Genomic DNA, 54,244 nt, shown 5'->3' with positions numbered 1-54,244 from the left:
GTGCGGTCACCGTTCCCGTCTACGACTCGTCCTCCGCCGAGCAGGTGCGGTGGATCCTCGAGGATTCCGGTGCGGCTCTCGCCATCGTGGAGACCGCACGGCACAAAGATCTGCTCGCGAACGCACCGGCAACACTGCGACGGTCCCTGGTCATCGACGACGGCGCCGAAGCGCTGCTGATCGCCGAGGGCACCGACCACTCCGACGACCGCCTGCGGGAAAGACTCGACGGTCTGCGCGCCGACGGCCTCGCCTCCCTGGTGTACACCTCCGGCACCACCGGTCGCCCCAAAGGTTGCATGCTCACCCATCGCAACTTCCTGTCGGAGGTGCGCGGCATCCTGACCGCGAGTATCGGTGAGGTCGCCCGCCCGGGACAGCGGATGCTCACTTTCCTGCCGCTGGCGCACGTGCTGGCCAGGGCGGTGTCGCTGGCCGCGTTCGAGGCCGGGATGACGCAGGCGCACTGGGCGGACTTCAAGACCATCACCGATCAGTTCACCCGGTTCCGCCCGCACACGATCCTCGGCGTGCCACGAGTGTTCGAGAAGGTGCGCGACGGCGCCGAGAAGAAGGCACGCGACGGCGGCCGGATCAAGGCGGCCGTCTTCCGGTTCGCCGAGCAGACCGCGGTCCGGTGGAGTGAAAACCTCGACCCCACGGGCGAATTCGCGCGCACGCCCTCGCTGCTGTTGCGTGCCGAGTACGCGCTGTGCGACCGGCTGGTATACACCCCGCTGCGGGCCGCACTGGGTGGTGATTGCGAGTTCGTCATCTCTGGTGGCGGCGCGTTGACGCCTCGGCTCGGGCATTTCTTCCGAGGTGTCGGTGTTCCGGTGTACGAAGGCTACGGCCTCACCGAATCCACCGCCGCGCACTGTGTGAACGTGCCGGGTGCGGTGAAGATCGGCACGGTGGGACAACCGTTGGGCGGCAACGCTGTTCGCATCGCCGAGGACGGCGAGATCGAGGTGTCCGGTGGCGTCGTGTTCGCCGGGTACTGGCGCAGCGCGGAAGCTACCGCCGCCGCGCTGCCCGACGGGTGGTTGCGCACCGGCGACCTCGGCGCCATCGACGACGACGGGTTCCTGTCGATCACCGGGCGCAAGAAGGACCTCCTCGTCACGGCAGGCGGCAAGAACGTCTCCCCCGGCCCGATGGAGGATCGCATCCGTTCGCACGCGCTGATCTCGCAGGCCGTCGTGGTCGGCGACGGTCGCTCGTTCATCACCGCGCTCATCACCATCGACCCGGAGACGTTCACCGGATGGAAGGAAGCGACCGCTCGACCGGCCGAGGCGACCGTCGCCGATCTACGTACGGATCCGGCGCTGCTCGCCGAGGTACAGCAGGCGATCGACGATGCCAACAGCACCGTCTCCCATGCCGAATCCATCAAGAAGTTCGTCGTCCTCGACCGCGACCTGACCGAGGAGTCGGGCGAACTCACCGCCACGCTCAAGGTGAAGCGGCACGTGGTCGCCGAGCGATTCACCGACGAGATCGAGGGCATGTACCGGGCCTGAGAGCCGGTGGGCGTGGGCGACGATCGCATCCCCGACGTCCGCCGACAGCCTTCAGGCGCCGAGCAGGCGAACTTCGCTGTCCAGCAGGGCCGCCTGTTCGGTCAGTGCGGTCGCGTCCGGGTTCGCGCCGAGCCGCCGCTGAACCTCCGCCCGGCTGACGACGACCATCCCGCTCTGCTGGTCCTCTGGTCCCGAGGCGACCCGCACCCGTCCACCTTCGAGAACCAGGCAGGCTTGCGCGTCGTCGGCGCCGAGCAGTTCTCGCAACATGTCGACGGTGACCAAGTCCTCGGCCGCGCTCGCAGGTGAGGGTGTGGTGCCATTTTGCTCGTCAGTTGCCATGGTGTGCGCTTGCCCAGACGGCAACCACCGAAACACCGGCATTCCATCGACCTGCGCACGGGGCGGGAGCGACTCGAAAGGGTCCTGACCGAGGAGCACAATCGGAGGTGGAGAGAGCGTCGAGGTCTGCGGTCCCCGCCGCTCGCTCCACCAGGCAGGAGTGTAGCAATCCTGTTGCCCGACAACCACTTTCGTGTCTCAACTCACCCGTTGAACGGGACGGGATCGCTGAGTTCCCGGACGAGAACCCGTTTCAGCGCCGCGTCGCCTGCGCCGACACGCCTCGCAGCGCGGCGGATCGGCGCGGCGGACCTCTACCCTCTGATCGGTGGCGACCACCCCGCGCGTTGCTCCAGCACACCAGCATGTCCTCGCACCCGTTCCCCCGCATATGACGGCCGCCCAATTCCGGGCACACGGCCGGGCCGTGGTGGACTGGGTGGCCGACTACTGGGAGCGGGTGGAGTCGCTGCCGGTGCGGTCGAGCGTCGTTCCCGGTGAGGTCCGCGCACAACTGACTGCCGAGCCGCCCGAGCTCGGCGAACCGTTCGAGGCGCTGCTCGCCGACATGGATCGGATCGTCGTGCCCGGCTCGACACAGTGGCAGCATCCCGGCTTCCTCGCCTACTACCCGAGCGGCGCGTCGGGCCCGTCGGCGCTGGCCGAGCTGCTGATCTCCGGCCTGGGCATGCAGGGCATGCTCTGGCAGACCGCACCGGCGTGCACCGAGCTGGAACAGCTCGTTCTCGACTGGCTGGCGGGCTTGATCGGGCTACCCGAGCGGTTCACCTTCGCGGGCGGCGGTGGCGGTGTGGTGCAGGACGGCGCGAGCACCGCGATGCTGATCGCCCTGCTGGCCGCCCTGCAGCGGGCGTCGCGCGGACAGGTCGCCCGCACGGGCGTCGAGCGTGGCCGCTACGTCGTCTACACCTCCACCGAAGCGAACTGCGGCTTCGAAAAGGCCACGCGGATAACGGGTCTCGGTTCCAACGCGATCCGCTTCGTCGACACCCGTGCGGACCTGTCGATGGACCCGATGGCGCTGCGTGCCGCGATGGCACACGACGCCGCCGCAGGCCGGATACCCGTCCTGGTGATGGCGACGGTCGGCACCACCTCCACGGGCGCCGTCGACCCGGTTCCCCTCATCGGCGCGGTCTGTCGCGAATTCGACGCCTGGTTGCATGTGGACGCGGCGTACGCGGGCGTGGCCGCGATGTGCCCGGAGCTGCGCTGGATCAACGACGGCGTGGCGGACTTCGCCGATTCCTACGCGACCAATCCGCACAAATGGCTGCTCACCGCCTTGGAATTCGACGCCTGCTACCTCGCCGACCGCTCGGCGTTGACGGATGTGCTGTCGGTACTGCCGGAATACCTGCGCAACAGCGCGACCGAATCCGGCGCCGTGGTGGACTATCGGGATTGGCAACTGCCGGTGGGCCGCCGGTTCCGGGCACTGAAGCTGTGGGCGGTGATCCGCTGGTACGGCGCGTCCGGTTTGCGCGAGCACATTCGCTACAGCGTGTCGGCGGCCCAGCAGTTCGCGGCGTGGGTCGAGGCCGACGACCGGTTCGACTTGCTCGCGCCGCATCCGCTGTCGGTGATCTGTTTCCGCCTGCGCGCCGCCGACGACGTCAACCGGGCCCTGCTGGATGCCGTCAACGCGACGGGCCGGGTCCTGTTGTCGCACACCATGGTTCGCGGGCAGTTCGCACTTCGGGTGGCGATCGGTGGCTGCGCGACCCGCCTCGAACACGTGGCAACAGCATGGCAGCTGGTGAGCGAGTGGGCCGAGCTGGTCGCCGGGCCGAACTGACGCAAGGCGAGCGTCGCCGGCGGGATTCCGGCGACGCTCGCGGTGTCAGTGCACGGTGAACGTGCCGGTCAGCGCCGCTTCGGTGACCCCGGGACAGGTTTGTTCGGTGGTCACGGTGTTGTCGTCGGTGGCCGAGTGCCCGGCGAGCGTGCCGGAGTCGATGGTGATCGGGAAGGTGGCCGGGCCACCGCCCTTGGACTTGGCCTGGTTGCCCGCGGCTTTGCTGCTGGTGGTGCTCGTGCTGCCGTCGGACCAGGTGATGGTGCCCGTGCCCTCGTGGACGGTCACCTTCCCCTCGCAGGAGGCCACCTCGGTGCCCTGCTCCGCCATGCTCACCGGGTACGGCCCACCCTCGTCGACGGCGGACCCCGCGCAGTCGGTGAACTCGGTGGTGGCCGACCATTCGACGCGGGTCGGCTTCTCCCCCAGCCCGTCGCCCGCCCAGGTGACGGTGCCGTTCTGGGTGCAGGTGATGATCGGCTCCGCCTGGTTCACACCGGGTGGCGCGGCGATGCCCGGTGCGGCGAACGGGACGAGCCCGATCGACGCGGTGGCGAGAACAACGGCTCCGGTCAGACGATATCGGGTGAACATTCGTCTCCTCTGTCGTTCCTGCTGGGCTGATGAACGCCCGAGACAGTACTTCGCCGCCGCTCGGCTCCCACCTCACGACTCTCCCCGGGTCCACACCGAGTCGAACCCGCAACAACACCGTTGCCGACCGAAACCTGTCGGTACCCGGCGTTATCCTGCGCGCATGAAGCCGTGGGACTACGAATTCGCCGCCGAGGTCTGGCAGGCACCAGGGGCCACCTGGCATTTCGTCGCGGTTCCCGAGCCGGTCGCCGACGATATCGCCGACCGGCATCCCCGCACCGGACCCGGTTTCGGTGCCGTCCCGGTCACGGTCTCTGTCGGCGCGACCACCTGGTCGACATCGGTGTTCCCGGACAAGAAGCGCGGCACGTACATCCTGCCCATGAAGAAGCCGGTTCTGCGGGCCGAAGAGCTGGCCGAGGGCGATACCGCACACGTGCGGCTGCGCACCGGCCGCTGAGCGAGCCCATCACGCCGGACGCGAGCTCGTCCCGTGCACGATGACACCCACCACCGCGCGCACGTACGACTCGCTGAACCCTTCACCGCGCAGCACGAGATGCGTCCACAACGCACCCGCGAGCAGGTCGACGACGAGCGCCGGATCGAGTCCGGCCGGGATCTCACCCCGTGCGACGGCGCGGTCGAAGATCACCTGCTCGCGTTCGAGGCGATCGCGGAAGAAGCGATACCCCACCGAGGCGAGTTCGGGGCGTGAGGCCGACGCGGACAGGACCGCGGTGACGATGGGTGAGGTGTCCTCGGCGGTCAGCAGCCGGCCGATCTCGAGCCCGAGCGCGGTGAGGTCGCCCGCGAAGCCGCCGGTGTCGGGAATCGAAATGCGCAGGGGCGCGGCCACAGTCAGCGCCGCGGCGAGCAGCGCGTCCTTCGACGGCCACCAGCGGTAGAGCGTTGTCTTGTTGACACCGGACTGCCGGGCGACCGCCTCCATCGTCAGATCGTCGTAGCCGTCGCGGGCCAGCAACTCCAGCGCACAGAGGTAGATGGTTTCGGCTTTTCGCGGGCCCGAGGTCGTCACCGGCCCAACAATACAACGCAACGTTGCGTTGCCCTTCCAGTGGAGGTACCTTTGCAACGCAACGTTGCGTTGCATTAACTGAGGAGGGGTAGCTGATGTCGGATCGTCTACCGGTTGTTTTCGTCCATGGAATTCGGATGAGCGGGGCAGCCTGGACGTTGGTCGCCGACCGCGTCGGCCGGGTGCGCCCTGTCACCACTGTGGACCTGCCCGGCCACGGGCGCCGACGCGGTGAACGGTTCACCGTCGCCGGATCGGCCGAAACCGTGTGCGAAGCGATAGATTCCGTCGGCGGGCGCGCCCTGGTCGTCGGACATTCGCTGGGTGGGTACGTCGGTATCGCCACCGCGGACATGGCTCCGGCGAAGGTGGCGGGGCTCGTGGTCGCGGGTTCGACGTGCGTGCCGACGCGAACGCTGATGACACCGTTCACTGTGATGCATCGAGTGCTGTCGCGGCAGCCCGACGGTGGCCACCGGGCGAGCTCACGCGTGTTCGACCGCGTCCTTCCGCCGACCGTCGCCCGCGCCGTCGAGGCCGCGGGTATCGCGACCGAGGCCATCCCCGATGTCGTCGACGAACTGAGCGAATTCGACGTGCTTGCCGCCCTCGGCTCCTACACGGGGCCGATATCCCTGGTCAACGGCCGCCACGATCACTTCCGCGTGCAGGAGCGCCGATTCCTGCGGCAATGCCGCGACGGCCGCCTGATCGTCGTCGCCGGTGCCGGACACTATCTGCCCCTGATCCACCCGGAACGGTTCACCGAGCCCGTGCTCGAGGCCGCGACAGCGGCCGAGGCCACCTCCAATCGGTAAGCCCGGCTTACCGCTGCGGCGAGAAGATCGTCGTTGTTCCGGGCTGTTCGCGCCGTCAAGCTGGTGCGATACAGCCCGAGGTCAGGAAAATTGGATGCTTCGACACGACGATTTCGATCGGACCGGCGGTGGCACGATGCTGGTCGCCGACCGGTGTGCACCGGATCTGCGCCATGCGGCGTGCGAGGTGCGCGACGTGCTGAACCGGATCGGCGACAAGTGGTCGGTACTGGTGATCACCGAGCTGATCGGTGGGGCACGGCGCTTTCTGCAACTGCACCGGAGCGTGCCCGGCATCTCCCAGCGCATGCTCACGGTGACCCTGCGCCGGCTCGAACGCGACGGCCTGGTGGCCCGCCGGATCTATCCGACGGTGCCGGTGCAGGTGGAGTACACCCTGACACCGGTCGGACGCAGCTTGCTCACGGTCCTCGACGTGGTCGCCGAGTGGTCGGCGCGGCACCGCGCCGAGGTGCTGTCGGCGCGGGCCCGCTGGGACATCACCGCCCGCGCCGACGCCTGACCGGGTCAGGCGAGAGCTTTGAGGACCGCGGCGGCCAGCGGGGCCGAGGAGGCGGGGTTCTGACCGGTGAACAGGTTGCGGTCGGTGACAACGTGCGGCGCCCAGGGTTCGCCCGGGGTGTAGTCGGCACCGAGCGCGACGAGGCGGTCCTCGAGCAACCATTTCGCCTTGTCCGCGAGGCCGGCCTGGGATTCCTCGGCATTGCTGAAGCCGGTGAGTCGGTACCCGGCGAACGGTGAGACGCCCGCATCGCCCGTGGTGGCCAGCAGCGCGGCGGGTGCGTGGCAGACGACGGCCAGGGGCTTGCCCGAGGCGAGGGCAGTGTTGAGGAGTGCGCCCGAATCCTTGTTCACCGCAAGGTCTTCCATCGGGCCGTGGCCGCCCGGATAGTAGACGGCATCGAATTCGGACAGGTCGACATCTTCCAGTCGCACCGGATCGCGCAGTTCCTTCGCGCCCTCGATCACCTCCCTGACGCGCTGCGCACCGGCGGCGCCGCCGTTGACCTCCGCCTCGAGGCTGCCCGTGTCGACGGGTGGCACGACACCACCGGGGGTGGCGACCACGATCTGGTGGCCCGCCCCCGTGAAGGCCTCGTAGGGTGCCACGAATTCCTCGGCCCAGTAGCCGGTGGGGTGCTCGGTGCCGTCGGCCAGGGTCCAGTGATCCGCGCCGGTCATCACGAACAGAAATTTAGCCATCGAAGCTCCTTCGGGCCGAGTGGGGAGACCGCCTGTCGAACGGTTCCGCCACCCGAAGGTAGGCCGGGCCGCATCCGATGACCAATAGGCTTGCCGATATCGGACATCGGAATATCGATGGGTCGGTCAGCGGGCCGGGAAGCGCAGGAGCCGATCGTCGCCGTCGCGGAGGTCGCCGCGGCCGTCGGTGTTGGAGGTGGTGAGCCAGAGGGCGCCGTCGGGGGCGACAGCGACTGTGCGCAGGCGGCCGTAGGTGTCACGCAGGTAGTCCCGGGGCGCGGTCAGGTCTGCACCGGAAAAGGTTGCCGTCCAGAGCCTTTCGCCGCGCAGGGCGGCGACGTAGAGGGTGTCGCCCGCGATGGCGATACCCGATGGTGAGGCCTCGTCGGTCCCCCAGGTGAGCAGCGGATCGGTGAAACCCCGGTCGGCGCCGCCCCCGCCTTCGACGTCGGGCCACCCATAGTTGCGGCCGGGTTCGATGCGGTTGATCTCGTCGAGGCGGTTCTGCCCGAACTCCGCCGCGTACAGCGTGCCGTTCCGGTCCCAGGCCAAACCCTGCACATTGCGGTGCCCCGTGCTCAGAACCGATGAACCGGGCGTCGGGTTTCCCGGTGCGGGCGCACCCTCGGCTGTCAGCCGCAGAATCTTGCCGTTCGGACTGCCGGGATCCTGCGACCGCGACGGCTGCCCGGCATCCCCGGTGCCCACATACAGCATGCCGTCGGGCCCGAACGCGATGCGCCCGCCATTGTGATTGCCCGCCTTGGCGATTCCGCTGAACACCACCTCCACCGGCCCGCCCGGCCGGAATCGGACGATGCGATTGTCGTCGGACGCGGTGAAGTAGGCGTACACGTAGTCGTCGCGGACGGCGAGACCGAGCAGGCCGCCCTCCCCGCGCGCCACCACACCCGGCACCTCGAAGAACGGCTCAGGAGTGCGGCCCGGTACCACCCGCAGAATCCGCCCGGAGTCCCGTTCGGCCACCAGCGCGGTGCCGTCGGGGAGGAAGGCCAGTCCCCACGGCACCTCGATTCCCTGCGCGACCACCTCGGGCACCCCGAGATCGGGTACGCCCTCGGACCGGCTCGGCGCGGTCGAAGAGGCGATCGGCGAGGTCGGCGCACTCGCCTGCTCGTTCGCACACGCCGCAACGACGACGACCGCCGCAACGGCGACGACCAGCCGTCGTGCCACTGCCCTGACGCCCATCAGCCAGCGCTCCGTCCCGGTGGGCGCCCCTTCACCACCACCGGTATCGAGGATATCCGGTGGTCTCCCCGACGACGCCCGGTCAGTTGCCCCGTGATCCGACACAGTCCCGATCATGCTGTGCGCCTATGGCTCTCGGGCTCGACGCTGGTCTTCGGCGACCCGGCGACGCTCTTGTTCGCGGTAGCCGTAGGTGGCTTTGCGTACGGTCACGTCGTCTTCGAGGCCCGAGCCGACCGCGCCTGCCACCGTGCCGAGTACCGTCGCCATCAGGGCGATCGTCAGGTAGTCGGAGGGGCCACACGGGCGGCCGAGAGTGCTGGTCAGGTAGTCCGGCGGAATGACGACGGCCACCGCGACCAGGGTGATCGAGTACAGCGCGAGGAAGAACACGATCGTGCCGACGGCGACGGTGCTCACGGTTCCCGCGTTGCGCAACGCCAGATACCGATCGTCGCGGCCGTGTATCCGTCGCTCCCACAGCCCGTGCCCGGCAATGATCCACGCCGACAAGGCGACCAGCGCCGACACCGTGATTCCCGTCAAGCGCAGCGGCCCCATCGCCGTGGCCAGCAGCCAGATCGAGGAGTACAGCACCCCGAACGCCGTTCCGGCCATGGCACCGGCCAGCGCCGACGACAACCCGACCACCAGCTGCCACGGCCGGTTCGCGCGCACCATCCCCGCCAGCAGGAACAGCGAGCCGAACCGTACCGACCGCACCAATCGCAATTCGCCGCCCTGCTCCACCACTCGCAGCCCACGCGCATCCGGTCGCGTCAGCGCGGCCGAGCGACGCGAGCGCAAGGCTTCGACGATTCGCACCGCGAGCTCACGCAACCGCTGCCGCAGCCGGATCCCACCGAGCGCGGGCAGCGAGATGAGGGCGACTTGATGCGTCGGGTCGATATCGGCGACCAACACCGATCGCCCGTCGCGCAAAGGCAGGTCGGTGATGCACAACGCCAGGTCCCAGGTGGTTTCCCGGACGTATTCGCGGGCCTTGTCGATCAGGTGGACGCTGTCGGGATACATCGCCTCGAACGGATCGTCGTTGACGAGCACCCGCCAATCGACCTGCTCGCCGACGACCCGGGCGAGTTCATCCGGCAGGTCCTCGCGCAGCGAGCGGGCGAGCCGCGTGGCCAGGTCGGGATCGGCGAGTACACCGATCGTCACTTCCGTCATCCACCGACCACCTGTCCTCGCCGTGCACATCTCACTGCTCGCGCGTTCCCTGAACCGCCGCCGGGAAACGACCGGTGATCGCAGGGTCACCCCCTGTTTCGGACCGCCCGTTCCGGTTAGACGCCACCAATGAAGAATGTTTTCGTCCCCGGTCTGACCGAGTTACAGCGAGCCGAGATCAGCACAGTCGAGATTCCCGGCGGCCTGCGCCTGCACGGACTGCTCGACTACGACTCGCTGGTCGAGGCCGAGGAGTTCGATTTCGACGAGTTGCTCGACCGAGCCCGCGCCGAACTGGATGCCTTCGACGGCTCGGTGGACGCCATCATCGCCCACTGGGATTTCCCCACGAGTGTGATCGTGCCCATCCTCGCCGCGGAACGTGGTCTGCCCGCGCCCAGCCTCGAGAGCGTGCTGCGTTCGGAGCACAAATTGTGGAGCCGGATGCTGCAACGCGAGTCGGTACCCGAATGCGTTCCGGATTTCCGCGCGTTCGACCCCTTCGACCCGAACGCCCTCGACGGCATCGATCTCGATTTCCCGTTCTGGGTCAAGCCGGTGAAGGCCCACTCCTCCCAACTGGGTTTCGAGGTACACGATCCCGGGGAATTCGCGACGGCGACCGAGACCATCCGCGCCGAGATCGGCCGCATCGCCGACCCGTTCGACCAGGCCCTCGCCCGGGTGACGGTGCCGGCGGACGTGCGCGTGGCCGGTGGCCGCACCTGCCTGGCCGAGCAGATCGTCACCGGAACCCAGGCAGCGCCCGAGGGGTCGATGGCCGCCGGTGAGTACCGGGTACACGGCGTTTTCGACATGCGCAAGGACGCCACCGGGCACAGCTTCGCCCACCTGGACTACCCGGCACACACGGTGCCGGAGTCGGTGCGCGACACCATGATCGAGGTCAGCGAACGCTATCTGCGCCACGTCGGATACGACAACGGCTGCTTCAACTCCGAGTTCATGTGGGACGCCGACACCGGGAAGTTGTGGTTGATCGAGATCAACACCCGCATCTCGCAGTCCCACAGCGACCTGTTCGTCAAGGTCGACGGCACCGCCAACCACGCCGTCGCCCTCGACGTCGCGCTCGGGCGCACCCCCGAAATGCCCCACCGCAAGGGGCGTTTCGCCGTCGCCGCGCAATGCATGGTGCCGCGCTACGAGGACGGTGTCGTCACCCGCGTGCCCGACCAGTCGCAGATCGACGCCCTGCGCCGCAGGTTCCCCGACACGGTGGTGAACATCGATGTGGCCCCTGGTGAGCGGCTCTCGGAGCTGCCCAACCAGGACCCCTACCGCTACAAACTGGCCACCCTCTATCTCGGCGCCGCCGACCACGACGAGTTGGAGCAGCGCTACCAGGACTGTCTCGAGGCATTGCCGTTCGAATTCGAGGAGGTCGATTGAGTGCACACGGTCGAGTCGTTCCCGTACGAGGTGCGGGTCACCGAGAACGTTTTCATCCCGATGCGCGACGGCGCCCGGCTGGCGGCCCGCATCTGGCGACCGGTCACCGAGGAACCGCTGCCCGCGGTGTTCGAGTACATCCCGTACCGCAAGCGGGACCTGACCCGCGGCCGTGACGCGCTGAACCATCCCTACCTCGCGGGCCACGGGTATGTGTCGGTGCGGGTGGATCTGCGCGGCAGCGGCGACTCCGACGGTGTGCTCCACGACGAGTACCTGCGCGCCGAGCACGACGACGCCTACGACGTCATCGCGTGGCTTGCCGAACAGCCCTGGTGCGACGGCAACGTGGGCATGATGGGCATCTCGTGGGGCGGTTTCAACAGCCTGCAGGTCGCCGCGCACCGGCCGCCCGCGCTCAAAGCCGTCGTCAGTGCCTCGGCGACGGAGGATCTCTACGTCGACAACATGCACTACATGGGCGGGTGCCTGCTGTCGGACAACCTGTCCGAGGCGACGGTGATGTTCGCCTTCAACAGCCTCCCGCCGGACCCGGCGATCGTCGGCGACCGGTGGCGCGAGATGTGGCACGAACGTCTCGCGGGCAGCGGACTGTGGATCGAACAGTGGCTGGAACACCAACGCCGCGACGACTATTGGAAGCGCGCCTCGGTGAACGAGGACTACAGCGCTGTGCGGTGTCCCGTGCTCGCCGTCGGCGGCTGGGCCGACGGGTACACCAATGCGATCTTCCGCCTGCTCGAGCACCTCGATGTACCGCGCCTGGGGTTGATCGGCCCATGGGGGCACAAGTATCCCCATCTCGGCGTACCCGGTCCGGCCATCGGGTTCCTGCAGGAGATGGTGCGGTGGTGGGATCACTGGCTCAAGGGCCGCGACACCGCCATCATGGACGAACCGATGCTGCGAGTGTGGTTGCAGGACAGCGTTTCCCCGCACCCGTCCTACGAGGACCGCCCCGGCCGCTGGGTGGGCGAGCCGAGCTGGCCCTCACCGAACATCGAACCCCGCCGGTTCGTGCTCGACCGCTACGCCCTCGGCGAGGAGCCGGCCCCGACGCGTCACCTGCGCCTGCAGTCGCCGCTGAGTGTCGGCATGTTCGCGGGCAAGTGGGCGTCCTACGCCGCGACTCCGGACCTGCCGTCGGACCAGCGCGACGAGGACGGTGGCTCACTGGTGTTCGAGACCGAGCCCCTCGACCAGCCGTGCGAGATCCTCGGCCTGCCGACCCTGGACCTCGAGGTCTCGGCGGACCGCCCGAACGCGATGCTGGCCGCCCGGCTCTCCGACGTCGCACCCAACGGCGAGGCGACCCGGGTCACCTACGGCCTGCTCAACCTCACCCACCGCGACGGCAGCGCCGAACCACGTCCGCTCGAACCGGGACGCACCTATCGGGTTCACCTGCCGCTCAACGGAATCGCGCATTCCTTCCCGCCCGGACACCGGATCCGGCTTTCGGTGTCGTCGTCGTACTGGCCGCTGGCCTGGCCGTCGCCGGAACCGGTGATGCTCACGATCAATACCGGCACGAGCACACTGACCCTTCCGCAACGCGCGCCGCGCGCCGAGGACGCGCCCCTTCACCCCTTCGGGGAACCGGAGGCCGCGCCGCCCGCGCCCGCGACGCATGTCGAACCGGGACAACACCATTGGAAGGTCGAGCGCGATCTGGCCAGTGGGGTGTCGACCCTGGAGATCGAGAACGACCAGGGCACGATCGTGCTCGACGACATCGGGACCTCGGTGCGCCGCGCCACCACGGAATGGTTCAGTTTCCAGGACAACGACGTCACCTCCGTGCGCGGGCAGACGCGCACCGTGCGCCGCCTGGAACGCGACGAGTGGCGAACCGAGGTGGTCACCGACACCGTCTTGCGCTGCACCGCCGACGAATTCGTCATCGACGCCCAGCTCGACGCCTACGAATTGGAGGACTCGCCCACCGACCCGCGCTCACTGCGCAACAGGGTGTACTCACAGAACTGGCACCGCCGGATACCCCGCGATCTGGTCTGAGCAGGTCAGTCCAGGCAGAACTCGTTGCCCTCGGGATCGGCCAGCACGATGAACCCGGCGCTCATGGGCGGTTCCGGCTCGAAACGCCGCAGGCGGGTGGCACCGAGGGCGACCAGGCGCTCGCATTCGGCTTCCAGGGCGGTCATGCGCTGCTCACCCTGGAGGCCGGGCGCGGCGCGCACGTCGAGGTGGACGCGATTCTTGGCGACCTTGTCCTCGGGCACCCGCTGGAAGAACACGCGCGGGCCTTCCCCCTCGGGGTCCTCGATCGCCGAGCGCGAATTGTGTTCCTCGGCGGGCACTCCGATACGGGTGAGGAACTCGTCCCACGCAGCGAGCGGGTCGGCGCCCTCGGGAAGTTCTACACCGGGCGGGCCGGGGTGCACGTAACCGAGCACTTCGCGCCAGAAGATCGACAGCGCTCGCGGGTCGTGCGCGTCGAAGGTGATCTGTACGTGGCGGCTCATGGGCATCCTTCCAGGGTGGCTTTCGCCGACTCCGTGACCACATCGGCGATTTCGTGTCGCGAGCGTAGAGCACGCATCTGACGAAAAGCGCCGTTGCCGCGCTCGGTCAGGGCGGCGACCGCACCCGTCACGAACTCGAGGTCACCCGCCTCGCGCAACGCGGGGCCGATCCGTTCGATGAGCTCGGCGAGCAGTTCGCGATGTGGCAACACTCTGCCCTCGATGGGATCGAGCCCGTCACCGAAGAAGCCGGAGTGCGCGGCGTTCCAGTACGCCGCGCGCAGCACCTCGCTCGGGACCGCCGTGGCGGGTTCGTCGCGGGCGATCGCGTCCAATCCAGTGCTCACGATCCCCCGGATCAGCGCGGCGAGCAGCGCCGACTCCTCCGCCGTCGCGGGCACGTCACTGACCCGGACCTCGACCGTGGGAAAGGATTCCGACAGGCGGATGTCCCAATACACCATCTTGTTGTCGAGGATGCTTCCGCTGGCGAGCATCATCGCCACGATCGCCTCGTACTCGTCCAAGGAGGAGAAATACGGTGGCGGTCCCGCGCTCGGCCAGCGCCGCCACAGAATGCTGCGCCAGCTCGCGTACCCGGTCTCGCGGCCACGATAGATCGCCGAATTCGCGGTGAGCGAGAGCAGTACCGGCAACCACGGACGCACGTGGTTGCTCACCTGTACCGCCGTCGCCCGGTCGGGCACACCGACGTGCACATGGCACCCGCACAGCCCCTGCTCGTGGGCGATCATGCCGAAGGTGTGGGCGATGCGCTGGTAGCGCGGCGTATCGGTGACCGGGTACCCCTCGGGAACCGTCGGCGGCACGGCGACCGCGAGCAGGGAGGCGTCGTGCTGTGCGGCGCATTCGGCGACCCGCCGGCGCGAGGTGCGAAGTTCGGTGAGCAATTCACCGATGTCGGTGTGCACGCCGGTGCTGGTCTCCACCTGACAGCTGGTCAGCTCGAGCTGCAGATCTAGGCCTGCCTTCTCGGCGGTCGCGGCGACGTCGATGTTCTTCGGTGCGGGCGCGCCGCTGACGGGGTCGGTGAGCAGGAACTCCTCTTCGACTCCGACGGTCGGTACCTGTGCGGGCCTACCCACGGCGATCCTCCTCCACCGGCGTGAACGAGCGTGGTGGGACGATACCCGCAGGTGAGTGAGCCAAACAACAGACACTTTGTGCACTAACTGTTCATGGGCTAACCTGTCTGCGTGACCGAGATCGACGACCCGCTGCGGCTGGATCGGCAGGTGTGTTTCGCCCTCGCCGTGGCCAACCGCTCGGTCCTTGCCGTCTACCGCCCGCTGCTCGAGCCGATGGGCCTGACCCATCCGCAGTACCTGGTGATGCTCGCGCTGTGGGGCCAGACGCCGATGTCGGTCAAAGCCGTCGCCGATGCCGTCCAGCTCGACTCGGCCACACTGTCACCGCTGCTCAAACGGCTCGAGTCCGCCGGGCTCATCACCCGCCGCCGCGACCCGAACAACGAGCGAACCCTCCTGATCGACCTCACCGCGACCGGGCGAGCGCTGCGTACCGAGGCCGAACGCATCCCGCCCGCGGTGGTGGAACGACTCGGCGTGAGCCTGGCCGAACTGGAAGAACTGCGCGATGTGCTCGGCCGGGTGAACGCTGCCGCACGCCGCGCCGAGGAATCGAGGCAGAACCGATGACCACCCCGAACCTCTGGCAGCGCCTGCGCTACATCGGCGGTGCCACCTTGCCGCCGTCGATGTCGGACTGGGTGCTCGCCGACCTCACCGGCCCCGGCGCGACGCGGCGCTATCTGCTGCGCATCCTGGTTCCGGTGCTGCCGCTGCTGTGCCTGTTCCTGTTGACGCCGGGGCCGCTGTGGATCGGATTGTCGATGATGGCGCTGCTGTATCTGCCGCTGATCTACTTCACCGTCGCACTGGTGTACGTCTACCGCAGGCACCGGCTGGTCAGCCACGGGTTCGATCCCGAACTCGCCTTCGCAGCGCAACGTCGTCGCGCCGATGCCGACCGGGCCGCCTACGAGCAGCGCCATCGTCCCTGAATCACACTGCGGCCCCGGCGTTGTGCCGCATCGGGTTACTTCGGAACCAGCGCACCCGTGAGATCGGCCTCCTTGATGGGCGTGTCCGGGTTCGCCTGGGCACTGCACATCAGGTCGATCGCGCCGATCGACAGGTCGATGGTGTTCTGATCGATCTGCGCGTCCTCGCCACGTTCCTGCTCGAGGAACTTGGTGACGGTGGTGCGCTTCTTGTCCGTGTCCTGCGCGGTGAATTCACTGCACGGGGTGTCCCCACCCTTGTTGACCGCCTTCTCCGCCTCGGCACATCCTGCCGCGAGCGTGCCGAGCGCGGCCACGGCGAGCGCCGTGGCGCAGGCCTTCCTCCGTAGCGTCATCGTTCGCCTTCCTTCGCAAGGGCCCGGCAATCCGGGCCTCGTTGCCCGCTTTACCCGAATTCGGCCGGTCGAATACGACGACGGCTCGCCCGGGCGCGGCGCGCGTGACGGCCGGTGCGCCTGTGGGAGTGCGACAATCGGCGGAGAGTTCCGCCTGTACACAGTTCCATTCGGATGGCTTGGCCGTGACCCGCGTTCACGGTCGGCCCGCGAGGCACACGTCTCGCCGCGGAGAGGATCGGACCGATGCATGAGGGTGGCGCGACAACCAACCGGCCGGACCTGCCGGACGGCGACTCCGCGAGTAACGGGCAGGTCGTCCGCATCGCGTCGGTAGCGGCGCTCGGCGGTTTGCTGTTCGGCTACGACAGCGCCGTGATCAACGGCGCCGTCGCCGCGATTCAGGACGAATTCGACGTCGCCGACGCCGCGCTCGGCTTCGCCGTCGCCTCGGCGCTGCTCGGCGCCGCGGCCGGTGCCATGACCGCGGGCCGCATCGCCGACCGCATCGGCCGAATCAAGGTCATGAAGATCGCCGCCCTGCTGTTCCTGATCAGCGCGATCGGCACGGCCTTCGCCCCCGAGCTGTGGGTGCTGGTACTCGGCCGCGTCATCGGCGGGCTCGGTGTCGGCGTGGCCTCGGTGATCGCGCCCGCCTACATCGCCGAGACCTCCCCCGCCGACATTCGCGGCCGGCTCGGCTCGCTGCAACAGCTCGCGATCGTGCTCGGTATCTTCTTGTCCCTGCTGGTCGACTACGTCCTGGCCCATCTGGCCGGCGGCGCGGGCGAGCAGCTGTGGTTCGGGCTCGAAGCCTGGCGGTGGATGTTCCTGTCGATGGCGGTTCCGGCCGTGATCTACGGCCTGCTCGCCTCGACGATCCCCGAATCGCCGCGCTTCCTCGTGGCGACCCATCGGATTCCCGAAGCACGCAGCGTGCTGTCGACGCTGTTCGGCCAGCGCAACCTCGAGGTCACCATCGGGCGCATCGAGCACAGCCTCGAGGGTGAGACCAAACCGTCGTGGCGAGATCTGAAGAATCCCGCTGGCAAGATCTACCCGATCGTCTGGATCGGCCTGATGCTCTCGGTGTTCCAGCAGGCGGTCGGCATCAACGTGATCTTCTACTACTCGAACGTGCTGTGGGAGGCGGTGGGTTTCGAGGAATCCAGCTCGTTCCAGATCAGTGTGTTCACCTCGGTGGTCAATATCGCCACCACCATCGTGGCGATCATGCTGGTCGACAAGGTCGGGCGCAGACCACTGCTGCTCACCGGTTCCATCGGCATGACCATCACCCTGGCCACCATGGCGGTGTGCTTCGGGACCGCGCCGCAGGTGCCCAACGCCGAGGGGGTGCTCGAACCGCACCTGACCGGTGTACCCGGTGTCCTCGCGCTCGTCGCGGCCAATCTGTTCGTGGTGTTCTTCGGGATGAGCTGGGGTCCGGTGGTCTGGGTGCTGCTCGGTGAGATGTTCCCGAATCGCATTCGCGGGGCGGCCCTCTCGCTCGCCGCCGCCGGTCAGTGGGCGGCCAACTGGGCGATCACGGTCAGCTTCCCCAGCCTGAAGACGTTCTCGCTGGGTTTCGCCTACGGCATGTACGCGGTGTTCGCGCTGCTGTCGCTGCTGTTCGTCGCCAGGTTCGTGCCCGAGACCAAGGGCAAATCGCTCGAGGACATGGACGAGGCCACCGGCTACCAGCATCCGACCGCGACCGCCTGATCCGCACCTTCGATCACCTCCCGGAGGGCCGCCATGAACCCGTGGACCGTTGTCGAGAACGAATGGAATCCGCACCGCGCCAACTACTTCGAGACCATTTTCACCGTCGGTAACGGCCGCCTCGGTACCAGGGGCTCGCTCGAGGAGCGGCATACCGGCTCGCTGCCCGGCACATTTCTGGCCGGGGTGTACGACGCCTTCGACGCGCCGGTCGTCGACCTGGTGAACGCGCCGGACTGGCTGGTCACCGAGGTGTTCGCCGACGGAACCCGGCTCGACACCGAATCGGCGGCGGTGCTTCGCCATCACCGCGAGCTCGACCTGCGCCGCGGAGTCCTCACCCGCGAGACCGAATTCGCGCTGCCCGACGGTGCGCGATTCGTGCTGCGCACCGAACGTTTCGCGAGTATGGCCGATCGTGATCTGTGCTGCCTGCGGGTTCGGGTGACCGCACGGGATCGCGCGGCCACGGTGACGATCCGCACCGGAATCGACGGGCACCGGCGCAATCTCGAGCGGCTGCCCACCTACCGTGCGGACACCGAGTTCGGGTACGACCGCAAGTGGGACAAGTGGGCGCTGTCCACCCACTTGCGGTCCACCGGAACCGGATTCACCGAGGGCGCCGGAATGCTCGAATGCCGGACGATCGACAGCGGTGTCGACCTGGCCTACGCGTTGCGCACCGAGTTGCCGTCGACACCCGACCGCCGGGTGGAGGTGCGCACTCATGAGTCGATCGCGGTTGAAGCGGACTTCGCCGTGTCGGCGGGCGAGACGATCGGCGTCGACAAATTCGTCGGCGTCGCCACCAGTCGAGATCCGGAAGCCGCTGCGGCACCGGGCGATCGGGCGCGAGCGACCGTCGCACGGGTCACCGATTTCGACCAGGCGAGTGCGGCGAGCGCGGCGGCGTGGGAACGGTTGTGGGCCGAATCGGACTGCGAGGTGGTCGGCGACGACCGCGTCACCCAGGCATTGCGCTTCGCCGTCTATCACCTGCTCATCGCCGCCAATCCTGACGACCCCACGGTGAGCATCGGCGCCAAGTCGCTGTCCGGCGAAGGGTATCGCGGCCACGTCTTCTGGGACACCGAGATCATGCTGCTGCCGTTCTTCCTGTTCACCCAGCCGCGGGCGGCTCGTGCCCTGCTCGGTTACCGCCACCACACCCTGCCCGGCGCCCGTGAGGTCGCCGCCGACAACGGCGCCACCGGTGCCCGCTTCCCGTGGGAATCGGCGGACACGGGCCGCGAGGAATGCCCGCAGTACACCCACGACGGCTCGGGCCGCTTCTACACCAGGGAGGAGGAACTGCACGTCACCGCCGACGTCGCGTACGCCATCATGCGCTACACCGAGGTCACCGGCGACGACACCTACCTCTTCACCGAGGGCGCGCCGATCCTGTTCGAGACCGCCCGCTACTGGGTACAGCGATGCGAACCCGAGGGCGCTGCGCTGGTGTTGCGAACGGTGATGGGGCCGGACGAATTCCATTCCCACGTCGACAACAACGCCTTCACCAACCGGCTGGTGCGCTGGCACCTGGAACAGGCCGCGGCGGTCTATCGCAGGATGGCCGCCGAACAGCCGGAACTGCTTGCCGCCCATGCCGAATCGTTGGGGCTGTCGGCGGCCGAAGCCGAGCAATGGGTGGATGCGGCCCGGCGAATCCGCGTGCCGGTCGACCCCGACTGCGGGGTGATCGAGCAGTTCGACGGCTATTTCGATCGCACCGTTGTCCCCATCACCGAATGGGACGACAACGACATGCCGCGATACCCGGCGGGTTTCGACCATTTCAACTGTGAGGACACCGCACTGCTCAAACAGCCCGACGTGGTGATGCTCATGCACCTGCTGCCCGAGGAGTACTCGCTCGAGACGCGCAGGCAGAACTACTTGTTCTACGAGGCGCGCACCCTGCACAAATCGTCGCTGAGCCCCTCCATCCATGCCATCGTCGGCTTGCGGGTGGGCGAGGCGGACACGGCCGAAAGGTACTTCGGCCGTGCGGCATTCGTCGATCTCGACGACAATCAGGGCAATACCGAAGAGGGCATGCACATCGCGTCGGCGGCGGGCACCTGGCAGGTCGCCACGCATGGGTTCGGCGGGTTCCAGGCCACCCGCGAGGGATTGCGGTTCGCCCCCGCGCTGCCGTCGTCGTGGCAGCGGTTGCGGTTCTCGGTGCACTGGCGCGGGCGGGTGGTGCGCGCCGACCTCGGCCACCACGACGCCCGGTTCGAGCTGATCGGTGACGGCCCCGCCGAAACCATCACCGTGTGGGAAGACCCCGTGCGGGTGTGGCCGGGTGAGGTCGTCGAGGTGCGTGCGCCCGAAAGCGTCGCCTCATGACCGAGCGGGTAGCCGTACAGCAGGCCGCCGCCGTGCTGTTCGACCTCGACGGGGTACTGACCGATACCGCCGCCGTGCACCGCCGCGCGTGGACCACCCTGTTCACCGAGTTCCTGCCACCACAGGTCGCGCCGTTCACCGACGACGACTACTACGACCTCGTCGACGGCAAACCACGGATCGACGGTGTGCGAGCGGTGCTGTCCTCGCGCGGGCTACGATTACCCGACGGCACCGTCGACGACCTGCCCGAGGCAGCCACCGTGCACGGCCTCGGCAACCGGAAGAACGGGCGATTCACCGAGATCGTGCACCGGGACGGGGTCGACGTGTTCGACGGCTCGCTGCGTCTGGTCAACGCTCTTGCGGCGCTGCGAATTCCGATGGGAGTGGTATCCAGTTCGCGCAACGCGGTGCTGGTGCTCGACACCGCCGGACTGCTCGGCAGATTCGCGGTGATCGTCGACGGCACCGTCGCCGAGCGGGACGGGCTCGCGGGCAAGCCCGATCCGGCGATGTTTCTCGCCGCCGCCGAGGCACTGGGTGTGGAACCCGCGGAGACGATCGTCCTCGAGGACGCGGTATCGGGCGTCGAGGCAGGTCGCCGAGGCGGTTTCCGGGTGATCGGGGTCGATCGCGGCACGGGCCCGGCCGCCCTGCGTGCCGCGGGCGCCGATGTGGTGATCGGTGATCTGGCCGACCTTCTCACCTAGGCCTGTTTGTGTTCGGTGGCCCCGGGTAGACGCTCCGTGGGTCCCAAGGATGGCCCATCGATCACCTGTGGTCGAGCGTTCTGTCCGGAAGGAATGCCATGAGCTTGGCAGACAAGGCGAAGAACAAGGCCGAAGAGCTGGCCGGCAAGGCCAAAGAAGCGACCGGCAAGGCCACCGACGACCGCGATCTGCAGAACGAGGGCCGCGGCGACCAGGCCAAGTCCAACCTGAAGGATGCCGGCGAGAAGGTCAAGGACGCTTTCCGCGACTGATCCGGCTCCCCTCTTCGAACTGTGGCCCCCAGCTGACAAGCCGGGGGCCACAGTTCTATTCCTTGACAGGAATATTCTTCACAGTGAATACTTCTGGCCATGGAAGAGATCGCAGCCGCACTCGGCGACAGCGCACGGTGGCGCATCGTCGAACTCCTCGCGCAGCGGCCTCGGTCGGTCGGCGAACTCGCCACCCACACCGGGTTGCGTCAGCCGCAGACGACCAAGCACCTCCAAACCCTCGCCAAGGCGGGTCTCGTCTCGGTGTTCCCGCTCGGGCAGCGCCGGGTCTACGCCGTGGAACCCGGCCCGTTGCGGGAGCTCGACAATCGGTTGCGCGCGCTGCTCGCGACCATCGAGGAGCACGCCGACGAGCGGGATGTGGTGGAACGCTATCTGGCCGCTATCGAAGCCGAAACCGCTGCCGCACAGCATGATCGGTGGGCCGACGGGCGCAGCTTCACCTTCGAGCGGACGTTCGTGGTCGCGCCCGAGGTGCTGTGGCGGCACTGGGTGGATCAGGATCTGCTCGCGAAGTGGTGGGTGCCGCCGTCGATGACGGTCACCGACTGCCGGATCGAGCCGTTTCCCGGCGGCCGGGTGGTGCTCGACTACCGCGACGACGACGGCGGGCGTTATCGGTCGGCCGGACGAGTCGTCGAGGCCGACGAACACCACCGCCTCACCTTCGACCTGTCGGTACTCGACGCGGCAGGCGAAGTCTCCTTCACCGGCCACTACACCCTCACTTTCGAGCACGACGGGTCCGGGACCAGATTCCGGCTCGACCTCGTCGTCGCCGAAACCACGGTGGCGGCAGCCTCTTTCATCGCCGGTATCGAAACCGGCTGGTCCCAGGTCCTCGACAACCTCGACAGGAAAGCCCGATCATGAGCACTCGCCGCGTCACCACCAACATCAGCCTCACCCTCGACGGCCGCTACCACGGCCCGGTCGGCCCGGCCGATCTCGGCCCCATCGTCACCTACGCGAGCACCGAAACCGCCCGCGACTACCTCAGCGGGATTCACGCCGACGCCACAACCGCGGTTCTCGGGCGCAGCAACGCCGAAGGATTCCTCGGCTACTGGCCGACCGTCGCCGCCGACGAGAACGCCGACCCGCGCGACCGCGCCTACGCGAAGTGGCTCGTCGACGTGGACAAGGTGGTGCTGTCGAGCACGCTCACCGAATCACCCTGGGAGCGAACGCGCGTCGTGAACGCGCCCGCCGCCGAGGTGATCACCGACTTGAAGAGCTCCGGCACCGGCGACATCCTGGTCAACACCAGTCCGACGATCGTGGCCGACCTCCTCGCCGCCGATCTGATCGACCGCCTGCATCTGATGATCGTTCCCGAAATCGCCGGGGGCGGCGCGCTGTTCTTCACCGACGGCCTGCCGGCTTCCCGGTGGACACTGACCAGCCACACCGCCGGTACATCCGGCGAGCTCGCCCTCGTATACGACCGCGCACGCTGAACCGACATGCTACGGCCGCGGCGGCAGGTCACCGAGCGCGCTGAGCACGAACTCGTTCACCGGGTCCGTGCGTTCCAGATGGACCAGATGCCCCGCCCCCGGAACCTGCACTACCGCACGGAGATCGGTGACATCGGCGCGCAGCGTGGCCAGTGGGTCCCGGCCGCTGAAACCCTCCATGTCGGGGTCGTTCTCGCCGTAGAGGAAGTAGGTCGGGACGGTCACGCGACAGTCGGCCAGCGACTCGGTGAGCTGCCAGTTGCGGTCGAGGTTGCGATACCAGTTGAGGCCGCCGGTGAACCCGGTGCGCTCGAATTCGGTGGCCAGCGTGTCGAATTCGGACTCGCTGAGCCAGGACCACGGCAGGTCGGGGGCTTTCGGCAGGACATCGAGATAGCCGAGCCCCGGCGGATTCTTCCAGGTGTCGAGGTAGTGATAGTCCCCGGAGAGCGAGTAGTAGACCCTGGCCAGGAATTCGCGGGAACGCTCGGCGAGTTCGGCGTCGGCACGACCGGGTTCCTGGAAGTAGGACAGGTGCAGGAAGTGGCGCTGGGCGGCCTTGGTCCAGAAATCGGACGGCGGACGGGGCGGGCGCGGCGCGAAGGGATTGTTCAGCACCACCGCGGCGGCCACTCGCTCGGGCGCACGCAACGACAACTCCCACACCAACTGAGCACCGAAGTCCAGGCCGACGAAAACCGCCTGCCGCGCGCCGATGTCGTCGAGCAGGGCGAGCAGATCGCCGATCACGGCCGCATTCGTGTACGCCTCGACATCGTCGGGCGCCTGCGTGCGTCCGTAACCGCGCAGATCGGGCGCCATCGCGTGGAAGCCGGCCTCGGCGACGGCCGCGAGCTGGCGGTGCCAGATGTAGCCGGTGTGCGGAAAGCCGTGGCAGAACACCACCGGATACCCCTGCCCCTGCTCGGTCACATGTAGCCGGACGTCGCCGGCGTCCAGGAATCGATGCCGAAGTTCCACCAGCGCCTCCAAGAATCTAGAACGTGTTCCTATTTCAAGGTAGTGTCCCGAGGCCATGAGCGGAACACCCAAGATTCTCGGCGGACGGGTCGCGGTAGTGACCGGAGCCAGCCGCGGCATCGGCAAAGGCATTGCCCAGGAACTCGGCGCGGCGGGGGCGACGGTGTACGTCACCGGCCGCACGACCACCGCGGGCAGGCTCCCCGGCACCGTGCACGACACCGCCGCCGAGGTGACCGCCCTCGGCGGGCTCGGCGTGGCGGTGGTCTGCGATCATCGCGACGACGGGGCGGTCGAGGATCTGTTCACCAGGGTGCGCGCCGAACAGGGGCGCCTCGACGTACTGGTGAACAATGTCTACAACTCCCCCGCCGCCGCCCGCTGGCTCGGCCGCAAATTCTGGGAGGTACCGCCTGCGGCCTGGGACGAGACCTTCGATATCGGCGTCCGATCCCATTACGCGGCAAGCGTTTTCGCCGCGCCACTGCTGATCGAGTCGAAGGGTTTGATCGTCAATATCTCCTCCCCCGGTTCGCAGCGCTACCTGCACAACGCGGTGTACGGGGTCGCCAAGACCGCTCTCGACCGGCTGACCGCCGACCTCGCCCACGATCTCGACGGCACCGCGACCACCGCGGTATCCCTGTGGCCCGGCATCGTGAATACCGAACTGCTGCAGATGGTTCCCGCCGACGACCAGGGCCGTCGCCTGGTGACCTTGCCCGGCGAGGGAACCTTCGATCTGAACGCCGCCGAGACACCGAGGTTTCCCGGCCGGGCCGTTGTCGCCCTAGCCGCCGACCCCGACCGGCTCGCACGCACCGGGAAACCGTGGAAGGTCGCCGATCTGGCCGAGGAGTACGGATTCACCGACGTGGACGGCCGCGTTCCCCGCCACGATCCCTAGTCTGTCCACGCGCGCAGCTTCTCCGGATTCCGCATCACCCAGATCCGGCTGATCCGATCGTCGACGATGTCGAACGAGTAGACCGAGACGACCGTCCCGTCGGCCTCGGCGACCAGGCCGAGCTGCCCGTTCACCATGCGCTCCACCAGCACCACTGTCGACAACCGCGTGGCGATGTGGATCCACGCCGTCGCGATCTCGCCGCTGCCGACCAGCGGCTCCCGGAAAGCGGGGACCAGCCCACCGCTGTCCGCCGTCGCGACCGCGGCCGGGTCGAGCAAGCCCACGAGGGCCTCGATATCGCCCGCCTCCCAGGCCCGTTTGAAGCTGCGCACCAGCTCGGCACGCGCGGTTTCGGGTGGGCGTGGCGAGGTATCGATGCGGCGGCGGGCGCTCGAGGCGAGCTGACGGCACGCGGCCGGGGTGCGCCCGACCACTTCGGCCACTTCGGCGAAGGAGTAGCGGAACACGTCGTGCAATACGAAGGCCACTCGCTCGGCGGGGGTCATGGAGTCGAGCACGACCAGAAAGGCCATGCTGATCGACTCGTCGAGCGTCACCCGGTCGGCGGGGTCGGGCGCTGCGGTGCCGCCGAAGAAGTCGGAACGGCCGGGGACCGGTTCCGGAATCCATTCGCCCACATAGCGTTCCCGGCGGGCCCGGGCGGAGCCGAGCAGGTCGAGACAGATGCGCCCCGCCACCGTCGTCAGCCAGGCACCGGGCGCGGTCACCTCGGCGCGGCGCTGTTCGCTCATCGCGTACCAGCGCGCATATGTCTCCTGCACCACGTCCTCGGCCTCGGCCAGCGATCCGAGCAGCCGGTACGCCAGATTGAGCAGCTGGCGGCGCTCACTCATCACCTCGGACAGGTGGGGGTCGGTCATGATCGGCTCCTCGCGGTCGGGTCCCTCACCATGACCGACGAAACAGCGCCACGATCTGTGAGGACCTGACATTTCCGGCGTCCGCGTCGTCGGAAGGTCATGATCAGAATCGGCATCATTCTCGGCAGCACCCGATCCAACCGCAACGGAGTCCAGGTCGCCCGGTGGGTGCTGGATTCGGCGTCGCGACGCGGCGACGCCGAATACGAGCTCGTCGACTTGCGCGACCACCCGCTCCCGCACTTCGACGAGACATCGCCCCCGATGTTCGGCCCGTCGGAGAACGAACACACCCGCGCCTGGGCTGTCCGAATCGCGCCGTTCGACGGGTTCGTCATCGTCACCCCCGAGTACAACGGCGGCGTCCCCGGCGTCCTGAAGAACGCCCTCGACCATGCCTTCGCGGAATGGACCGACAAGAGCGTCGCCTTCGTCGGGTACGGCGTCAACGGCGGCGCCCGCTCCGTGGTCCAGTTACGAACCGTGTGCGGGACGCTGGGGATGGCCGACATCGGCCATTCGGTCTCGATCGGCGTGCTCACCGATTTCGAGAACGGCACGACCTTCGTCGCCCGCGAGCACCACGACCTCGCGTTGCGCAAGACGCTCGATCAGCTCCTCGCGTGGACCACAGCCCTGGCGCGGCTGCGGCGGCCTGCCGACGAAACCGCCGAGATCCGCGCACAGATCGACCGGCTGGTCGAGTGCCTGCGCAACAAGGACCTCGACGGCCTCGGCGCGCTCTACACCGACGAAGCTGTCTCGTTCGATATCGAGCCGCCCCTGCAACACCGGGGCAGGGCTGCGAAGCTGGAAAACTGGGCGCGAGTGTTCCAGGTGTTCGACACTCTGAGCTACGAGTTCCGCGACCTGACCTTCACGACCGGCAACGAGGTGGCGTACGGGCACGGTTTCGGCAGGCTGCGCGGCACACTGCGCGACGGCACTGTCACCGACGGTATGTGGGTGCGCGCAACGCTGTGCCTGCGCAAGGTCGGTGGCCGCTGGTTGATCGCCCACGACCAGGTCTCGGTGCCGCTCGATATCCCGAGCGGCAAGGCGCTCACCGACCTGGAGCCCTGACGGTCAGCCTCCGGCCGCGGTGCGGCTCCTGCCGACAGCCAGGTCCGCCAGCCGGTCGAGGGTTTCGCGGTTGCGTGGGGTCAGCAGCAACTCCTGCGCGGCGCGTGGGACGAGCTTGCCCGGCCCGCGCACGGCCAGTTCCCCCATCCGTACCTCGGTGGTGGCCGGGGCGACCTCGCGCAACTCGAAGCGGATGACGGCCGCGCCCATCGGCCACAACCGCGCGTCGAGTTCCAGGGTGTGCGGTGCGTCCGAGGCCCGCACCTCGGTGGTGTCCTCGATGACGAGGGGCCACGGCCCCACGCTGTGATGGATGCGGGTGCCGACCGCGGGCCAGCCCTTGTCTACGCGGCGGATGTGCGAGGCGCCCACCACCCAGCCCGAATACGACCACCCGTCGGCGAGCACCGCGAAAACGTCGTCCACTCCGGCGGGCACGGTGAGTTGCACCCAGATCATGTCGTCGTGCACGGCTCCTCCTACACACTGTCGACGAGGGCGTCGTGCCCGGCGCGGCGGGCACAGTTGGCGCAGCAGAAGACGGTCTGTCCGGCCTCGACCCCGTGGCCGAGAACCCGGCACCCGCAGTGCGCGCAGTCGGGGGCCAGCTTCGATGCCGCGCATTCGATGCTGTCGAATGTCCAGCTCTGCCCGTCGCGGCTCACGGTGAACGCCCGCGCGTAGTCGTTGCCACACGTCTCACAGACGGCCATGCTTCACCTCTTTCGGATCGGTGGACAGCGGGCGTTTACCCGGTGCGGTCGAACTGAACCGACCTTTGGTTGAAATCCTGCGAAACGGATATTCGCCGATCACAGAGCTCGTTGCCCGAACCGGTGAAGGTGGGTGGTCGACATGTCCGCAAGCAGGTCGAACAATGCGACGATGCCGTCGGACATCTCCGACCACAAAACCTTCTTCGACCGTTTCGCCACGGCGGCAAGCAATTTCGCGTCCAAGGCGTGGTTCTTCGCCGCCTGCCTCGCGCTGGTCCTGATCTGGGCGCCCTCGGTGTTCCTGTTCCCCAGCATCGACACCTGGCAGCTGGTGATCAACACGGCCACCACCATCGTCACCTTCCTGCTCGTAGCGCTGCTGCAGAACACTCAGGCTCGCAACGACGACGCCGCCCAGCACAAGCTCAACGCGCTCGCCGCGGGGCTCGCCGCGCTGATGGGTGAGCTGAGCGACGAGTATCCGGCCCTGGCCAGGGAACGCGAGGAACTGACCGACGCCGTGGGACTGGAAGACCGCGAGAGCAGCGAATAGTTCAGTCCGTCTCCGGCCCCTTCCGGTAGACGAGCGGCTGGATCACCCACAGCACGAGGAACGTGATCGAGGCCACCACCCCGGCGATGATGCCCGCCACCGTCCCGGCCACCACATCGAAGATCAGCACCGCGATGCCGGTGAGTGCTACCCCGAGCAGGGCGATCCCGCCCAGCGCGAGCCGGTGCGCGCCGGTGACCAGGGTATCGAGCCGGTGCCTGCGGAACAGCAGCCGATGCAGCGCCACCGGGGCGACCAGCAGGGCGGTCGCGGCGATCGACGCGGTGACGACGACGAGGTACACCACCCGCAATTCCGTGCTGAGGGCGTCGAAATGGGACTGGAACGGCAAGGTCAGCAAGATACCGGTGAGCACCTGCACACCGGTCTGCAGCACCCGCAGTTCCTGCAGCAAGGAGGCCCAATTGCGGTCGAGACGCTGAATGGTGTTCTCGCCACGCACCCGTCGATTCCAGTCGGTGTCATCGCCGTCCATCACCGCTCCTCGTCGCCCGGGCCGACGCCCTCCTCGAGCGCATACCCGGCGCGCACCGCCCGAATCCCGCCCCGACGGCGTACCCGTGATTGAGCGGCGCGCGGCCGGGTAGTGCGACGGTGTGGTCGAGAACAACGGCCGCATGCCAGAAAGACCAGACGATACGAGGAGGGCATCCATGCCTGACCCGAACAACCCTGGACAGTTCGGCAACCGAAACGACACCCAGGAGCAGGCGGCCCGTGGCGGCCACGCCAGCAGCGGCAGCTTCGGCGATCGCAATTCCGCCGACCCCCGCGAGGCAGGCCGTAAGGGCGCCCAGGCGCAGCCCACCGAGGCCAAGCGCGAGGGCGGTCAGCACAGCCACGGCGGCCGCTGACTCTGCTACCGACCCCGGGCCTGGCACGATGCCGGGCCCGGGTGTCCCCGGCGAAAGGTGGTGGCCTGATGACCGCCGAGATATCGGACCTGCTGCAGACGCTGACCCGAGTGGTCAACACCCTGCACGACAACGGCATCCGCTTCGCGGTGGCCGGTGGCTGCGCGGTGTACGCGCACGGCGGTCCGGCCAGCGATCACGATGTGGACATCTTCCTCCGCGCCGAGGACGCCTATGCCGCACGGGACGCGTTGGCGGCCAAGGGCTTACGGCCCGTCGATCCACCGGAGAACTGGCTGACCAAAGCCTATGACGGCGAGATCCTCGTCGACCTGATCTTCCGCACGAACCATCGCACCGTCGACGACGAGCTGCTCGACCGTGCCGAGTCGATGTCGGTCGGCCCCGCGACCGCACCGGTGCTACCCGCCACCGACGTACTGGTCGACAAACTCATGGTGCTCGACGCGCACCGTCTCGATTTCACCCGCCTGCTCGAGGTCGCCCGCGCCCTGCGCGAGCAGATCGACTGGGCCCGAGTACATCGCGACACGGCCGAATCGCCGTACGCGCGGGCATTTCTCGGCCTGCTCGACGACCTCGGCGTCCACCACGTGCCACCCGTGCCTGCCGCCGAACCACCGCAGTACGTGGTCGCCAACCTGCGCCGCGCCTTCGCCGAGGACCCACGGACCGCGACGATGAGTGTGCACGTGACGCTGCGCTCCGATGTCGTCGTACTCACCGGCGAGGTCGCCGACGAACAGAGCAGGCAGGCACTGGAGGCCGTGCTGCACGAGCGGATCGGTGACCTGCGGGTTCACAACGACGTGCGGGTGCGCAGACCCGCCGAACCGGCCGAACCGGAAGTGTTGAGGTGAGCGGGATGCGAGTAGCGGCGGTAGGCGATGTGCATCTCGGCGTGGATTCGCGTGGTCGATGCAGGCCGGTGTTCGAACGGCTCCGCGAGCACGCGGATGTATTGCTGCTCGCCGGTGACCTCACCCGCCTGGGCACCATCGAAGAGGCCGAGGTGGTGGCGAGCGAGTTCGGCGATCTCGACGTCCCGGTCGTGGCGGTGCTCGGCAATCACGACTATCACAGCGACCGCGAGCAGGAGATGAGCGCGCTGCTGGCCGCGCACGGCATCACTGTGCTCGAGGGCAACTCGACGGTGCTCACCATCGGTGAACGCACGCTCGGCATCGCGGGAACCAAGGGTTTCGGCGGCGGGTTCGCCGGCAAGTGCGCGAGCGCGTTCGGCGAACCGCAGATGCGCGAGTTCGCGACCCACACCGTGGAGCTCGCGGACCAGCTCCACACGGCGCTGAGCCGGCTCGACACCGACGTGACCATTGCGCTCACCCACTACTCGCCCGTGTCGGACACCTTGCACGGTGAGCCGCCGGAGATCTACCCGTTTCTCGGCTCCTACCTGCTCGGGGAGGCGATCGATGCGTGCGGCGCCGACCTGGCGGTCCACGGTCACGCCCACGCGGGCACCGAACGCGGCACCACCCCGGGCGGAATCCGGGTGCGCAATGTCGCCCAGCCGGTGATCGGCACCGAATACGCCGTCTACGACCTGGCGCCCGCCACGTCGTCGGCATACATCTGAAGGAGGATTCTCATGGTTTCGCAGGACACCATCGCCCAGCTACGCCAGGACATCACCACGGCCGCCGACGCGGGCGACGAGGCGACGGCGCAGCGTCTGCGCCGGGAACTGTCGGAGGCACTCGCGGCGGCGGGCCAAGACGATCAGGACGACCCGGCCGGTCCGTGACCGCGCTGCGACCGGACGGTCGCCGCACTCCAGACCACCAGCCAACCGGACGCCGCCATATAGAGGGCATAGGCGGAAATGACCAGTTCGGGCCCATAGTCGGCGAACCAGTCGCCGAGGCGAAGTAGCGCGATCACACCGAGGCCGAGCAGGAACATGCCGAGCACGAGGCTCGGAATCGCCAGCGGGGCGATGGAGTCGTCGGTGACGCGGCGGTCACGCCTGGTAACTGACAGATTGCTGTTCGATTCGAAGTAGGTGCTGCTCATAGTCACGAGCTCCCTTCCGGACGGCCGTCCCGACACAGCCGGTAGGTCAAACCACGCAGGTGGCACGCGCAGTGATCACAAACGGTTAACGTTCAGCAATATCGAGCGTGCCAGGTCTTACCGGAGGATAACAGACCGTGTGATCTGGGTCACATCGAATGCGCGTTCGACACGAACCGATAACGGTTGTTATATCTCCCAGGAATAGGCACTCGAACTGGAATAGTCCAACAATTCTGGACATTTGCCCAGCAAGCCGACAATGATGTGATTTATAGAACCGTTATAGCCTCTGAGGTGCGTAAACGAGCCTCGAGACAGACATCGCAGCGGTTTGTGACCGGACCGAGTCGGCGACACCCGGATCGGCGCCCTTTTCGTGTCGTGCACACACGCGCGACATACGGGTGCGTTCGGTGTTTGAAGGGCGCACGTTCGGCTATCGTCCATCCAGTTTCTTTTCGATGCTGCTGGATCGTTCGTGTCGCTTCGCCGAATCATGTGCCGCGTGAGGATCCACGCCTCGTGATTCGGTGACCCTCTCAAACGAAGGACGCCGGTCACCATGCCCGCACCCGTTATCCTCGACGGCCGCATCGTACGGCTGGAACCCCTTGCAACCCACCATGTTCCCGGTCTGGCAGCGGCCGCGCAGGCGCTGCGCGGCCAACCGGGGTTCACCGTTGTCCCGCACGGTGAACAAGAAGCGCGCACGTACGTCTTCCAGGCCGAGGCCGCCCAGCTGGCGGGTTCGGCGCTGGCCTTCGCCATCGTCATGATCGGTGACGAATGCGTGGTCGGCGCCACCCGTTTCACCCGCCTCGACTACTGGCAGGGTCCGCTCACCTGGCCGCTGTCGGCCGAACCGGTCACCGCCTCCCCCGGCGGCGCGATTCCCGACGCCGTGGAGATCGGCAACACCTGGCTCACCCCCGCCGTGCGCGGGGGCCAGGTGAATCTCGACTCCAAGCTGCTGTTGCTCACCCACGCCTTCGACACGTGGCGGGTGCGCCGGGTGACCCTGCGCGCCGATGCCCGCAACCTGCGCTCCCGGGCGGCCATCGAACGGCTCGGCGCGGTCAGCGACGGTGTTCGCCGGGCGCATTCACGTGGCCTCGACGGCGAGGTGCGCGACACCGCGTTCTATTCGATCCTGCGCGACGAATGGCCGGGGGTGCGCGAGCGGATCATCGAACAACTGGCCGCCCGCGCCGCGCAACGGCGGGCGCCGCTCATCCCGGCCACCGCCGAGGCATTGCGCGCCCTCACCGCCTCGATCGGCTGAGCCTGGTCAGCGCCCTGTGCCGCCGTGCACCACGGCCACCTCGGCCCCGCCCAGGTCGAAGGCGCGGTGCAGGATGCGCACCGCCTCGTCGAGCTCGGTGTCGCGGACCAGTACGGAGATGCGGATCTCGGAGGTGGCGATGAGGTCGAGATTGATGCCCGCCGCCGCCAGTGCCTCGCAGAAGGTCGCGGTGACACCGGGGTTGTCGCGCATGCCCGCACCGATGAGCGACACCTTGCCGACGCGGTCGTCGTAGCGCACATCGGCGAAGCCGATCTCGGCGCGACGCGAGCGCAACAGCGCGACCGCGCGGTCGCCGTCGGCGGCGGGCAGTGTGAAGGTGATGTCGGTGCGGCCGGTTCCGGTGTTCTGCACGACCATGTCGATGCCCACCTCGGCGTCGGCCACGGCACGGAACACCTGCGCGGCGTAGCCGGGCTCGTCGGGCACGCCGACCACGGTCACCTTGGCCTCGTTGCGGTCGTGCGCGACGCCGGTGAGCACGGCCTGGTCGGCGGGGATGTCGGCCATCGAACCGAACACGGTGGTACCGACGGTGTCGGTGTAGGACGAGCGCACGTGCACCGGGACCTGATAGCGGCGGGCGTACTCGACGCACCGCAGCATGAGCACCTTGGAGCCGCACGCCGCCATCTCGAGCATCTCCTCGTAGGAGACCTGGTCGAGTTTCTGGGCGTCGCCGACGATGCGCGGGTCGGCGGTGAACACGCCGTCGACATCGGTGTAGATCTCGCACACGTCGGCGTGCAGCGCGGCGGCCAAGGCGACGGCGGTGGTGTCGGAACCGCCTCGACCCAGTGTGGTGACGTCACGGCTGTCCTGGCTCACGCCCTGGAAACCGGCGACCAGCACGATCTCGCCGTCGTCGAGGGCGCGCCGCACCCGGCCGGGATCGACCTCGATGATCTTGGCGTTGCCGTGCGCGCCCGTGGTGATCACCCCGGCCTGTGAACCGGTCAGCGAACGCGCCTCCGCGCCGAGGGAATGAATGGCCATGGCCACCAACGCGTTCGAGATCCGCTCACCCGAGGTGAGCAGCATGTCCATCTCCCTCGGCGGCGGCGCCGGTGCCACCTGACCCGCCAGGTCCAGCAATTCGTCGGTGGTGTCGCCCATCGCCGAGCACACGACAACCACGTCGTTGCCCTGCTTCTTGGTCTCCACGATCCGCTCGGCGACCCGGCGGATGCGCTCCGCGGTCGCGACCGACGAGCCACCGAATTTCTGTACAACCAGGGCCATCCCGCTGTCCTCTCCCTGCTCGCCCGCGAAGTACTCGCGGGTAACTCTCGTCGAGTATCCCGGCAATCCGGGCGCGGCTGGGTGGTTTGTGACGCGAAAAGTGGTGCCGCCGTGCCGTTTCTGGCGCGATACTGGCCACATGGGGGTGGCGCGCGTGCGTCGGCTCCGATGTTCGGCGGTTCTCGGCGTTAGGCGAATTCGGATGACTACTCGGCACTTTCGTTCCCGTTCGTTGCGTGTCGCGGTGCTCGGCACCGGGGCGCAGGCCCGGGAGGTGGTGCGGATCATCACCGAATCCGGTGACGAGCTGAGCGCACGAGCCGGGGCGCGATTGACGCTCGACACCGACGCGGCCGACCTCGTCGTCGACACCACCGCGACCGCCGAGAGCCTGGGCACCGTTCTCGAGGCGTTGCGGGCGGGCCGATCGGTGGTCACCGCGAATACCGCGCTCATCGCCTCGCACGGGGCCGAATTGATGTCGGCTGCCGAGGAATTCGGGGCGGATCTGTGTTTCGAGGGCGCCGTGGCGGGCGGGGTGCCGGTGGTCCGGCCGCTCACACAGTCACTGTCGGGCGATCGCGTGCGCGAGGTGCTCGGCGTCTTCGCCGCGGCCGACGCGCACGCGGCGGCGATCCTCGCCACGTTGGCCTTCCATACCCGGGTGGAAGTCACCGACGTGCATTTCGAGGAGTTCGGGGTGGCGCCGGCACACGACCTGGCGGCTGCCGACGCGTTGTCGTTGCGGTTGCGTCAGCTGACCGTGTGCACTCGCATCAGTGAGCCCGAAGACGGTGGCAAGGAATGGATTTCGGTACGGGTGCATCCCGCACTGTTGCCTGCCGCACACCCGCTGGCCCAGGTGGAGGCGCCGTTCAGCGCGGTGACGGTGGACGCCGAAGGTGCCGGGCGACTGATGTTCTCCGGTCGTGACGCGACGAGGGCCACCGCCTCGGCACTGCTCGGTGATCTGGTGAGCGCGGCGCGCAACCGCGTCAACGGTGGCCGGGCGCCACGCGCCTCGTATTACGCCGAGCTACCGGTCGCGCCGTTCGGCGACATCCCCACCCGCTACTACCTGAACCTGCGGGTCACCGATCACGCGGGCGCGCTCGCGCAGGTGGCCTCGATCTTCGCCGACCACGGGGTGAGCATCGAACGTGTGCGTCAGGAACACCACGGCGAGGACGCCCACCTCATCGTCCTCACCCACCGCGCCCGCGAATCGGCGCTGGCCGACACGGTCGACGCCCTCACCGACGCCACCTGTGTGAGCGCGGTGCTCACCAGGTGGCGGGTAGAAGGTGCGCCGGTCACAGGCTGAACGCCACCGCCCGCAGGATCAGCACGGCGATGAACACCACGGTGAAGGCGAGGTCGATGGCGACCTCGCCCAGCCGGACCGGCTTGAGCACCTTGCGCACCGGCGCGATCACCGGTTCTGTCGCCGCATGGGTCACCGACCGGACCTTCCCCACCCACGGCGACCGATTCCCCAGCGTTTCGAGCCAGTCGACCACCATCCGCGCGATCAACAGCACCAAGAACACTGTCAGTACCCACCCGAGCAGGGTTCCGATGAGACTCATTGACGCACTCCTTCCGGAGGTCACCGTCGACCTCTTACCGAAACAACGCCTTACCCGCCCCCAAGGTGTCCACTATGCACCGTTCTCAGCGGATTATCAGTCCGCACAGGCCAGTTACTCGGCGTGGCGCGCGTCGGTGTGTTCGTAGCGGCGGGCGAAGTCCAGGATGCGCGCGGTCACCTGACGGGAAATCTGGTAGAAGAGCCCGTGCCCCACACCGGGGAAGATCTCGACCTCGCAGGTGGGCAGGTTGTCGCGCACGCGTCGCTCGGCCAGTTGCGGATCGACCACCAACGACTCGGACCCGAGCAGCATCAGGGTCGGTGTCGTGATCGTCGCGAGCCGCTCGTCGGTGAATATCTTCGGATAGCCGATCGTCGGGATATACCCGAGAGCCGCCTTCACACCGGCGAATTCGGCGTCGGTCAGGGTGACGCCCGGGTTGAGCCGTGCGTTCATCGCGCGCAGATTCTTGTCCGTCGGCCGGGCACCGACGCGGAGCATCATCCACAACAGGCTCCATTTGATCTTCGTCAAGGTGCCGCTCGGCTCCACCACACTCAGGCTCGCCAGTCGTGCCTGCTGAGTGGTCGCGACAGCCATCGCCTGCCATGCACCCTGCGAGTAGCCGACCAGATGCACCCGGTCGACGCCGAGTCCGTCGAGCACCTCGCCCAGCCACGCACCGAACTTCGTCTCGTCGATCGGCGCGGTCTGCACGCTGAGCCCCGGCGTCCCGATCATCTCCGGCGCGTACACCACGTGATCGCGGGCGAAGTCCTCGACCACGTGGCTCCACATCAGGCTGTTCCCGCCGAGCGAGTGCATCAGCACGAACGGAATGCCCTGCCCCACACCTGATTTGCGGACCTTGGTCATACCGAAGGAGGTGGAGATGTCGAGCATTTCCGACGGAACAGGCCACTGCTTCTCCAGCTCCCGATAGGTCCGCAGATACTCCTCGCGCGCGGCGTCGTTCTTGAATCGCCCGATCTTGGCCATGACCACCCCTGTTCCTCGTTGATGATATCACCGTACCACATAGATGATATGGGCGTACCATAAAGATTCGCCGGTACAGACGAAGGAGGCAGGGTGCCACGCTTGGCCGACCATGACGAGCGCCGCAGGGCTATCACCGATGCCGCGCGGCGGGTGATCGCGCGGGGTGGGCTCGACGCGGCCACGTTCCAGTCCGTCGCCGCCGAGGCCGGGGTGTCGGTGCGGTCGGTGCAGTACTACTTCGGCACGAAGCAGGAGTTCCTGCTCGCCACGCATCGCGCGGTGGTGGCGGATTCCGGCGCTCGGCTGGGCGCGGGACTGGCGGGCCTCGCACCCGGCGCCCGACCACGCGACATCGTCCGGACGATCCTGCTCGGACTCCTCCCCCTCGATGAACCGAGCAGGCAGAACGCCGTCATCCTCGGGATCTTCCACGCGGCCGCGCTGACGGGACCGGACATCGGATCCGCCGACACCGTGGGGGCGCCGAACTACATCGTCGACGCGGTCGCCGACCAGCTGCGGGCCTCGCGCGGCCCGGAAGCGGACGAGTCGGTGGTCCGCAGCGACGCCGAGGTCATCCTGCTCGCACTCGGCGGACTCGCGCAGGGCATGCTCACCAACGACGACTACGCCGCGCGCGCGACACAATTGGTGGATCACCTGCTCGATCGTCTCTTCGACGCATGACGAAGCCCCGGCGGGATGCGCCGGGGCTTTGTCGGGTCGAACTACTTTCTGCGTTCCTTCTTCTCGCGCACGCGCACCGAGATGCGCACGGGCGAGCCGTCGAAACCGAATTCCTCGCGCAGGCGCCGCTCCAGGAAGCGGCGGTAACCCGCCTCGAGGAAGCCGGTGGTGAACAGCACGAACGTCGGCGGACGAGTGCTGGCCTGGGTGGCGAACATGACGCGGGGCTGACGGCCGCCGCGCATCGGCGGCGGGGTGGCCGCGATGACTTCCTTGAGCCAGGTGTTCAACCGTCCGGTGGAGATGCGCTTGTCCCAGGACTCGAGCGCGGTCTCCATCTGCGGCACCAGCTTCGCCACGGCGCGACCGGTGTGCGCGGAGATATTCACCCGCTGCGCCCACGGCACCCGCACGAGATCACGATCGATCTCGCGCTCGAGCATGTAGCGGCGATCCTCGTCGACCAGGTCCCACTTGTTGAACGCCAGCACCAGCGCGCGACCGGAGTCGGCGACCAGGCTGATCACCCGCAGGTCCTGTTCGGTGATCGGCACCGAGGCGTCGATCAGCATGATCGCCACCTCCGACGCCTCGAGCGCCGACTTGGTCCGCAGCGAGGCGTAGAACTCGGTGCCGGTGGCATTGGACACCTTGCGGCGCAGACCGGCGGTGTCGACGAACTTCCACACCTTGCCGCCGAGCTCCACCAGGGAGTCGACCGGGTCGACGGTGGTGCCCGCGACATCGTGGACCACCGAACGCTCGTCGCCCGCCAGCTTGTTCAGCAGGCTCGACTTGCCGACATTGGGCTTGCCGACCAGCGCCACCCGGCGCGGCCCGGCCACACCCGTGCCCTCGCGCGGGGTCTCGGGCAGTGCGGCGAGCACGTCGTCGAGCAGGTCGCCGGTACCGCGACCGTGCGCGGCCGAGACCATGCGCGGCTCGCCGAGGCCGAGCGACCACAGCGTCGCGGCCTCGATCTCGACTTTCTGATCGTCGACCTTGTTGGCGACCAGGATCACCGGGATCTTGGAGCGGCGCAGTTTGCGCACCGCCGCCTCGTCCGTCGCGGTCGCGCCGACGGTCGCGTCGACGACGAGCAGAATCGCGTCGGCGGTCTCCATCGCGACCTCGGCCTGCCGGGCCACATGCTGCTGCAGGCCCTTGGCGTCGGGCTCCCAGCCGCCGGTGTCCTGCACGAGGAAGCGGCGTCCGGCCCAGCTGGCCTCATACGAGATCCGGTCACGGGTAACGCCCGGAACGTCCTCGACAACGGCTTCGCGCCTACCGAGGATGCGGTTCACCAGGGTCGACTTGCCGACATTCGGACGGCCGACCACCGCGACCGTCGGCATGGCGAGGTGTTCCTCACCCTCGCCCTCACCTTCGAGATCGGCGATCTCCCAGTCGGTTTCATCGGTCCAGATACCGTCGCCCTCGAGTACGTCCTCGATCATCGCGACCCTCCTGTCGTGGCCGAAAGCTGCTGGGCCACCACGCGATACAGCTCGTCGATGGTCTGTTCCATCGTGAGATCGCTGGTATCGACGAGCACCGCGTCGGCGGCGGGGCGCAACGGCGAGACCTTGCGGGTGGAATCGAGGGTGTCGCGGCGCTGTACGTCGGCCAGCACGGCCGGGTAGTCGTCGCCGCGTCCCTCGCGGATGTTCTGGGCATTGCGCCGCTGGGCGCGCGCCTCCGCGGAGGCGGTGAGGTATATCTTGGCGTCGGCGTCGGTGAGCACGACGGTGCCGATATCGCGGCCCTCGACCACGATCCGGCCGGCCACGGCGGCGATCTCACGCTGCAGGGCGACGAGCTGCTCGCGCACCTGCGCCACCGCCGACACCGCCGACACGGCCTTGGTCACCGCGTCACCGCGGATCTCGGCCGACACGTCGTCACCGTCGAGTTCGACGACCTCGTGACTGGGATCGGTGCCGATCGAAAGAGGAAGCGCCGCAACGGCTTGCGCGATCGCCTCGGCATCGGTGAGATCCACGCCCGCACGCAGCACCCGCAGCGTCGCCACCCGGTACATGGCACCGGTGTCGAGGTAGCGGGCGTTCAGACGGGTGGCCAGCTTGCGCGACACACTGGACTTGCCGGTGCCGGACGGGCCGTCCATGGCGACGACGAGCGTGCCGTCGCCGGCGAGCCTGCCCTGGGCAGGTTCCACCGAGAAATCCACTCCGTTCACAGCTGCACCGCCTCGTAGAGTTTGCCGATTTCGTCGCGGCCGAGCACCCGAAGGGTGCCGGGACGCTGATCGCCGAGTGCCACCGGACCGAGGTGCGTGCGGACCAGGCGGATCACCGGGTGACCCACCTCGTCGAGCAGGCGGCGCACGATGTGCTTGCGGCCTTCGTGCAGCACCAGTTTCACCAGCGACCGGCCCTCGTAGGATTCGAGCACCATGAACTTGTCGACCTTGGCCGGACCGTCCTCGAGCTCGACGCCTTCGCGCAGCCGCTTGCCGACGAGCCGGTAGTTCACCTCGCCGTACACGGTGGCCAGGTAGGTCTTGGGCACCTCGAACGAGGGGTGCATCAGGCGGTGCGCCATCTCGCCGTCGTTGGTGAGCAGCAGCAGGCCCTCGGTGTCGGCATCGAGTCGACCCACGTGGAACAGGCGCTGACCCGCGGCGATCCGTTCGGCCACGATGTCACCGACACAGGGGCGACCCAGGTCGTCGGACATGGTGGACTGCCAGCCCTTGGGCTTGTTCAGCACCAGGTGCACGAGTTCGTCCCGCACGACCACGCGGGTGCCGTCAACGCGCACGACGGCGTTCTCGGCGTCGATACGAAGACCCTGCTCGCGCACGATCTTGCCGTCGACCTCCACGCGGCCCTGGGCGATCATCTCCTCGGCGGCGCGACGCGAGGCCACACCGGCCTTGGCGAGCACCTTCTGCAGGCGTTCGCCTTCACCCCACGGGAGCTTCTTGGGGCCCTCGGCGGTGTCGGCGTGCTGATGACGGGCAGGCTTGGCGTTGTTCAGGATCGTCGGGGCGACCACCTTGCGCTGCGGTTTCGCGGACTTCTTGTTGCGCGCCGCGAAGGCCTGCGTGCCGGCCGACGCGCCGCTGCGCTGTCCGGCTGTATCGCCACGCTGTCCGCGGTCGGCGTCACCACGCGGGTAGCCGCCGCCACTGGCAGCGCCGGTGCCGCGCTGGTAACCACCGGCGGACGGGCCACGACGGTCGCCACCGGCCGGGGCGCTGCGTCGATCGTCACGCTGGTAACCACCGGGGGCGCTGCGACGGTCGTCGCGCTGGTAGCCCCCGGTCGAACCACGGCGACCACCGGACTCCGCGTCGCGCTGGAAGGAACCGGCCGATCGGGCCGCTGTCTGATTGCCGCGCTGGAAGCCACCCGCGCTGGTGCCGCGGCGGCCGGGGGCCTCGCCACGGGAACCGGCCTGACCGGTGCGCGCACTGCCGCCGCGGGGGGCCGCGGTTCGGTTCGCGCCACTTCGGGGCTGGTCGCTGCGTTTTCTTCGATCCGGTGTGCCATCTCGGCGAGCGGAATTATTCATCTGTCCTGTCAATCGTCGGTGCCGAGATCCATGTCGGACTCGGCGGGTTTTTGCAGCCTGGTGTACCGGGGATCGGTGTCCAGGCTCTCGCTGATCTCGTCGATCAGATCGACGCCGGGAAGCAGCGGCGCCAGCGGTGGCAGGTCGCCGAGTGAGGCGAGCCCGATCCGTTCGAGGAACAACTCGGTGGTGCGGTAGAGCGTGCCGTTGGTTTCCGGGTCCTGACCCGCTTCCGCGATCAAGCCCCGCGCCAGCAGCGTGCGCATCACTCCGTCGACGTTCACCCCGCGAACCGCGCTGACCCGGGTGCGGGTCACCGGCTGGCGGTAGGCGACCACCGCCAAGGTTTCCAAGGCGGCCCGGGTGAGCTTCGTCCGGGCCCCGTCGAGCAGTACCCGCTCGACATAGGGCGCGTACTCCTGTCGAGTATAGAAGCGCCAACCGTCGCCGACGAAACGCAGGTCGATGCCGCTGCCGCGTGCGGTCAGTTCCGCCGACATGGCGCGCAGGGTTTCCTCGACCCGTTCGCTGGTGTCGTCCAGGGCCGCGGCCAGCTGTTCTACCGGCGCGGGAGCGTCCACGACGAGCAGCATGGCCTCGAGCGCGGACCGCAGTTCCGCGTCGTCGAGCCGCTCAGAAGTGAGTTCAGCCACTAGGTCGCTCATCCGTAATCCTCCTCGAAGGTCAAGGCCGCCGCCTCGGCGTCGGGGTCGAGTTCGCCGAGCCAGCTCACGGCCAGCGGGCCGAGCGGGTCGGGCTGGTCGAAGGCGATGGTCTTGCCGCGATACAGCTCGAGCAACGCCAGGAACCGGGCAACGATTTCCACCGGAACAGTGCAATCGGACACCAGCTCGGCGAACGTCGTCCACCCGCCGGGCCCGCGTTCCTTGAGCCGGGCCAGCACCAGCTCGGCCTGTTCGGCCACCGAGATGGTGTGCATGTGCAGATGTCCGAGCCCGACCTCGGCGACCGGGCGCGGCCGGAACGCGGCGGCCGCGATCTCGGCGAACGCGGCGACATCCACCCCGAGGGTCACTTCGGGGAGCAGCCCGGCGAACTGGTCCTCCAGCGCCACCGATCTCGGATACCGGCGCAGCGCGGCGGCTTCCAGCTCGGCGAGCAACTCGGCCACCTGTTTGAACGCGCGGTACTGCAGCAGCCGGGCGAACAGCAGGTCGCGAGCCTCGAGCAGTTCGAGGTCCTCGGCGTCGGTCATCTCCCCCGACGGCAGCAGCCGCGCGGCTTTCAGGTCGAGCAGCGTCGCGGCGACAACGAGGAATTCGGTGGTCTGATCGAGGATCTTGTCCGCGCGCAGCTTGGTGTTCTCGGCCAGCTCGGCGGTCAATGCCTTGGTGTAGGCGATGAATTCGTCGGTGACCTTGTGCAGCGCCACCTCGGTGACATCGAGTTTGCGTGAACTGATCAGCGTCAGCAGCAGATCGAACGGTCCCTCGAAATTGGTGAGCCGCAGATGGAATCCGCTGGTTTCCGCCGGTACTGCCTCTTCGGGTACTGCTTGCACCGCAGGTTGTGCCTCGATCACCGGCCCGACCGGTGGATGACCTCGCGTGCCATGGCCCGATACGCTTCCGCGCCCGCCGATTTCGGTGCCCACGTGGTGATCGGCTCACCGGCGACGCTGGCGTCGGGGAACCGGACGGTGCGCGAGATGGCGGTGTCGTAGACCAGGTCGCCGAACACCTCGACCACGCGCGACATCACCTGACGCGAATGCAGCAACCGCGCGTCGAACATGGTGACCACGATGCCGTACAGGCTCAGCCTGGGGTTGAGGCGATCGCGCACCTTCTCCACGGTGTCGTTGAGCAGGGCCAGCCCGCGCAGCGAGAAGTACTCGCATTCCATCGGAATGATGACCCCGTCGGAGCAGGCCAAGGCGTTGACGGTGAGCAGGCCGAGCGAGGGCTGGCAGTCGATGAGGATGTAGTCGTAGCGATCACGGACTCCGGCCAGCGCCCGGCCGAGGGACTGTTCGCGGCCCACCTCGTTGACCAGCTGGATCTCGGCGGCCGAGAGGTCGATGTTGCTGGGTAGCAGGTCCATGCCGTCGACCTTGGTGGTCTGCAGCACGTCGTCGACCGAGGCCTTGCCGCCGATCAGCAGGTTGTGCACGGTCAGGTCGAGATCGTGATGGGCGACCCCGAGGCCGGCCGACAGCGCGCCCTGCGGGTCGAGGTCGACCAGCAGTACGCGGCGCCCGTATTCGGCCAGTGCCGCACCGAGATTGATGGTCGAGGTGGTCTTGCCGACCCCGCCCTTCTGGTTGCACATGGCCACGACGAGCGCGTCGCCGTGCTGTTTGACCTGTGGTGGTTCGGGTACCAGGCGCAGCGGGCGGCCCGTCGGGCCGATCTCGACGGCCTCGGTGACCTGTTCCGGCCCACCGTCCCACGGTGTTTCCGCTGTCGTCACGATCCGCTGCTCCTTATACGTTTCCTTGCCGGTAACCCCTGTCGAGGGTAGCGAGGCCGGTTCGCCACCCACCTCACTTTCGTACGGTCCAGCTCCGGGTAGACGCTACCGCTCGCACCGCTCGGGTACGGCATGGCAACGCCGGGCGTGTTCGCACGATACCGCTTCGGCCGAAGTGCGGCCGTCTCCGTCAACGGGCGCGGGGGTGGGCGGTGGCCCACACTTCACGCAGGGTGCTCACCGTGACGAGGGTGTAGATCTGGGTGGTCGTCACCGAGGCGTGCCCGAGCAGTTCCTGCACCACACGCACGTCGGCGCCGCCGTCGAGCAGGTGGGTGGCGAAGGAGTGGCGCAGTGTGTGCGGCGACACCGTCGCACCGATGCCCGCGCGTTCGGCGGCGGTCTGCAACACCTGCCAGGCGCTCTGCCGTGACAGCCTGCCGCCCCGATTGTTGAGGAAAAGCGCACCGCCGCTTCCTTTTCCGTTCGCGGCCAGCGAGGGTCTGCCGCGCACAAGGTAGGCGTCGACGGCGGCGAGGGCGGGCCTGCCGATGGGGACGAGGCGTTGCTTGCCACCTTTGCCGCGCAGCACCACGCAGCGCTGTTCGGTGTCGATGTCGTCGACGTCGAGCCCGACCATCTCCGAGATGCGGGCGCCCGTGGAGTACAGCAGTTCGAGCAGCGCCCGGTCTCGCAGACCGCGCGGCCCACCGTCGGTGCCGCCCGGAGAACCGTCACCGCCTGCCGCTTCGAGCACACGCAGAACCTGGTCGTAAGGCAGCGCTTTGGGCAACCTGCGGCCGGGTGCGGGTGGTTTCACCGCATGCGCCACATCGGTGTCGGTGATGCCCTCCGCTGCCGCGAACCGGTGCAGCCCGCGCACCGCGATCAAGGCCCTGGCTACCGACCCGGCGGCGAGCGGTGGATGGTCCGCGCTGCCTGCGCGCAGCGCCATCGTGAATTCGGCGACGTCGCCTTGGGTGACGTCGCGCAGGGACTCGATACCGCGGGTACTGAGAAACGCCTGGTAGCGGGACAGATCACGCCGGTAGGCGCCCAGCGTGTTGCGCGCGGCACCACGCTCGACCGCCAGATGGTCGAGGTAGGCGTCGATCTCCCGCGCCAGCACACTCATCCGCGCCTACCCGCCGCCGAGCCGAACAGCCGAGCCCGTGGCCGACGCCGTTCGCCGTCGCGCGACACTCCCCTTGGCCCCGCGCCCCGCCGGATTCGTTCTTTCCACCCAGGCGGCAAGGGCGCGGTACAGGACCGCGTGCGTCTCGATGTGCGCCGGACGCTCTGTCACGACCGGGCGTCGGTTCGCGCCTCGGCTGCTTTGCGCCGCAGGAACGCCGTCGGCTGACCCGGCCACGGCGCGTCGGCCGGACGCAGGGGCAACCCGTTCGCCTCGGCCGAGGCGTAGGCGAGCACACCCGCCACGGCGGTCGCGTTCACGATCTCGCCGGCCAGGGCCGCACGGACCGCCTCGTCGAGCGGCATCCGCACCAATTCCAGGTCGGCTTCCTCGTGCTCGGGGTCCGGGCGGTCGGTCTCGGTGAGCCCGGTCGCGAAGAACACCCGCAGCGCCTCGTCGGTGAATCCCGGCGACAACGCCACATCCACCAGCACCGACCACTCGGCGGCGGCCAGGCCCGTCTCCTCGGCCAGCTCGCGCTTGGCCGCGGTGAGCGGGTCCTCGCCGTCGATATCGAGCAGTCCGGCGGGCAGTTCGAGCAGCCGGGTGCGGATGGGATGGCGGTACTGGCGGATCAGCACCACCCGTCCCTCGTCGTCGAGCGCGAGGACCGCCACCGCACCGTGATGCTCGATGACCTCACGCTCGGCGACCCGCCCGTCGGGCATCGCGACCTGGTCTTGGCGCAGGGCCACGATCGCGCCGCTGTAGAGCACCCGGCTCGATACCGTCTCGAAGTCGTGCTTACCGGGTTCGCTCATCGCCGCCTTGCCACCGATTCAGAGTTCCGCGGCCTGCTCCGCGAGCTCTTCCTCCGGAAAGTCTACGGGAAGGCGTTCGGCCAGTTTGTATTTCAACGCCGCGTGGATCAGCGCGGCGAACAGCGGATGCGGCCGGGTAGGACGGCTCTTGAGCTCCGGGTGCGCCTGGGTGGCGACGAAGAACGGGTGCACCGAGGCCGGGTACTCCACGAACTCCACCAGGTGCCCGTCGGGGGAGGTGCCCGAGAACACCAGACCGCTTTTGGCGATCGCGTCGCGGTAGGCGTTGTTCACCTCGAAGCGATGCCGGTGCCGCTCGGACACGTGCTCGCTGCCGTAGGCCTGCGCCACGACCGAACCCTTCTGCAGGGTGGCCGGGTACGCGCCCAGACGCATGGTGCCGCCCAGATCGGCCTCACCGGCGACCACGTCTTCCTGGTCGGCCATGGTCGAGATGACGGGGTTCTCGGTGTCGGGCTCGAACTCCGCGGAGTTCGCGTCCGCGATGCCCACCGAACGGGCCGCCTCGATCACCACACACTGCAGACCGAGACACAGGCCGAGCAGCGGGATACCGCGCCTGCGCGCGTAGCTGATGGCGCCGAGCTTGCCCTCGATGCCACGGATACCGAATCCGCCGGGGATCAGCACCGCGTCCACGTCACGCAACGCGGCCTGCGCGCCCGCCTCGGTCTCGCACTCGTCGGAGGGCACCCAGCGGATCTGCACCTTCGAACGATGCGCGAAGCCACCCGCACGCAGCGCCTCGGTCACCGACAGGTAGGCGTCGGGCAGATCGACGTACTTGCCGACCAGCGCCACCTCGACGGTCTCGCGCGGCGAGTGCACGCGCTCGAGCAGGTCGCCCCACACCGTCCAGTCGACATCGCGGAACGGCAGCCCCAGCTTGCGCACCACGTAGGCGTCCAGGCCCTCGCTGTGCAGCACCTTCGGGATGTCGTAGATCGACGGCGCGTCCGGGGTGGAGATGCACGCCTCCACGTCCACGTCGCACATCAGCGCGATCTTGTTCTTCAGACCCTGTGGCACCTCACGGTCACAGCGCAGGATCAGCGCGTCGGGCTGGATACCGATATTGCGCAGCGCCGCCACCGAATGCTGCGTCGGCTTGGTCTTGAGTTCACCCGAGGGCGCCAGGTACGGCACCAGCGACACATGCAGGAAGAACACATTGTCGCGGCCGACATCATGGCGGATCTGGCGCGCCGCCTCGAGGAACGGCTGCGACTCGATGTCACCGACGGTGCCACCGATCTCGGTGATCACCACATCCGGCACATGACCCTGCAGATCCGGACCGGTCATCGCCATGATGCGGTTCTTGATCTCGTCGGTGATGTGCGGGATCACCTGCACGGTGTCACCGAGGTACTCGCCGCGCCGCTCCTTGGCGATCACGGTCGAATAGATCTGACCGGTCGTCACATTCGCCGCACCGGACAGATCGCGATCGAGGAAACGCTCGTAGTGACCGACATCCAGATCGGTCTCGGCGCCGTCCTCGGTGACGAACACCTCACCGTGCTGGAACGGGTTCATGGTGCCCGGATCGACGTTCAGATACGGGTCGAGCTTCTGCATCGTCACCCGCATACCGCGCGCGGTCAGCAACTGACCGAGGCTGGAAGCGGTGAGACCCTTACCCAAAGAGGAGGCGACGCCACCGCTCACGAAGATGTGCTTGGTGGCATTTCGAGCCTGATTCCGTTGATGACCCACGGACCACCACTGTACCGCCTCCCCGGAACTTCAAGCGCAACCGAGGTGCGTGGACTGTCGCGTCGGCCGCCGGCGGTCAGGTGCGGAGGACTTGGCCCGTACCCGGTGAGTTACCCATGTGCTTGCGAGATCAGGGGTTTTGTTGGGATCGCTGGCGCGGAAACTCGCTATTTGCGGTGGTGAGGGTCTCAGTCAGCGGGGCATTGCTACCAGCGTCAGGGAGGTTGCTGCGGGGCCTGTGCCGTAGCGTCCGGCTACGCCGTTGAGTTGTTCGGGGAGGGCGAGGGCTGTTGTTACTCGGCCTGTTTCGCGGTCGATGTTGTCGACGGTGGTGACGGTGGTTGCGAGGGGGGCTTGGGCGCGGACGTGGGCGATGGGGGCGTTGCCTTCGGCGGCGCCTGGGCGGCCTGCCAGGACGGTGGCGGCGGTGCGGGCGCGGAGGGCGCCGGTGAAGCGGGCGATGGTCGCACCCTGGCCGGAGTCGTCGGCGATGCCGTCGCCGGTGACGACGACGGCCATCTGGGCGGGGTCGGTCGGCGTGTCGCCGTAGGCGAGGAAGCCGCCGCCGCGCAGGGTTTCCAGGAGCAGGGCCTGTTCCTGGGGTGTGGCGCGGGGATTGTTGGTCGCCGGGTCGATAAAAAGGGTCAGGCCGAGCAGGTCGCCCGCCATGCTGCCCTGGTCGACGGCGCCGGTGCGCAGCTGCGCGCCCGCGGGGACGACATTGGTCAGCGCCGATCGCAGGCGATCACCCTCACCGCTGTCGACGAAGCCATCGGTGAGAGCGATCCGGCCGGTCACCGAGGCGCCCGCCGTTTCGAGCGCCTTGCGTACGCCGTCGACATCGGCGGGATCGGCGTCGGGAGTGGTGAACACCAGTACGCGCCGGTCGGCCAACGTGCCTGCCAGGATGCGGCCCGACGCGCCGGCGATGAATCCGTCCGTCGCGTCCAGACGGCTGGTGAGCTGGGCGTTCTCCGCACTCAATGCCTCGACCTGGCTGCCGAGATCATCCTTGTCCGAACGCAGACCCGACAGCAGATCGGCGGCCACCGTCTGCGAACCGAGTACCACCCCGATAGCGAGAGCCAGGAAGATCGCCGCGATCGATATCGCGTGCTGACGCAGCGAGATCACAGCTGTACCCGCACCCACTCGACGAGCCGGTCCCAATACCCGGCGGCCACATCGAACACCTCGGACCCGCTCTGCGAAGCCAGGATCACCACGACCACCGCCACCAGCGCCGCCAGCACCACGAACGCCAGCGCCGCACCGGTCGACCGATGCCGGTACAGCGTCGACACGGCATTCGCGTCCACCAGCTTCGCCCCGACCTTCAACCGGGTCAGGAACGTCGCCGGATTGCTGTCGCGGCGGCCACGGTCGAAGAAGTCCTCCAGCGACGCGTGCGCTCCGGCCAGCACGATCAGCGACGCGCCGTGGTGATCGGCGAGCATCAACGCCAGGTCGGTCGGCGACCCCGACGACGGGAACGTCGTCGCGCCGATACCGAGGTCCTGGATGCGTTCCAGCCCACGCGCGTGGCCGTCGGTGTCGGCGGGCAGGATCATCTCCGCGCCGGAACGCAAGGTGGACGTGCTGATCTCGTCCGGATCACCGACGATCAGATCCGGCTTGTACTTGAGCTTGCGCAACGTATCCGCACCTCGGCCCACCCCGATCAGGATCGGCGCGTACTCCTTGATGAACGGCTTGAGGCGCTGCAACTCCTCGAGATGTCCCGGCCCGTCCGCGATCACGACCACATGCCGGTTGCGCAGATCCAACTCGATATCGGGCACGCCGATACCGTCGATCAGCAGCGCGCTCTCGGTGCGCACGAACTCGGTGGTGTTGCCCGCGAAGGCGTCGAGGTGATCGGCCAGCCCGTTGCGGGCCTCGATCATCCGGTCGGCGATCGTCGACTCGTCGAATTCGATGCCCTCGACCAGAACCTCGGGTTCCTTCTTGGTCAGCTTGTCGGCATAGACCACACCGGAGTCGATGCGGATCTTCGCACCGTCCTTGATCTTGCCGAACGCATCCGAGGAGACGGCGTCCATGAGCACGATCCCGTTGGCGACCAGCACCTCCGGACCGAGGTTCGGATAGCGACCCGAAATCGACGGCGACGTGTTGATCACCGCCACGACGCCCGCCTCGACGAGCCGGTCGGCGGTATGGCGATCCAGATCGGTCTCGTCAAGGACCGCGACATCCCCCGCACCGACCCGACCCAGTAATCGCCGGGTATTGCGATCCACCCGCGCGATCCCGGCGACACCGGGCAGCGTTTCGGTGTTCCGTGACAACAACGCCGGCATCTTCATGAGCCCGATGATGAAGCCAAACCCTCAACCTTTGGTGGAGGCGCGCCGAGTCACCGACCGCCCCGATACCCGTATGCTCCCTGTCACAGATACTTCGATCAGGAGCAGAAAACAATGCCGAGCAGCACTGTCGAGACGGTTCTCGACGCCCCACGCGACATCGTCTACCGCCTCTTCAGCGAGCGGGAGAGCGTGAGTCCCCACCTGCCCATTCAGGTCAAGCTCATCAAGCAGGGCGACGCCGTCACCGGTGTCGGCGCCCAGCACCTGCTCGGCTTCGGCAAGCTCGGCGTCACCGAGGAGATCACCGCGCTGGTCCCCGGCGAGCGCATGGAGTACAAGATCGTCAAGGGTGCGCCGGTCAAGCGCCACGTCGGCATCATCACCTTCGCCGACACCGCCGAGGGCGGCACCCGCGTGGTCTACACCATGGAATCCGAGCCGTCGCTGCCCGTTCCGGCCAAGGCCATGGAGTTCGGCCTGCGCCAGCTGACCAACCAGCTCATCGGCGGCATCCGCAAAGCCCTGCGCTGATCAGAGCGAGACACTTCGCTCGGCCCGAGCGGTCTCCAGCAGTTCCTCCGCGTGTGCCCGGCCGGTCTCGGTGTCGTCGAGGCCGGCCAGCATGCGGGCGAGTTCCACCACTCGTTCCTCGTCGGTGAGGGTGCGGACTCCGCTGTCCACCTTGCCTTTTCCGTCGTCCGATTTGTTCACCACCAGGTGGGTGTCGGCGAAGGCCGCCACCTGCGGTAGGTGGGTCACGACGATCACCTGATGCGTGCGGGCCAGGCGCGCGAGGCGTTTGCCGATCTCCACCGCGGCCCGACCGCCGACGCCCGCGTCGACCTCGTCGAACACCATGGTCGCGCCGTGATCCGAGCCGGCCAGCACCACTTCCAGCGCGAGCATCACGCGCGAGAGCTCACCGCCGGACGCGCTCTTGCTCAGCGGTAAAGACTGCGCGCCCGAGTGCGCCGAGAGCCGGAATTCCACCTCGTCGACACCGTTGGAACCCGCGTGCAGGGTCGTTCCGTCGAGGTCGAGCGGCGCCGAGTCCTGGGCGCTCGCCCGCAGCGGCCGGACCTGAACTTCCAAGCGCGCCTTGCCCATTGCCAGCCCACCGAGTTCGGTGCTCACGGCGGCGGCCAGTTTGGACGCGGCCTTGGTGCGGGCGGCGCTGAGTTTGCGTGCGGCCTCGCGCACCTTGCCCGCGGCGGTCTCGACCTCGGCGGCCAGTTTGGCCAGCGCGTCCTCGGACACGTCGAGGGAGTCGAGGCGGGCGCGGGATTCGTCGGCCCAGGCGATCACACCGTCGATGTCGGGGGCGTATTTGCGGGTGAGCGATTTCAGTTCGGCCTGGCGGTTCAGCATCGTGTCCAGGGCGCTTGGGTCCGAGGGCAGTTCGGACAGGTAGCCGCTGAGTTCGGTCGTCACGTCGACGACCACCGCGATCGCCTCACCGAGACGCGGGGCGAGTGCGGTGAGGGCGGGGTCGTCGGCCGAGTCGAGGCGGGCGCGCGCCCCACCGAGCAGGTCGAGCACCCCGCCGCCGTCGGCGCTGGAGTCGGCGGGGCCGGACAGCGCCTCGTGGGCGGCGGCAGCGGCCTCACGCAGCGAGTCGAGGTCGCTGAGCCTGCGGATCTCGGCGACCAGCCGAGTGTCCTCGCCGGGTTCGGGTGCGATGCCGTCGATTTCGGCGAGCGAATGCTTGAGCCGGTCGGCTTCCAGGGCGAGTTCGCGGCTGCGGGCGGTGCGTTCGAGGAGTTCGGTGCGCGCGTCGAGCCAGGTGCGTCGGTGCACCTGGTACTTGCGCAGCAACGACGCCACGCCGTCGCCCGCGAACTGGTCGAGCGCGGCGAGTTGCTGTTCGGGACGCTGCAGGCGCAGCTGATCGTTCTGTCCGTGCACGGTCAGCAGACGGGAGGTGAACTCGCCGAGCACCGCCGCGGGCACACCCCGACCACCCAGATGGGCTCGCGACCGCCCGTCGCTGTTGACGGTGCGCACGGCGATCACGCTGCCGTCCTCGTCGGCCTCGGCACCGGCCGATTCCAGTACCTCGCCGATCGCGGCACGGGCGGCGTCGTTCACGTCGTCGACGACGAAACGGCCTTCGACCACCGCTTTCGACGCACCGACCCGTACCCGGCCCGCGTCCGCGCGGGCGCCGCTGAGCAGGTGCAGGCTGGTGACGACCATCGTTTTACCGGCACCGGTCTCGCCGGTGAGCACGGTCAGACCCTCATGGAATTGCGCGGTGGCCGTCGAGATGACGCCGAGTCCGTCAATCCTGATCTCGGTCAGCATCGGTGTCCTTCCCCGTTCGCTGTCTACCCCGCCAGCCCGTGACCGGCAGCTGGAACTTGCGCACCATCCGGTCGGCGAAGGGCGCGGAGTCCAGCCGCACCCACCGCACCGGCCGTTCGCCGCGCACCACCTCGGCCCGGCCGCCGCGTGGCAAGGCGAGCGTGCGCCGCCCGTCGAGAAAGACGATCGCGTCGTGCCCCGTGGCCACCGTTTCCACGGCGATCAACGATTCCGGGCTCGTCACCAGCGGCCGGGCGAACAGCGCGTGCGCGTTGCTGGGAATCACCAGCATGGCCTCGAGCTCCGGCCACACCACCGGACCACCCGCAGAGAAGGCGTACGCGGTCGAACCGGTGGGCGTGGCGATGAGAATCCCGTCGCAGCCGAAGGCCGACACCGGGCGCCCGTCCACTTCGAGCACCACCTCGAGCACGCCCATGCGCTGCGCGTTCTCGATGCTCGCCTCGTTCAGCGCCCAACCGCGTTCGGTGACGACATCGTCCACCCGGACGGTGACATCGATGGTCAGCCGGTCCTCGACCCGGTAGTCGCGGTCGACCACCTGGGCGAGTGCTTCGTCGAGGTGTTCGGCCTCGGCCTCGGTGAGGAAACCGATGCGGCCGAGGTTGATGCCCAGCACCGGCACACCGGTCGGCCTGCCGAGTTCGGCGGCGCGCAGGAATGTTCCGTCACCCCCGAGCGCGAGCACCATCTCGCACCCCTTGGCCGCCGACGGGCTGTGCGGGACGACGCGCACCGGGTATCCCCCCGGCTCGTCCTCGAATCGGGTGCTGTCGGCCTCGTCGGCCAGCACGCGCAGGCAGATGCCCGCCGCGGCGAAGATCTTCGCCACCCGGTGTGCAGTTTCGATGATCTCCGCACGTCCCGGATGGGCGACGAGCAGAATTTCGCGGCCGCTCTCACGCGAACTCACTGCGGCCCCTCCTCCACAGCCTGGGCGACCAGCGCCGCCACCTGTTCCGCGTTGTAGTCGAACGGTCCGACCTTGCGCAACCACAGAAAGTATTCGACATTGCCCGACGGTCCCGGCAGTGGGCTGGCGACCACACCGAGGGTGCGCAGACCGAGCGCGCCCGCCGCCGCCGCGACCTCGCACACCACTTCACTCCGCAGCGCCGGGTCACGCACCACGCCACCGGAACCGACCCGTTCCTTACCGACCTCGAATTGCGGCTTCACCATCGGCAGCAGATCGGCGCCGTCGCTCACGCAGGCCGCCAGCGCGGGCAGCACCAGTCCCAGCGAGATGAACGACAGGTCCCCGACTACCAATTCGACTGTGCCGCCGATGGTTTCAGCAGTGATACCGCGCACGTTGGTGCGGTCGAACACGCGCACGCGTTCGTCGTTCTGCAGACGCCAGATCAGCTGTCCGTAGCCGACGTCGACCGCGACGACCTCCCGCGCGCCCTTGCTCAGCAGCACGTCGGTGAACCCGCCCGTCGAGGCGCCCGCGTCCAGGCACCGCTTACCGGCGACCTCGAGTCCCTGCGGCTCGAACGCCTCCAGGGCACCCAGCAGCTTGTGGGCGCCACGCGACGCCCACGACACCTCGTCTGGTTCCTCGCGCACGATCAGCGGTGTGCCGGTCTCCACGGCGGTAGCCGGCTTCACCGCGACGGTCCCGGCGATCAAGACCCGGCCCGCGCCGATCAGTTCGACCGCGTGTTCCCGCGATCGGGCCAATCCGCGGCGAACCAGTTCGGCATCCACCCGCGCTCGTCTGGCCACCTCAGATCTTGTCCACGGTCGCCAGGGCGTCCACCAGCACCTCGTGCGCCTGCTCGAGGATGCGTGCGCGGCGGGTGATGTCGGCCCCGGTCTCGGTGTTCTCCGCGGGTCCCGGTGTGGGTCGCTCGCCGAGTTCGGCGAGCAACTCGTCGACCTGGGATCTGATCCGGTTCGGGTCGGCCGGTACGTGATGCGCCTGAGTACCCGGCAGGTGACTGCCGGGCATCGGGATCCCTGGTCGGGGTTGCGGTGGCGCGCCGGGCGGCGGCGAACTCGGAGTACTCATCGTGACGTCAACGCTATCGGATTTCCGAATCGACCGCGCGCACCCGTACCGCCCTGCCCGGGTGCTGCCGCAACAGATCCGCGACATCGGCGGGCGCGACCAGTCCCGGCACGATCTCGGCATTGAGGGCGTCGAGGGTCCGCGCGATGTAGGTGGGCACCTGCTCGGGCGACGCGGCGGCCACCTCGTCGAGAGTGCTCACCCCGGTCAGCACGAGCAGCGAATCGAGGCCGAGACCGTTCGCACCCTCGATGTCGGTGTCGAGCCGGTCCCCGACGACCAGCGCGTTTCGGGTCCCCGCCCGCTCGACGGCGTTTTCCATCAGCGGCGCGTAGGGCTTGCCGGCCACCAGCGGTTCACGATCGGACGCGGTCCGCAGCGCGGCGACCATCGAACCGTTGCCGGGCGCGAGCCCCCGTTCGTTCGGGAGGGTCCGGTCGGTATTGGCGGCCACCCACAGCACCCCCGCGCGCAGGGCGTAGGCAGCCTCGGCAAGGTCGGGCCAGGCAGTGGTCGGCGAATGCCCCTGCACCACAGCCGCGGGCGGCACGTCCGCGAACCGGCGAACCGGCTTCAGACCGACAGCCTCGACCTCGGCCGCGAGATCGTCGGTGCCGACAACCAGCACCTCCTCCCCCGCCGACAGCCGCTGACCGAGCATGCGCGCCGCCGCCTGCGCACTCGTCACCACATCCTCGGCAGCCGCCGGATACCCCAATTCGGCCAGATGCCCCGCGACCTTCGCGGGCCCACGCGCCGCGTTATTGGTCACATACACCAACCGCTGCGCCGAATCACCCTGCGGCACAAGCGCTTCGGGTGCGCCATCGATCACCTCGGGCCCGCGGTACAGCGTCCCGTCCAGATCGAGCAGCAAGGCCTCATATTGATCCCGTAGCCGATTCACACACCCTCACTCCGTCGTCGTGCCGGGCCGAGTACATCTGCGACCCTAAGCGAGACCACCGACAAATTCGGCTCACCCCGAATCGCCCTCGCCACCTTCATGATCGAGCATCCCCACCACCCCCGACCCCCAGAGTGCCCATGTTCACCCCGCCCCCCGGCGCGTCGCCCGCTGGAACCATCCGAGTCCGCCACCTACCGCACACCCATCCCCCGCGGCCCTATTCGAGCCCGACACCTACCGGGCTCTCAGCCCCCGCGGCGCTACTCGAGTCCGCCACCTACCGGGCTCCCGACCACACGGCACCACTTGAGTCCGCCACCTACCGCACTCCCAGCCACACGGCACCACTCGAGTCCGCCATGACCGCATTCCCAGCCCCGCACGACCCGACCTCGAGGAGGGTCCGCCGCGAAGCGGCGTAGCGGCCCGGCCGCGCGAACAGCGCTCGAAGCGCATGCGCGAAGCGCGAG

General features: G+C 68.2%; 60 protein-coding genes (1 of these 60 cut by a window edge). 26 read left to right on the top strand and 34 right to left on the bottom strand.

Annotated elements, in window-relative coordinates; all coding sequences use genetic code 11:
* Window positions 1-1,526 carry the 3' portion of a long-chain fatty acid--CoA ligase gene (locus AB0I35_RS25790; RefSeq protein ID WP_357398886.1) on the top strand. 280 nt of this gene lie to the left of the window's left edge, so only the last 1,526 of its 1,806 coding nucleotides appear in the window; its start codon lies off the left edge, out of view; it ends in the stop codon at window positions 1,524-1,526.
* 51 nt (window positions 1,527-1,577) lie between these two features.
* Here AB0I35_RS25790 and AB0I35_RS25785 read toward each other — a convergent pair whose 3' ends face one another.
* Entirely contained in the window at window positions 1,578-1,868 is a 291-nt protein-coding gene (locus AB0I35_RS25785) for a hypothetical protein (protein ID WP_357398885.1), read from the bottom strand.
* 328 nt (window positions 1,869-2,196) lie between these two features.
* Between AB0I35_RS25785 and AB0I35_RS25780 the strand changes: the two genes are divergently transcribed.
* Window positions 2,197-3,687: an aminotransferase class V-fold PLP-dependent enzyme gene (locus AB0I35_RS25780; protein ID WP_357398884.1), complete on the top strand. Its 1,491-nt coding sequence runs from the start codon at window positions 2,197-2,199 to the stop codon at window positions 3,685-3,687.
* Window positions 3,688-3,732: 45 nt separating this feature from the next.
* On the opposite strand, the gene AB0I35_RS25775 is transcribed toward AB0I35_RS25780, so the two are convergent.
* On the bottom strand, window positions 3,733-4,281 hold the full coding sequence (locus tag AB0I35_RS25775; RefSeq protein ID WP_357398883.1) for a hypothetical protein: 549 nt from the start codon (window positions 4,279-4,281) through the stop codon (window positions 3,733-3,735).
* Between the two features lie 163 nt (window positions 4,282-4,444).
* Between AB0I35_RS25775 and AB0I35_RS25770 the strand changes: the two genes are divergently transcribed.
* The gene (locus AB0I35_RS25770; RefSeq protein ID WP_357398882.1) at window positions 4,445-4,744 is read left to right on the top strand and encodes a DUF1905 domain-containing protein; all 300 of its coding nucleotides are present in this window, start codon (window positions 4,445-4,447) and stop codon (window positions 4,742-4,744) included.
* Window positions 4,745-4,753: 9 nt separating this feature from the next.
* Here the strand turns inward: AB0I35_RS25770 and AB0I35_RS25765 are convergent, their stop codons facing one another.
* Complete coding sequence (locus tag AB0I35_RS25765) at window positions 4,754-5,323, bottom strand: TetR/AcrR family transcriptional regulator (RefSeq protein WP_357398880.1); 570 nt, start codon at window positions 5,321-5,323, stop codon at window positions 4,754-4,756.
* A 95-nt stretch (window positions 5,324-5,418) separates the two neighbouring features.
* Here AB0I35_RS25765 and AB0I35_RS25760 point away from each other — a divergent pair, with 95 nt between their 5' ends.
* A complete protein-coding gene (locus AB0I35_RS25760) occupies window positions 5,419-6,141 on the top strand; it encodes an alpha/beta hydrolase (RefSeq protein WP_357398879.1) in 723 nt (240 codons plus the stop codon).
* A 94-nt stretch (window positions 6,142-6,235) separates the two neighbouring features.
* Window positions 6,236-6,664, top strand: coding sequence for a helix-turn-helix domain-containing protein (locus AB0I35_RS25755; RefSeq protein WP_357398878.1), 429 nt, complete (start codon window positions 6,236-6,238; stop codon window positions 6,662-6,664).
* Between the two features lie 5 nt (window positions 6,665-6,669).
* Here the strand turns inward: AB0I35_RS25755 and AB0I35_RS25750 are convergent, their stop codons facing one another.
* From AB0I35_RS25750 to AB0I35_RS25740, 3 genes are all read right to left on the bottom strand, one after another.
* Complete coding sequence (locus AB0I35_RS25750; RefSeq protein ID WP_357398876.1) at window positions 6,670-7,365, bottom strand: type 1 glutamine amidotransferase domain-containing protein; 696 nt, start codon at window positions 7,363-7,365, stop codon at window positions 6,670-6,672.
* 126 nt (window positions 7,366-7,491) lie between these two features.
* Window positions 7,492-8,577, bottom strand: coding sequence for a PQQ-dependent sugar dehydrogenase (locus AB0I35_RS25745; protein WP_357398875.1), 1,086 nt, complete (start codon window positions 8,575-8,577; stop codon window positions 7,492-7,494).
* Between the two features lie 126 nt (window positions 8,578-8,703).
* Window positions 8,704-9,765: a hypothetical protein gene (locus AB0I35_RS25740; RefSeq protein ID WP_357398874.1), complete on the bottom strand. Its 1,062-nt coding sequence runs from the start codon at window positions 9,763-9,765 to the stop codon at window positions 8,704-8,706.
* A gap of 129 nt (window positions 9,766-9,894) precedes the next feature.
* Here AB0I35_RS25740 and AB0I35_RS25735 point away from each other — a divergent pair, with 129 nt between their 5' ends.
* Both AB0I35_RS25735 and AB0I35_RS25730 read left to right on the top strand, forming a co-directional pair.
* Window positions 9,895-11,178, top strand: coding sequence for a hypothetical protein (locus tag AB0I35_RS25735; protein ID WP_357398872.1), 1,284 nt, complete (start codon window positions 9,895-9,897; stop codon window positions 11,176-11,178).
* Entirely contained in the window at window positions 11,179-13,218 is a 2,040-nt protein-coding gene (locus tag AB0I35_RS25730; RefSeq protein ID WP_357398871.1) for a CocE/NonD family hydrolase, read from the top strand. It begins immediately after the preceding gene.
* A 5-nt stretch (window positions 13,219-13,223) separates the two neighbouring features.
* On the opposite strand, the gene AB0I35_RS25725 is transcribed toward AB0I35_RS25730, so the two are convergent.
* Both AB0I35_RS25725 and AB0I35_RS25720 read right to left on the bottom strand, forming a co-directional pair.
* Window positions 13,224-13,685 (bottom strand): VOC family protein, encoded by a 462-nt coding sequence (locus tag AB0I35_RS25725; RefSeq protein WP_357398870.1) that lies wholly within the window; start codon window positions 13,683-13,685, stop codon window positions 13,224-13,226.
* On the bottom strand, window positions 13,682-14,791 hold the full coding sequence (locus AB0I35_RS25720; RefSeq protein ID WP_357398868.1) for a glutamate--cysteine ligase: 1,110 nt from the start codon (window positions 14,789-14,791) through the stop codon (window positions 13,682-13,684). The genes AB0I35_RS25725 and AB0I35_RS25720 overlap by 4 nt, the downstream gene beginning before the upstream one ends.
* Before the next feature lie 111 nt (window positions 14,792-14,902).
* On the opposite strand from AB0I35_RS25720, the gene AB0I35_RS25715 reads away from it, so the two are divergent.
* Together AB0I35_RS25715 and AB0I35_RS25710 are read left to right on the top strand one after the other, a co-directional pair.
* On the top strand, window positions 14,903-15,364 hold the full coding sequence (locus tag AB0I35_RS25715; protein ID WP_357398867.1) for a MarR family transcriptional regulator: 462 nt from the start codon (window positions 14,903-14,905) through the stop codon (window positions 15,362-15,364).
* Window positions 15,361-15,729 (top strand): DUF5313 family protein, encoded by a 369-nt coding sequence (locus AB0I35_RS25710; protein WP_067639812.1) that lies wholly within the window; start codon window positions 15,361-15,363, stop codon window positions 15,727-15,729. Before AB0I35_RS25715 ends, AB0I35_RS25710 begins: the two co-directional genes overlap by 4 nt.
* Window positions 15,730-15,764: 35 nt before the next feature.
* Here AB0I35_RS25710 and AB0I35_RS25705 read toward each other — a convergent pair whose 3' ends face one another.
* A complete protein-coding gene (locus AB0I35_RS25705) occupies window positions 15,765-16,085 on the bottom strand; it encodes a hypothetical protein (protein WP_181698652.1) in 321 nt (106 codons plus the stop codon).
* Between the two features lie 246 nt (window positions 16,086-16,331).
* On the opposite strand from AB0I35_RS25705, the gene AB0I35_RS25700 reads away from it, so the two are divergent.
* The 6 genes from AB0I35_RS25700 to AB0I35_RS25675 all read left to right on the top strand — a co-directional run bounded on the left by AB0I35_RS25700 (window position 16,332) and on the right by AB0I35_RS25675 (window position 22,637).
* Window positions 16,332-17,810 carry a sugar porter family MFS transporter gene (locus tag AB0I35_RS25700; protein WP_357398866.1) on the top strand — a complete coding sequence of 493 codons (1,479 nt, stop codon included), beginning with the start codon at window positions 16,332-16,334 and terminating at the stop codon, window positions 17,808-17,810.
* A gap of 33 nt (window positions 17,811-17,843) precedes the next feature.
* Window positions 17,844-20,171, top strand: coding sequence for a glycosyl hydrolase family 65 protein (locus tag AB0I35_RS25695; protein ID WP_357398865.1), 2,328 nt, complete (start codon window positions 17,844-17,846; stop codon window positions 20,169-20,171).
* A complete protein-coding gene (locus AB0I35_RS25690) occupies window positions 20,168-20,884 on the top strand; it encodes a beta-phosphoglucomutase family hydrolase (RefSeq protein WP_357398863.1) in 717 nt (238 codons plus the stop codon). Before AB0I35_RS25695 ends, AB0I35_RS25690 begins: the two co-directional genes overlap by 4 nt.
* A gap of 98 nt (window positions 20,885-20,982) precedes the next feature.
* On the top strand, window positions 20,983-21,156 hold the full coding sequence (locus tag AB0I35_RS25685; protein WP_067494014.1) for a CsbD family protein: 174 nt from the start codon (window positions 20,983-20,985) through the stop codon (window positions 21,154-21,156).
* A 99-nt stretch (window positions 21,157-21,255) separates the two neighbouring features.
* Complete coding sequence (locus AB0I35_RS25680) at window positions 21,256-22,050, top strand: metalloregulator ArsR/SmtB family transcription factor (RefSeq protein WP_357398862.1); 795 nt, start codon at window positions 21,256-21,258, stop codon at window positions 22,048-22,050.
* Window positions 22,047-22,637, top strand: a complete 591-nt coding sequence (locus tag AB0I35_RS25675; RefSeq protein WP_357398860.1) for a dihydrofolate reductase family protein — start codon at window positions 22,047-22,049, stop codon at window positions 22,635-22,637. Before AB0I35_RS25680 ends, AB0I35_RS25675 begins: the two co-directional genes overlap by 4 nt.
* Window positions 22,638-22,646: 9 nt before the next feature.
* On the opposite strand, the gene AB0I35_RS25670 is transcribed toward AB0I35_RS25675, so the two are convergent.
* Window positions 22,647-23,618, bottom strand: a complete 972-nt coding sequence (locus tag AB0I35_RS25670) for an alpha/beta hydrolase (RefSeq protein ID WP_357398859.1) — start codon at window positions 23,616-23,618, stop codon at window positions 22,647-22,649.
* Window positions 23,619-23,673: 55 nt separating this feature from the next.
* Here AB0I35_RS25670 and AB0I35_RS25665 point away from each other — a divergent pair, with 55 nt between their 5' ends.
* Window positions 23,674-24,525, top strand: coding sequence for an SDR family NAD(P)-dependent oxidoreductase (locus AB0I35_RS25665; protein ID WP_357398857.1), 852 nt, complete (start codon window positions 23,674-23,676; stop codon window positions 24,523-24,525).
* Here the strand turns inward: AB0I35_RS25665 and sigJ are convergent.
* Entirely contained in the window at window positions 24,522-25,409 is an 888-nt protein-coding gene (gene sigJ, locus AB0I35_RS25660; RefSeq protein ID WP_357398856.1) for an RNA polymerase sigma factor SigJ, read from the bottom strand. The two genes, AB0I35_RS25665 and sigJ, sit on opposite strands and share 4 nt — an antisense overlap.
* Window positions 25,410-25,508: 99 nt before the next feature.
* Between sigJ and AB0I35_RS25655 the strand changes: the two genes are divergently transcribed.
* On the top strand, window positions 25,509-26,492 hold the full coding sequence (locus tag AB0I35_RS25655; protein ID WP_357398855.1) for an NAD(P)H-dependent oxidoreductase: 984 nt from the start codon (window positions 25,509-25,511) through the stop codon (window positions 26,490-26,492).
* A 3-nt stretch (window positions 26,493-26,495) separates the two neighbouring features.
* Here AB0I35_RS25655 and AB0I35_RS25650 read toward each other — a convergent pair whose 3' ends face one another.
* Together AB0I35_RS25650 and AB0I35_RS25645 are read right to left on the bottom strand one after the other, a co-directional pair.
* Complete coding sequence (locus AB0I35_RS25650; RefSeq protein WP_357398963.1) at window positions 26,496-26,951, bottom strand: SRPBCC family protein; 456 nt, start codon at window positions 26,949-26,951, stop codon at window positions 26,496-26,498.
* Between the two features lie 20 nt (window positions 26,952-26,971).
* Entirely contained in the window at window positions 26,972-27,205 is a 234-nt protein-coding gene (locus tag AB0I35_RS25645) for a hypothetical protein (RefSeq protein WP_067493989.1), read from the bottom strand.
* A gap of 142 nt (window positions 27,206-27,347) precedes the next feature.
* On the opposite strand from AB0I35_RS25645, the gene AB0I35_RS25640 reads away from it, so the two are divergent.
* Complete coding sequence (locus AB0I35_RS25640) at window positions 27,348-27,761, top strand: low affinity iron permease family protein (protein WP_357398853.1); 414 nt, start codon at window positions 27,348-27,350, stop codon at window positions 27,759-27,761.
* 1 nt (window position 27,762) lies between these two features.
* On the opposite strand, the gene AB0I35_RS25635 is transcribed toward AB0I35_RS25640, so the two are convergent.
* Complete coding sequence (locus AB0I35_RS25635) at window positions 27,763-28,257, bottom strand: DUF6328 family protein (protein WP_357398851.1); 495 nt, start codon at window positions 28,255-28,257, stop codon at window positions 27,763-27,765.
* Between the two features lie 178 nt (window positions 28,258-28,435).
* Here AB0I35_RS25635 and AB0I35_RS25630 point away from each other — a divergent pair, with 178 nt between their 5' ends.
* From AB0I35_RS25630 to AB0I35_RS25615, 4 genes are all read left to right on the top strand, one after another.
* A complete protein-coding gene (locus AB0I35_RS25630) occupies window positions 28,436-28,636 on the top strand; it encodes a hypothetical protein (RefSeq protein ID WP_067493983.1) in 201 nt (66 codons plus the stop codon).
* A gap of 68 nt (window positions 28,637-28,704) precedes the next feature.
* On the top strand, window positions 28,705-29,517 hold the full coding sequence (locus tag AB0I35_RS25625) for a nucleotidyltransferase (protein ID WP_357398850.1): 813 nt from the start codon (window positions 28,705-28,707) through the stop codon (window positions 29,515-29,517).
* Window positions 29,518-29,522: 5 nt separating this feature from the next.
* Window positions 29,523-30,254, top strand: coding sequence for a metallophosphoesterase (locus AB0I35_RS25620; RefSeq protein WP_357398849.1), 732 nt, complete (start codon window positions 29,523-29,525; stop codon window positions 30,252-30,254).
* A 12-nt stretch (window positions 30,255-30,266) separates the two neighbouring features.
* Window positions 30,267-30,422, top strand: coding sequence for a hypothetical protein (locus AB0I35_RS25615; RefSeq protein ID WP_357398848.1), 156 nt, complete (start codon window positions 30,267-30,269; stop codon window positions 30,420-30,422).
* Here AB0I35_RS25615 and AB0I35_RS25610 read toward each other — a convergent pair.
* The gene (locus AB0I35_RS25610; RefSeq protein WP_357398847.1) at window positions 30,398-30,691 is read right to left on the bottom strand and encodes a hypothetical protein; all 294 of its coding nucleotides are present in this window, start codon (window positions 30,689-30,691) and stop codon (window positions 30,398-30,400) included. The genes AB0I35_RS25615 and AB0I35_RS25610 overlap by 25 nt on opposite strands.
* Window positions 30,692-31,256: 565 nt before the next feature.
* Here AB0I35_RS25610 and AB0I35_RS25605 point away from each other — a divergent pair.
* Window positions 31,257-31,976, top strand: a complete 720-nt coding sequence (locus AB0I35_RS25605; protein WP_357398846.1) for a GNAT family protein — start codon at window positions 31,257-31,259, stop codon at window positions 31,974-31,976.
* A 6-nt stretch (window positions 31,977-31,982) separates the two neighbouring features.
* Here the strand turns inward: AB0I35_RS25605 and AB0I35_RS25600 are convergent, their stop codons facing one another.
* The gene (locus tag AB0I35_RS25600) at window positions 31,983-33,239 is read right to left on the bottom strand and encodes an aspartate kinase (protein WP_357398844.1); all 1,257 of its coding nucleotides are present in this window, start codon (window positions 33,237-33,239) and stop codon (window positions 31,983-31,985) included.
* A gap of 202 nt (window positions 33,240-33,441) precedes the next feature.
* Here AB0I35_RS25600 and AB0I35_RS25595 point away from each other — a divergent pair, with 202 nt between their 5' ends.
* Window positions 33,442-34,563, top strand: coding sequence for an ACT domain-containing protein (locus tag AB0I35_RS25595; RefSeq protein WP_357398842.1), 1,122 nt, complete (start codon window positions 33,442-33,444; stop codon window positions 34,561-34,563).
* Here the strand turns inward: AB0I35_RS25595 and AB0I35_RS25590 are convergent.
* Both AB0I35_RS25590 and AB0I35_RS25585 read right to left on the bottom strand, forming a co-directional pair.
* Complete coding sequence (locus AB0I35_RS25590) at window positions 34,553-34,828, bottom strand: YggT family protein (protein ID WP_357398840.1); 276 nt, start codon at window positions 34,826-34,828, stop codon at window positions 34,553-34,555. The two genes, AB0I35_RS25595 and AB0I35_RS25590, sit on opposite strands and share 11 nt — an antisense overlap.
* A gap of 114 nt (window positions 34,829-34,942) precedes the next feature.
* Window positions 34,943-35,830 carry an alpha/beta hydrolase gene (locus AB0I35_RS25585; protein WP_357398839.1) on the bottom strand — a complete coding sequence of 296 codons (888 nt, stop codon included), beginning with the start codon at window positions 35,828-35,830 and terminating at the stop codon, window positions 34,943-34,945.
* 93 nt (window positions 35,831-35,923) lie between these two features.
* Here AB0I35_RS25585 and AB0I35_RS25580 point away from each other — a divergent pair, with 93 nt between their 5' ends.
* Window positions 35,924-36,520, top strand: coding sequence for a TetR/AcrR family transcriptional regulator (locus AB0I35_RS25580; protein ID WP_357398837.1), 597 nt, complete (start codon window positions 35,924-35,926; stop codon window positions 36,518-36,520).
* 41 nt (window positions 36,521-36,561) lie between these two features.
* Here AB0I35_RS25580 and der read toward each other — a convergent pair whose 3' ends face one another.
* The 11 genes from der to steA all read right to left on the bottom strand — a co-directional run bounded on the left by der (window position 36,562) and on the right by steA (window position 48,519).
* Window positions 36,562-37,977, bottom strand: coding sequence for a ribosome biogenesis GTPase Der (gene der / locus AB0I35_RS25575; RefSeq protein WP_067639847.1), 1,416 nt, complete (start codon window positions 37,975-37,977; stop codon window positions 36,562-36,564).
* Window positions 37,974-38,648: a (d)CMP kinase gene (gene cmk / locus AB0I35_RS25570; protein WP_067494413.1), complete on the bottom strand. Its 675-nt coding sequence runs from the start codon at window positions 38,646-38,648 to the stop codon at window positions 37,974-37,976. Before cmk ends, der begins: the two co-directional genes overlap by 4 nt.
* 68 nt (window positions 38,649-38,716) lie before the next feature.
* A complete protein-coding gene (locus AB0I35_RS25565; protein ID WP_357398836.1) occupies window positions 38,717-40,060 on the bottom strand; it encodes a pseudouridine synthase in 1,344 nt (447 codons plus the stop codon).
* Window positions 40,061-40,068: 8 nt separating this feature from the next.
* Window positions 40,069-40,725: an SMC-Scp complex subunit ScpB gene (gene scpB / locus AB0I35_RS25560; protein ID WP_357398834.1), complete on the bottom strand. Its 657-nt coding sequence runs from the start codon at window positions 40,723-40,725 to the stop codon at window positions 40,069-40,071.
* Window positions 40,722-41,600: a segregation/condensation protein A gene (locus AB0I35_RS25555; protein ID WP_357398962.1), complete on the bottom strand. Its 879-nt coding sequence runs from the start codon at window positions 41,598-41,600 to the stop codon at window positions 40,722-40,724. Before AB0I35_RS25555 ends, scpB begins: the two co-directional genes overlap by 4 nt.
* A complete protein-coding gene (locus tag AB0I35_RS25550) occupies window positions 41,600-42,493 on the bottom strand; it encodes a ParA family protein (protein WP_067494410.1) in 894 nt (297 codons plus the stop codon). Before AB0I35_RS25550 ends, AB0I35_RS25555 begins: the two co-directional genes overlap by 1 nt.
* 190 nt (window positions 42,494-42,683) lie before the next feature.
* Window positions 42,684-43,628: a site-specific tyrosine recombinase XerD gene (xerD, locus tag AB0I35_RS25545; protein ID WP_357398832.1), complete on the bottom strand. Its 945-nt coding sequence runs from the start codon at window positions 43,626-43,628 to the stop codon at window positions 42,684-42,686.
* 167 nt (window positions 43,629-43,795) lie between these two features.
* Window positions 43,796-44,449: an NUDIX hydrolase gene (locus tag AB0I35_RS25540; protein WP_357398831.1), complete on the bottom strand. Its 654-nt coding sequence runs from the start codon at window positions 44,447-44,449 to the stop codon at window positions 43,796-43,798.
* An 18-nt stretch (window positions 44,450-44,467) separates the two neighbouring features.
* Entirely contained in the window at window positions 44,468-46,189 is a 1,722-nt protein-coding gene (locus tag AB0I35_RS25535; protein ID WP_357398830.1) for a CTP synthase, read from the bottom strand.
* 192 nt (window positions 46,190-46,381) lie between these two features.
* Window positions 46,382-47,323 carry a copper transporter gene (locus AB0I35_RS25530; protein ID WP_357398829.1) on the bottom strand — a complete coding sequence of 314 codons (942 nt, stop codon included), beginning with the start codon at window positions 47,321-47,323 and terminating at the stop codon, window positions 46,382-46,384.
* Entirely contained in the window at window positions 47,320-48,519 is a 1,200-nt protein-coding gene (steA, locus tag AB0I35_RS25525) for a putative cytokinetic ring protein SteA (RefSeq protein ID WP_357398827.1), read from the bottom strand. The genes AB0I35_RS25530 and steA overlap by 4 nt, the downstream gene beginning before the upstream one ends.
* A gap of 114 nt (window positions 48,520-48,633) precedes the next feature.
* On the opposite strand from steA, the gene AB0I35_RS25520 reads away from it, so the two are divergent.
* Window positions 48,634-49,053 carry an SRPBCC family protein gene (locus AB0I35_RS25520; protein WP_357398826.1) on the top strand — a complete coding sequence of 140 codons (420 nt, stop codon included), beginning with the start codon at window positions 48,634-48,636 and terminating at the stop codon, window positions 49,051-49,053.
* Here the strand turns inward: AB0I35_RS25520 and recN are convergent, their stop codons facing one another.
* From recN to AB0I35_RS25495, 5 genes are read right to left on the bottom strand one after another with little or no spacing between them, the layout of a single operon-like run.
* The gene (gene recN, locus AB0I35_RS25515) at window positions 49,054-50,826 is read right to left on the bottom strand and encodes a DNA repair protein RecN (RefSeq protein WP_357398824.1); all 1,773 of its coding nucleotides are present in this window, start codon (window positions 50,824-50,826) and stop codon (window positions 49,054-49,056) included.
* Window positions 50,804-51,760: an NAD kinase gene (locus tag AB0I35_RS25510; RefSeq protein WP_357398823.1), complete on the bottom strand. Its 957-nt coding sequence runs from the start codon at window positions 51,758-51,760 to the stop codon at window positions 50,804-50,806. The genes recN and AB0I35_RS25510 overlap by 23 nt, the downstream gene beginning before the upstream one ends.
* Window positions 51,757-52,578 carry a TlyA family RNA methyltransferase gene (locus tag AB0I35_RS25505; protein WP_357398822.1) on the bottom strand — a complete coding sequence of 274 codons (822 nt, stop codon included), beginning with the start codon at window positions 52,576-52,578 and terminating at the stop codon, window positions 51,757-51,759. The genes AB0I35_RS25510 and AB0I35_RS25505 overlap by 4 nt, the downstream gene beginning before the upstream one ends.
* A gap of 1 nt (window position 52,579) precedes the next feature.
* Window positions 52,580-52,864, bottom strand: a complete 285-nt coding sequence (locus tag AB0I35_RS25500; RefSeq protein WP_357398820.1) for a hypothetical protein — start codon at window positions 52,862-52,864, stop codon at window positions 52,580-52,582.
* 13 nt (window positions 52,865-52,877) lie between these two features.
* Entirely contained in the window at window positions 52,878-53,771 is an 894-nt protein-coding gene (locus AB0I35_RS25495; RefSeq protein WP_357398819.1) for an HAD-IIA family hydrolase, read from the bottom strand.
* Window positions 53,772-54,244 lie beyond the last annotated feature (473 nt).

Source organism: Nocardia sp. NPDC050378, from assembly GCF_040655675.1.
Lineage (GTDB): Bacteria > Actinomycetota > Actinomycetes > Mycobacteriales > Mycobacteriaceae > Nocardia > Nocardia coubleae.
Note: the sequence above shows the minus strand (reverse complement) of the source record. Positions and strands in the feature narration are given on the sequence as shown.

What these genes read in the sequence shown, in the direction of transcription:
- AB0I35_RS25785 (WP_357398885.1), bottom strand. Translation starts at nt 1,868, where the DNA reads ATGGCAACTGACGAGCAAAATGGCACCACACCCTCACCTGCGAGCGCG.
- AB0I35_RS25775 (WP_357398883.1), bottom strand. Translation starts at nt 4,281, where the DNA reads ATGTTCACCCGATATCGTCTGACCGGAGCCGTTGTTCTCGCCACCGCG.
- AB0I35_RS25770 (WP_357398882.1), top strand. Translation starts at nt 4,445, where the DNA reads ATGAAGCCGTGGGACTACGAATTCGCCGCCGAGGTCTGGCAGGCACCA.
- AB0I35_RS25760 (WP_357398879.1), top strand. Translation starts at nt 5,419, where the DNA reads ATGTCGGATCGTCTACCGGTTGTTTTCGTCCATGGAATTCGGATGAGC.
- AB0I35_RS25755 (WP_357398878.1), top strand. Translation starts at nt 6,236, where the DNA reads ATGCTTCGACACGACGATTTCGATCGGACCGGCGGTGGCACGATGCTG.
- AB0I35_RS25750 (WP_357398876.1), bottom strand. Translation starts at nt 7,365, where the DNA reads ATGGCTAAATTTCTGTTCGTGATGACCGGCGCGGATCACTGGACCCTG.
- AB0I35_RS25745 (WP_357398875.1), bottom strand. Translation starts at nt 8,577, where the DNA reads ATGGGCGTCAGGGCAGTGGCACGACGGCTGGTCGTCGCCGTTGCGGCG.
- AB0I35_RS25740 (WP_357398874.1), bottom strand. Translation starts at nt 9,765, where the DNA reads ATGACGGAAGTGACGATCGGTGTACTCGCCGATCCCGACCTGGCCACG.
- AB0I35_RS25735 (WP_357398872.1), top strand. Translation starts at nt 9,895, where the DNA reads ATGAAGAATGTTTTCGTCCCCGGTCTGACCGAGTTACAGCGAGCCGAG.
- AB0I35_RS25725 (WP_357398870.1), bottom strand. Translation starts at nt 13,685, where the DNA reads ATGAGCCGCCACGTACAGATCACCTTCGACGCGCACGACCCGCGAGCG.
- AB0I35_RS25710 (WP_067639812.1), top strand. Translation starts at nt 15,361, where the DNA reads ATGACCACCCCGAACCTCTGGCAGCGCCTGCGCTACATCGGCGGTGCC.
- AB0I35_RS25705 (WP_181698652.1), bottom strand. Translation starts at nt 16,085, where the DNA reads ATGACGCTACGGAGGAAGGCCTGCGCCACGGCGCTCGCCGTGGCCGCG.
- AB0I35_RS25700 (WP_357398866.1), top strand. Translation starts at nt 16,332, where the DNA reads ATGCATGAGGGTGGCGCGACAACCAACCGGCCGGACCTGCCGGACGGC.
- AB0I35_RS25695 (WP_357398865.1), top strand. Translation starts at nt 17,844, where the DNA reads ATGAACCCGTGGACCGTTGTCGAGAACGAATGGAATCCGCACCGCGCC.
- AB0I35_RS25690 (WP_357398863.1), top strand. Translation starts at nt 20,168, where the DNA reads ATGACCGAGCGGGTAGCCGTACAGCAGGCCGCCGCCGTGCTGTTCGAC.
- AB0I35_RS25685 (WP_067494014.1), top strand. Translation starts at nt 20,983, where the DNA reads ATGAGCTTGGCAGACAAGGCGAAGAACAAGGCCGAAGAGCTGGCCGGC.
- AB0I35_RS25680 (WP_357398862.1), top strand. Translation starts at nt 21,256, where the DNA reads ATGGAAGAGATCGCAGCCGCACTCGGCGACAGCGCACGGTGGCGCATC.
- AB0I35_RS25675 (WP_357398860.1), top strand. Translation starts at nt 22,047, where the DNA reads ATGAGCACTCGCCGCGTCACCACCAACATCAGCCTCACCCTCGACGGC.
- AB0I35_RS25665 (WP_357398857.1), top strand. Translation starts at nt 23,674, where the DNA reads ATGAGCGGAACACCCAAGATTCTCGGCGGACGGGTCGCGGTAGTGACC.
- sigJ (WP_357398856.1), bottom strand. Translation starts at nt 25,409, where the DNA reads ATGACCGACCCCCACCTGTCCGAGGTGATGAGTGAGCGCCGCCAGCTG.
- AB0I35_RS25655 (WP_357398855.1), top strand. Translation starts at nt 25,509, where the DNA reads ATGATCAGAATCGGCATCATTCTCGGCAGCACCCGATCCAACCGCAAC.
- AB0I35_RS25650 (WP_357398963.1), bottom strand. Translation starts at nt 26,951, where the DNA reads ATGATCTGGGTGCAACTCACCGTGCCCGCCGGAGTGGACGACGTTTTC.
- AB0I35_RS25645 (WP_067493989.1), bottom strand. Translation starts at nt 27,205, where the DNA reads ATGGCCGTCTGTGAGACGTGTGGCAACGACTACGCGCGGGCGTTCACC.
- AB0I35_RS25640 (WP_357398853.1), top strand. Translation starts at nt 27,348, where the DNA reads ATGTCCGCAAGCAGGTCGAACAATGCGACGATGCCGTCGGACATCTCC.
- AB0I35_RS25635 (WP_357398851.1), bottom strand. Translation starts at nt 28,257, where the DNA reads ATGGACGGCGATGACACCGACTGGAATCGACGGGTGCGTGGCGAGAAC.
- AB0I35_RS25630 (WP_067493983.1), top strand. Translation starts at nt 28,436, where the DNA reads ATGCCTGACCCGAACAACCCTGGACAGTTCGGCAACCGAAACGACACC.
- AB0I35_RS25625 (WP_357398850.1), top strand. Translation starts at nt 28,705, where the DNA reads ATGACCGCCGAGATATCGGACCTGCTGCAGACGCTGACCCGAGTGGTC.
- AB0I35_RS25620 (WP_357398849.1), top strand. Translation starts at nt 29,523, where the DNA reads ATGCGAGTAGCGGCGGTAGGCGATGTGCATCTCGGCGTGGATTCGCGT.
- AB0I35_RS25615 (WP_357398848.1), top strand. Translation starts at nt 30,267, where the DNA reads ATGGTTTCGCAGGACACCATCGCCCAGCTACGCCAGGACATCACCACG.
- AB0I35_RS25610 (WP_357398847.1), bottom strand. Translation starts at nt 30,691, where the DNA reads ATGAGCAGCACCTACTTCGAATCGAACAGCAATCTGTCAGTTACCAGG.
- AB0I35_RS25605 (WP_357398846.1), top strand. Translation starts at nt 31,257, where the DNA reads ATGCCCGCACCCGTTATCCTCGACGGCCGCATCGTACGGCTGGAACCC.
- AB0I35_RS25600 (WP_357398844.1), bottom strand. Translation starts at nt 33,239, where the DNA reads ATGGCCCTGGTTGTACAGAAATTCGGTGGCTCGTCGGTCGCGACCGCG.
- AB0I35_RS25595 (WP_357398842.1), top strand. Translation starts at nt 33,442, where the DNA reads ATGACTACTCGGCACTTTCGTTCCCGTTCGTTGCGTGTCGCGGTGCTC.
- AB0I35_RS25590 (WP_357398840.1), bottom strand. Translation starts at nt 34,828, where the DNA reads ATGAGTCTCATCGGAACCCTGCTCGGGTGGGTACTGACAGTGTTCTTG.
- AB0I35_RS25585 (WP_357398839.1), bottom strand. Translation starts at nt 35,830, where the DNA reads ATGGCCAAGATCGGGCGATTCAAGAACGACGCCGCGCGCGAGGAGTAT.
- der (WP_067639847.1), bottom strand. Translation starts at nt 37,977, where the DNA reads ATGATCGAGGACGTACTCGAGGGCGACGGTATCTGGACCGATGAAACC.
- cmk (WP_067494413.1), bottom strand. Translation starts at nt 38,648, where the DNA reads ATGGACGGCCCGTCCGGCACCGGCAAGTCCAGTGTGTCGCGCAAGCTG.
- AB0I35_RS25565 (WP_357398836.1), bottom strand. Translation starts at nt 40,060, where the DNA reads ATGAATAATTCCGCTCGCCGAGATGGCACACCGGATCGAAGAAAACGC.
- scpB (WP_357398834.1), bottom strand. Translation starts at nt 40,725, where the DNA reads ATGAGCGACCTAGTGGCTGAACTCACTTCTGAGCGGCTCGACGACGCG.
- xerD (WP_357398832.1), bottom strand. Translation starts at nt 43,628, where the DNA reads ATGAGTGTGCTGGCGCGGGAGATCGACGCCTACCTCGACCATCTGGCG.
- AB0I35_RS25540 (WP_357398831.1), bottom strand. Translation starts at nt 44,449, where the DNA reads ATGAGCGAACCCGGTAAGCACGACTTCGAGACGGTATCGAGCCGGGTG.
- steA (WP_357398827.1), bottom strand. Translation starts at nt 48,519, where the DNA reads ATGAAGATGCCGGCGTTGTTGTCACGGAACACCGAAACGCTGCCCGGT.
- AB0I35_RS25520 (WP_357398826.1), top strand. Translation starts at nt 48,634, where the DNA reads ATGCCGAGCAGCACTGTCGAGACGGTTCTCGACGCCCCACGCGACATC.
- recN (WP_357398824.1), bottom strand. Translation starts at nt 50,826, where the DNA reads ATGCTGACCGAGATCAGGATTGACGGACTCGGCGTCATCTCGACGGCC.
- AB0I35_RS25500 (WP_357398820.1), bottom strand. Translation starts at nt 52,864, where the DNA reads ATGAGTACTCCGAGTTCGCCGCCGCCCGGCGCGCCACCGCAACCCCGA.